Here is a 43685-nt window from a genome sequence, read left to right as displayed (position 1 = left end):
AGACTTTTTCAGCAGTCTCCTTTGAGCCTCCCTTTTCTCTTATAAAACCTTACTTAAAAACGCCTTTGTTCGCTCTTCCTTCGGATGATCAAATAATTCGTTCGGAACATTTTCTTCGACAATCAATCCGCCATCCATAAATATAACCCGATCGCCAACTTCTTTGGCAAAGCCCATTTCATGTGTCACGACCACCATCGTCATTCCTTCTTTAGCTAGGTCCTTCATAACCTCAAGTACCTCACCAACCATTTCAGGGTCGAGTGCAGACGTTGGTTCATCAAAAAGCATGATTTTCGGCTCCATTGCTAGCGCCCTTGCAATCGCAACCCGCTGCTTTTGCCCTCCGGATAAAGAATCGGGATAGGCATCTGCCTTATCCTCTAATCCAACTTTCCGTAAAAGTTCCAAACCCTTAGCTCTCGCTTTTTCCTTAGGAATATTTCTTACTTTCATTGGTGCAAGCATAATATTTTCAATCACTTTTTTATGCGGAAAAAGATTGAATTGCTGAAAAACCATTCCCACTTCTGTACGTACTTTATTGATATCTGTTTTTTTGTCCGTCAAATCGATTCCTTCAATTAAGACATGACCACCTGTAATGGTTTCCAGCATATTAATACAGCGAAGAAACGTCGATTTTCCAGAACCCGAAGGTCCAATTACTACGACGACTTCTTGATTCTTGACTGTAACATTGATGTCCTTGAGGACCTCGTTTTTGCCAAAGGATTTTTTTAAATTCTTTACCTGAATCATTCGGTTGCCAACCTCCTTTCAAGAAGATTTAACAGGAAGCTTAAGGAAAGTGTTAACACAAGATAAATAACTGCGGCCGCAAGATACGGTTCCCAGACTCGGAAATACTGTCCCTGCATGGCTCGTCCCCAATACATAAGTTCAGGGGTTGCAATAAGAGCCGCTAGCGATGACTCTTTTATTAAGACGATAAATTCATTTCCAAGCGGTGGAATCATTCGTTTAAAGGATTGCGGGAGGATGATATACCGCATAGCTTGTACATGATTCATCCCTAAAGAGCGAGCTGCCTCCATCTGGCCCCGATCAATCGATTGAATTCCAGCGCGGAAGATTTCAGCGATATATGCCGCAGCGTTTAATGAGAGAGTAAGAATTGCAGCTAAAATGGGACTTGTTTTCCCAAGAAAAAGAGGTACGACGGCAAAATGGATTAATAATATTTGAACGAGTAATGGTGTACCTCGAAAAAAGGTAATGTAAATGGTAAAAGGCCAGGCGAGGAGCTTATTTTTCATTATTTTCCCTAATCCGATGAATAAGCCAAGAATGGTACCAATCAAAATGCTAGCGATTGAAAGCCCAATGGTTAGTAATGTTCCTTTAAGAAAAAAAGGAGCATATTCAACTAAAATATCCCAACGAAAATCCATACTTTAAATCCCCCTATTAAACTACAAGCTAATTATCGAATCTAACTAGCAAAAATTGCGTAACTGCTAAGTTAAGAGTTACGCAATTTAATAAGCAATATTACTGCTGATCCTTTAAGATCTGGGTATCTGGTTCTACTTTAAACCACTTCTTGTATACTTCTGCATACGTTCCGTTATCAATAACCGCTTTTACAGCTTTATCAAAGTCTGCTTTAATCTTGCTTCCCTTTGGAAACATTAGTCCGTAAAATTCCTTAGCAAAAGCAGCTGAATCTTCAATGACAACAAAATTATCTTTCGGGTTGTTTTTTGCATATTGCTCGATAACTGTGTTATCAGCAACTACAGCATCTGCTCCGCCGCTTTTTAGTTCTAAGATTGCTAGGTTATTATTTTCAAACTTTTTAATTTTATCGCTATTTTTGCCTAAAAGACCTTCAACTGCTTCTTGTCCAGTTGTTGCATTTTGAACGGCTACCGTTTTATTATTCTTTAAATCCGCTGCACTCTTAATATCACTATTTTTTGGAACTAGGATTTTATTGGTTGATAAAAAGTAAGGTACTGAAAAATCATAGGTTTGTTTTCTTTCATCGTTGATGGTGATGGCAGAAAGTCCAATGTCAGCGATTTTCTTATCTAATTCAACGAAAATCGGATCCCAGCCAACATGCTCCACCTTAATTTTATAACCAGCTTCTTTTGCTACTGCATTGATAAAATCGATATCAAAACCGACAACTTCCCCTTTATCCTGGTATTCAAACGGTGCATAGGCGGCATCTGTTACCACACGCAATGTCTTCTTTTCCCCGTCTCCACCAGTTGTTGTGCTTGTACTCTTACTCGTTCCACAAGCTGAAAGAACTAAGAGTAGTGCTGCCATTAATACAGTTGAAAATAGTTTAAATTTCTTCATTTGTTCAGACCTCCAATGTTTTTTTATAAAAATAATTATTGTGATAATTGATAATATTTTGAATATACATGATTATAACCTGTTTTGACTTTATATTCAATATTTTAAATATTTTACTATATTAATACTGTAATAACCTGAAGTGTCTAGCATCGCAGAATAATAACTTTTTACATCCATCTACTATTCAAAACAATTTGCATTTTAAATACGTGATTGGATTGCTTAATTTCCCCTGGTTTCAGTCACACAGTACCTGCCTTCTTTAAAATGAAATTTCAACAAAGTTATTTTACACATCCATTTTTAGGGCAGTTATCCAATAAGTCAGAGACTGCCTATGGGCATTCGCCGTTACACCCCCTTTACACCTACATAATCTATAGGGTATTTACCACATAAGGAGAGATGCCCAATGAATCCGTATGGTTATTATCAAATGCCACAAATGCCGGTTGATTATAATGCCTATGTACAACCAGAACAAATGAATTACTATGGTCAACCAGAACAATTTATTTCCTATGATCAACAAGAGCAAATGAATCCCTATGCTCCAGCAGAGCCATTTAATCCCTATCTTCAAACTGAACAATATGACCCAGCAAGACAGCCACAGCAGGTTGAGCGCAGACTGAATCAACTGGAGAGGGCGAATGAGCGTCAAGAAAGGGAGATCAATCAACTACAACGCCAAATAGCTCAAATCGACCGAAGACTCCAACGCGTGAATCAACGCCTTCGTGCAGTTGAAAGAAGATTTAATTTCCCATTCACACCATTTGATGGAGAATACTAAGAAACCTTAAGGACCAGGCATGCGCCTGGTTCTTTTTGCTTTCCAAATATACATCATCAGATTCTTTTACCCAACCTTGGATGACGATTTTAAAATTCCTGTCAGTTTATCTAACAAAACCACTGACAAGAACCAAAAATTCAGTTAACTTTTCATTATAAACAAGAAAGAAAGGAAGATTTCAATGTATCGAAAAATTGATATTAAACTAGCTGAAAGAATCCTTCAATTAGATAAATTAAGAGATGAGTTGTATGAAGAACTCATGAAAACAATGGGATCTCAGGCGAATGAACTTTTAAGAAGACTCCAAAATTATTAATTTCAGTTTGAAGGGGTGATGAAAGTTGGCCACTCATTTGCGTAAAGGACTCGAACGCCTTAGGCAGTTTTATATTAAGAAGTTGTTAGAATCAGGCATGTCTAATTCTTCTGTCCACGAGCTTTACTCTCTTACCTTCAATGAACTGGAAAGCCTATACAAAAAAATATTTTCCCCAACAAAATCATGACGAATGCACTCCATAGAAATTTCTTCTGAAAAACAAGTAAAATGGTTTGAATACCCAGTCCAATGTAAGAAAATCTAACATATAATATATTAAATCAACAAAATGATTAAATGTTGAAACAATAGGGTGTGGTGAGAGACAAAAATGGGAAAAGACATATCATATAAAGATAAAAAAGTGATTACAATTGGAATTGTTCGGGACCTCACCGGTCTCTCCGAACGACAAATACGATATTACGAAGAACGAAAGCTTATTTTCCCTGAAAGGTCTGCTGGAGGAAGCCGTAAATTTTCATTTTCAGATGTTGAACTATTGATGGATATTGCCAATAAAATTGAAGACGGAATTCAAACACATGATATTAGGAAAGAAATGCTTCGTGAACAAAAGAAACACAACCAAGAAGATGTACGCAGACAGATGATTCAAGGGCAATTAAACGCCCAATTTGGTATACGGAAAAAGTAAGGAGCTAACCTCAATCCCATTCCTTCTATAGAGAATGGGATTTTTTATCGCACTTTTCTCCCTCCGTTCAGACAAAAAGCTGGGGTTATGCCCCATTATTAAAAACCATGTTAGATTATCTTCCAGACTTATAGAAACTGATTCAAAATCATGTAAGAATACTAACATACCGAATGTTAAGAAAATTAACATCATATAAAAGGGGGAGAATTAATGGATACTTTATTCTTAATGAACAGTCTATGGGTAATGCTAGGTGCGATACTTGTCATTTTAATGATCGGCGGGTTCATCCTGTTAGAAACAGGTTCCACCCGCATGAAAAACGCAGGACATATTGCTGGGAAAACCATTCTCACATTTAGTATTAGCTCGATTGTATTTTGGGCAGTAGGTTTCGGATTAATTTTTGGAAAAGGAAATGCACTCATAGGCTTTTCAGATTTCTTATACTCAGGCTATGATATAGATAGTTTGTCACTTTCTGGTTCTGTTTTCTTTATGTTCCAATTAGCTTTTGCAGGTATCTCCTTAACGATTGCATTTGGGGGTTTTGCTGAACGAGCAAAATTAAGCGTATATCTCGTATTCGCGGTATTATTTTCTGTTATTGTTTATCCTCCAATTGCTCACTGGATTTGGGGCGGCGGCTGGTTAGCAGAGATTGGTCAACAAGACTTCGCCGGTTCCACCGTTGTTCACTTAACTGGTGCTATGGCTGCACTGGCAGCTACGATTCTATTAAAACCACGTATCGGAAAATTTAATAAAGATGGTTCCGCCAATAATCTAGCTGGTCATAACCAAGTATTTACAGCACTAAGTGTTTTACTCTTATGGGTTGGATGGTTCGGTTTTAACGCAGGCAGTACACTATCCGTGGACAAAGGTTTCTTTGGCTTCGTCGCATTAAACACAAACCTTGGTGCTGCTGCTGGTACAGTTGCCGCAATGATTATCTCCTGGATCGTATTGGGTAAGGCAGATGTTCCAATGATGTTAAATGGTGCATTAGCAGGCCTCGTAGCGATTACTGCTTCTTGTGCATTTGTTGATACTTGGGCCGCTGTACTGATTGGTTTTATCTCTGGTATTCTTGTATTTTATAGTATTCGCTTCTTTGAGAAAAAAGGAATTGATGATCCAATCGCAGCACTATCTGTACATGGTACAGCTGGTGTCTGGGGAACTTTATCGACTGGTTTCTTTGCAACAAAAGAATTAGCCACTGTCGGAAAACCTGGATTATTTTATGGTGGCGGCTTCCATCAGCTCGGTGTTCAAGCATTAGGCGTTATCGCCTCTGGTGCCTTCGCCTTGGTCGCATCCTTTATCTTGCTTGCCATTATTAAAAAAGCAATGAATGGCTTGCGTGTCACAGAAGAAGAAGAGATTATTGGCTTAGATATTAGCGAGCACGGAAGCTATGGTTATCCAGAATTGCTTAAGACAGAACAAACAAAGGCTCTATAAATATTAATCTAGAAAGTGTGCAACTCCTATTTAGGGGTTGTACACTTTCTAGATTTTTTAAGAGGAGGTGAAAAATATGAATGATAATACCTACTCAGCAATTGCAGAATATAGAAAACTTCACATGAAGGGTGCTACAGGAGATCACTTTAAATTAAACGAACTTCATGACAACATGATTAAACAGGTATTGGAGATATCACTAAAAGAGGTTCTTGCTCGATATGGCCCACCACCGTCTCCCTTTTCTTTCTTTGTGATGGGGAGTGCCGGACGTTTCGAACAATCTGTATGGAGTGACCAAGACCATGGAATTGTTTATCTCGATCCTACTGCTGAAGCAAAAGCTTATTTTTTGTCATTAGGTAAGGAAATTTCAAAAGGTCTTTATCAAGTTGGGTATCCTTATTGCGATGGCGGTGTCATGTCAGGCAATCCGTTCTGGTGTAAATCACATTCCGAATGGGAGAAACAAATAAAAAACTTGGCACTAGAGGCATCTTGGGAATCGTTACGGTATCTACTCATTTTTATTGATGGACGTTCTTTTTATGGAAGGCATCAACTCTTGGAACAACTAAAGACCTTTGTTTATCAAACCGTTCAAAAAGAACATCTTCTGTCAAGAATGTCAAACAATACTCTTCATTTCAAAAAAGGAATTGGCGTATTAGGTCAGCTATTAATAGAGACCCATGGGGTACATACTGGATCTCTAAATATAAAGGAGACTGCCCTCTTTCCATATGTGAATGCGGCTCGTCTATTGGCAGTGAAAGAAAATCTACAGGAGACTTCTACCCTATCTAGGCTCGACAAACTAAAGTTACATGACAAGGATTTATATACAGCTATGTTTTTAAAACTGTTAAACTATCGTCTTCTATTTGCCAGTCAAACAGACTATGATTCTGGTCACTATTTACCGGTCGACATCCTAACAAAAGAGCAAAAAAATGAAATAAAAGACATCATTAAAAATGGTGTAACACTTCATCAATCCGTAAGAAAATTAATAGAAAAGGAGGGATAACATGAGAATGAATGATTTAGCACAATACTTTAGGCTAATTTCCGGCAAGCTTAGTTCTAATATTTATGCTGGGATTCAGGGACAAAGTAATCCACAACAGCTCTCGTTCATCCGGCAGCTCCAGAAAGAAATGAAAGTAAAAAACAACTTAGATACCCCGCTTAACGAATTAGAAGTCGTTGTATTTGATTTGGAAACCACTGGGTTTTATCCAGAAAAGGGAGATCGTGTCCTATCAATTGGAGCAGTAAAAATGATCGGTCAGCATATCGAGGACAATCATACTTTTTATTCCCTTGTAAAATCAAACCTTCCTCTTTCCGCAGAAATTTCAACTTTAACAAATATTCATGAGGATCAATTGCGTGAGGCTCCTGATGCCAGAGATGTCTTAATTCAATTTTTTAAGTATGCACAAAGCCATATCCTTGTTGCACACCACTCTAAACACGAAAAGTCCTTTATGCAAAAAATGACATGGGATCTGTTAAAGACTCGATTTGAACATCGAATCATCGATACGTCTTTCTTAATTCGCCTATCCGACTCCTCTATGAAATCATTACCACTTGAAGAAGTCTGCCATAAATGTGGGATTACCATAAAAGATCGCCACCATGCACTCGGCGATGCCATCATGACAGCGCAAATTTGGGCTAGCTATTTAAAAATAGCTCAAAAAAACGGATATAGTAATTTACGAGAAGTGTATGAACATCTTGCAAAGCTTTGAGCTTAAGAACACTATTTTAAACTAGTGTTCTTTTGTTAAGAATTAAAAATTTAAAGTTTGAAATACAATCGACTTTACAACACCTCCATCTTACTTACCTCTGAATATTCCCCCAGTTTTAATCCATTTCGCGGACAAAATAACCTTAAAATAAAAAAATTTCAAAAAAATTTTTTTCGCTGTTTTCCTTATCAGGACAATAATGTAAACGCTATCAACTTTTTTGATTTATTTGAATTGTCAGATTTTTATATTGACCATGTTTTCGATTGGTTGTATGATTATCGAAAATAATCATCTATTCAATAACAGCCATAGTTCCTCACCATTTGGAGATGGGTATGGCAATTCTTTTTAAAAAAATTTGTTTAATCATTTAAAGCGTTCTATTATAAAAGAGGAGTGGTTAGGTTGGGGAGTCAATGGATTTTCCTTGGCGGCGAGTTCGTCAAGAAAGAAGATGCTGTAGTTTCAGTTTTCGATCATGGTTTTTTATATGGTGATGGTGTGTTTGAAGGGATACGCGTTTATAGCGGAAACGTCTTTAGACTCGATGCTCACCTGAAAAGACTGTATGAATCAGCACAATCCATTATGCTGAATATTCCATACACACAGGAGGAAATGACTCAATTAATCATCGAGACAATTAGAAAAAATCAGCTAGAAAGCGCCTATATTCGTGTCGTTGTTTCCCGTGGAAAAGGGAATCTCGGCCTAGACCCTTCTTCCTGCTCGAAACCAAGCGTCATTATTATTGCTGAAGAACTTAGCATGTACCCTAAAGAGTATTACGAACGTGGAATTAAAATTGCATCTGTTGCGAGTCGAAGGAATCGCCCAGATGTACTAAGCCCACAGATTAAATCACTTAATTATTTAAACAATATTCTAGTAAAATTAGAGGCCAATCAAGCTGGTGTTGAGGAAGCATTAATGCTTAATGATCAAGGTTATGTTACTGAAGGCTCAGCTGACAATATCTTTATTGTAAAAAATGGTACCATCTATACCCCGCCTGTTTATTTGGGGGCGTTAGAAGGAATTACCCGCAACGCTATCCTAGATATTGCAAGAGCCAAGGGCTTTGATGTCCGTGAATCACCATTCACAAGACATGATGTCTATGTGGCTGACGAGGTGTTCTTAACCGGAACAGCTGTAGAAGTAATTGCAGTTATTGATGTGGATGGCCGTAAAATTAGTGATGGAAAACCTGGTGAAGTTACTAAAGTTCTATTAGAAGAATTTAGAAAAATTGTAACAACAGACGGAGTGGCTTGTAACCCAACAGGTTCAAACCATGCAATCGTCAGTTAGGAGCTAAATTAATATGCGTAGCGATATGATTAAAAAGGGAATTGATCGGGCACCCCACCGCAGCCTTTTATATGCAACAGGGGTAAAAACGAGTGATCTCGAAAAGCCATTTATTGGCGTCTGTAACTCGTTTATTGAAATTATTCCAGGACATAAACACCTTAATCATTTCGGTGAGATTGTAAAAGAGGCCATCCGTGAAGCTGGCGGTATTCCTTTCGAATTTAATACGATTGGTGTGGATGACGGCATTGCAATGGGCCATATTGGTATGCGTTACTCCTTGCCAAGTCGCGAGATAATCGCCGATAGTGCCGAAACAGTCATTAACGCTCATTGGTTCGATGGTGTTTTCTACATTCCAAACTGTGATAAAATCACACCCGGAATGTTAATGGCAGCAGCCAGAACCAACGTCCCATCTGTATTTGTGTCAGGTGGCCCAATGGAAGCGGGAGTTTCCCCATCGACAGGAAAGAACCTTTCCCTCACTTCTGTTTTTGAGGGCGTTGGTGCTTACCATAACGGTACAATCAGCCAACAGGAATTGCTTGATATTGAAACAAATGCTTGCCCTACTTGTGGATCTTGTTCTGGTATGTTTACAGCGAACTCTATGAATTGTCTTATGGAAGTTTTAGGGATGACTGTTCCTGGAAACGGAACAATTGTCGCAACTTCAGAACAAAGGCATGAATTAATTCGCCAAGCTGCAAGGCATTTAATTGAATTAGTGAAACAAAATATTCGTCCACGTGACATCATTACAAAAGATGCAATTGATAACGCATTTGCTCTAGACATGGCCATGGGCGGATCAACCAACACGGTTCTTCATACACTGGCTATCGCTCATGAGGCTGGGATTGAATATGATTTGCGTAATGTTAACAAAATTGCAGAAAAAGTACCTTATTTAGCAAAAATAATGCCAGCATCCGATTACTCGATGGACGATGTACATCGCGCTGGCGGGATTAGCGCAATTATTAATGAGCTTTACAAAGTTGAAGGCGCGCTGCATAAGAACTGCTTAACTATTACTGGAAAGACACTTGAGGAGAATGTCAAGGATGCAATAATCACGAATGAACAGGTCATCCGGAGTAAAGACTATCCATATAGCCCTGTTGGTGGACTTTCCATCCTTTATGGAAACATTGCTCCAGATGGTGGAGTTATCAAGGTTGGTGCTGTTGATCCATCCATTAAAACATTCTTGGGTGAAGCAATTGTTTTTGAATCCCAGGAAGAAGCACAAGAAAATATAAATAATGGCACTGTACAAGCGGGACACGTTGTCGTTATTCGCTATGAAGGTCCAAAAGGCGGTCCTGGAATGCCTGAAATGCTTGCTCCAACTTCCGCTATTATGGGTCGTGGATTAGGTAAAGAAGTTGCGCTGATTACTGATGGCCGCTTCTCTGGTGCCAGCCGCGGAATCTCCATCGGTCATATTTCACCAGAAGCAGCTGAAGGCGGTCCGATCGCCCTTGTTGAAAATGGTGACAAAATCTTAATCGAGCTAGAAGCACGCTCCATCCAACTACTAGTTGATGACGAAGTTTTAGAAGAAAGACGTAAGGCATGGGTGAAACCTGAACCAAAAATCAAAACAGGTTACCTTGCAAAATATGCAAAACTCGTTACATCTGCCAATACTGGCGGCATTATGAAATTTTAGAAATACCAATGGGAATTCGTGGTACCCCTCCCCTTCCTAAGGAAGTTAAGGTACTAAAAGCGTTAAATGAAGATCTTTTGACAAAAAAATAGCGAATAAATCGATGACGGGAATAAAGGAATAAGATTTAGTATTTTCAGAGAGCTGGGGTTGCTGGAAGCCCAGTAATACAACTTATTCCGACATCATCCCTGAGTGTTGAGCCGAACGGTCCTGACTTTAGTAGGCTCAATCGGGTGCATATCTTAGAGCACCTGTTACAAAAAGAAGCGTTCTATGTTTTAGTGGATCGCTTCATAAGGCAGTATTCGTAAGGATATTGTAAAACCGGGTGGTACCGAGAAAATGAAAGGCCTTTTCTCCCCGATTATTCTGCTTATGTTTTCGTTTTTGCAGTTAATTCGTGGAGAATGGGCCTTTTTGACTATGCATAAAGATTTATTGTCAAATTCCGACGTTTTTCCAACAAAATTTTCTGTTTATTTACAAATTTCTATATTATAATACAAAAATGACAAATCACTATTTTCCGACATCTACATTCAATTTTTACCCTTAAGGAGGGATTATGACGTGAAAGTAGAAGCAAAAAAGCTTGAGGTCCAAACTACAACAGAGCCGAGAACCGGTGCAGACCTTCTCATCGACTTACTGAAAAAAGAAGGTGTGGAAACGCTGTTTGGATATCCCGGGGGTGCCGTCCTTCCAATCTATGATGCCATTTACCGCGCCCAGGGTACAATCAAGCATGTTCTCTTCCGACATGAACAAGGAATGATCCATGCAGCTGAAGGGTATGCCCGAGTTACAGGGAAACCTGGAGTCGTTCTTGCCACATCAGGACCTGGGGCAACCAACCTTGTGACAGGAATAACTGATGCGATGATGGATTCCCTGCCGCTTGTTATATTCACAGGTCAGGTTGCACGAAGTGTCATTGGAACTGACGCCTTCCAAGAGGCTGATGTTATGGCGATTACAACACCAATCACTAAACATAACTATCAGGTACAATCTATCGAGGACTTACCACGCATCGTCAAGGAAGCTTTTCATATCGCTTCTACCGGACGACCAGGGCCCGTCTTAGTCGATGTCCCTAAAGATATTTCCGCAGGATTTTTAACTGAGGAACCAGAAGAAGCGAGCATTAATTTACCTGGATACCAGCCAACAACAAAGCCAAATCCATTACAAATTAAAAAGCTTGCCGATTCGATTTCAAAGGCGATCAAGCCTGTAATTCTTTCAGGCGCAGGTGTTCTCCATGGGAAAGCCTCTGCTGAACTAACTGCTTTGGCGGAAAAACACCAGATCCCGGTGGTCACAACTTTACTTGGACTTGGTACTTTTCCGGCAGATCATCCCCTCTCGTTAGGAATGGGTGGAATGCACGGAACATATGCAGCTAACATGGCCATTTACGAATGTGATCTGCTTATCAATTTTGGAGCCCGCTTCGATGACAGACTAACAGGTAATCTTAAACACTTCGCACCTTTTGCGAAGGTTGCCCATATTGACATCGATCCAGCCGAAATTGGTAAAAATATTTCAACAAATCTCCCAATCGTTTCTGATACGAAAGAGGCACTTACTGAACTGCTTGATCAAGCGATTGAATCACCAAATTCTGCTGAGTGGCTGGAAAAACTGAGCCAAAACAAGCAGGAATATCCGCTTTGGTATAAGCATGATCCAAACGGAATGTGTCCGCAATGGGTCATTGAAGCAGTCCATAAAGTAACTAACGGTGACGCCATCGTCGCAACCGATGTAGGGCAGCACCAAATGTGGGCAGCACAGTATTACACTTTTAAAGAGCCGCACCGCTGGATTACCTCTGGCGGACTTGGAACAATGGGCTTTGGCTTCCCTGCTGCGATTGGCGCACAAATTGCCGCACCGGATAGTACCGTTGTTGCAATTGTTGGAGATGGCGGTTTTCAAATGACACTTCAGGAATTATCGATTATTTATGAAAGAAACCTTCCTGTAAAAATCATTATTGTCAACAACGGCGCACTTGGAATGGTTCGCCAATGGCAGGAACTATTACACGGAAACCGTATTTCAGAATCGATCCTTCATACACAGCCTGATTTTGTCAAACTTGCAGACAGCTATTCGATTAAGGGTTATCGGGTTAATAATCAAGAAGAACTGATCACTGTTTTACCGGAAGTATTTGCTCATAATGGTCCGGTATTAGTTGATTGCCGTGTACTTCAACAAGAGAAAGTATTCCCAATGATTGCTCCTGGCAAAGGAATCCATGAAATGATTGGGGTGAAACCATGAAACGAATCATAACCGCAACCGTTCAGGATCGAGCCGGTGTACTCAACCGCGTTACTGGACTTTTGCAAAGACGGCAATTCAATATTGAAAGTATTTCCGTTGGTCCAACAGAAACGGAAGGTGTTTCAAGAATGACCCTGGTTGTCGAGATTGAAGATGAACAGCGTCTCGAACAAGTGACAAAGCAACTCAATAAACAGATTGATGTTTTAAAGGTTTCTGATATTACTGATAAAGCAGTCGTTGTCCGCGAATTGGCCTTGATTAAAGTAGCCAGCAGCAGCCAGCTCCGCAGTGAGATTAACGGAATTATTGATCCATTTCGTGCGATTGTTATTGACGTAAGTAAGGATAGCTTAGCCGTTCAAATCACCGGCAAACCTGAAAAAATCGATGCATTACTAGAATTGCTTCGCCCTTATGGAATTAAAGAAATTGCCAGAACAGGGTTGACCGCCCTTTTACGCGGGCATCAACCGCACGTAAACGAACTAACTCACCACACCCTACAAAAATAATAATTTACCTTGAAAGGATGATAGATCATGGCAAAAGTACTATATAACGGAGATATTCAAGAAGAGGTTTTACAAGGAAAGAAAATCGCAGTAATTGGATATGGTTCACAAGGTCATGCACATGCACTTAATTTAAAAGAGAGCGGTTTTGATGTAGTAGTTGGATTAAGAGGCGGAAAATCATGGGATAAAGCAGTTGAAGATGGCGTTGAAGTTACTTCAGTTGCAGAGGCAGCTGCAGCAGCTGACGTTATTATGGTTCTTCTTCCTGATGAAATGCAGCCAAAGGTTTACAAAGAAAGCATCGAACAACACCTTAAAGCAGGTAAAGCCCTTGTTTTTGCCCATGGTTTCAATGTTCACTTTAGCCAAATCGTTCCTCCTGCAGATGTAGACGTATTTTTAGTAGCACCAAAAGGCCCAGGTCATTTAGTACGTCGTACTTACACTGAAGGCGCTGGTGTACCAGCACTTTACGCAGTTTATCAAGACTACACTGGTCAAGCACGTGATCTTGCCCTTGCCTATGCAAAAGGTATTGGCTCAGCCCGTGCAGGTGTTTTAGAAACTACCTTCCAAGAAGAAACAGAAACAGATCTTTTTGGAGAACAAGCTGTTCTTTGCGGCGGAACTACTGCCCTTATCAAAGCTGGATTTGAAACTCTTGTTGAAGCTGGTTATCAGCCTGAAGTTGCCTACTTTGAGTGTTTACATGAATTAAAATTAATCGTTGACCTTTTATATGAAGGTGGCTTTGAAAATATGCGCTATTCAATCTCCGATACTGCACAATGGGGAGATTTCGTTTCTGGACCACGTGTCGTAAATGCGGATACCAAAGCACGGATGAAGGACGTATTAACAGATATCCAAACTGGTGTGTTTGCTAAAGGCTGGATCCTTGAAAACCAAGCAAACCGCCCACAATTCAACGCAATTAATCGCGCTGAAAACAATCACCAAATTGAACAAGTAGGTCGTGAGCTTCGTGCATTAATGCCGTTTATTAAAAACAAACCAGTAAATGCAAAGAAAGAAGTGGTGGTAAATGGTTCACGTTAACATCTTCGATACGACATTACGCGATGGCGAACAGTCCCCTGGTGTAAATTTAAACCAGCTTGAAAAATTGGAAATCGCAAGACAACTTGAACGGTTTGGTGTTGACATTATGGAGGCCGGCTTCCCGGCTTCCTCCCAAGGCGATTTTGAAGCAGTAAGAGCAATCGCCCGGAATATTAAAAATGTATCAGTCACAGGCCTGGCAAGAGCGACGAAATCGGACATTGACATTGCGTGGGATGCGTTAAAAGATGCTGCAGAACCAAGGTTGCATGTTTTCCTTGCCACCTCTCCTATCCATATGCAATATAAACTGATGAAAACACCTGAGGAAGTCACCCAAATAGCGGTAGACATGGTTTCATATGCTAAACGGAACTTCCCGCATATTGAGTGGTCCGCTGAAGATGCTTCTCGCTCTGACCTTGATTTTCTTGTTCAAATTATTACCAAGGTCATCGATGCTGGTGCAACAGTCATCAATCTTCCGGATACAGTCGGATATACCACACCAGAAGAATATGGACGCATGTTCCGCTACATCCGCGACAACGTTCCAAATATTCATAAAGCATCATTATCTTGCCATTGTCATGATGACTTAGGGATGGCCGTTGCCAATTCCCTAGCTGCTATCGAAAACGGGGTTACGCAAGTCGAGGGTACGATTAATGGAATTGGAGAACGCGCAGGTAATGCAGCTTTAGAGGAAATTGGAGTTGCCTTAAATATTCGTAAAGATAAGTATCCTTATACTACGAATCTCGTGTTAAAAGAAATAAAACGCACGAGTGACCTTGTCAGCCGCTTTACAGGTATGATTGTTCCTCCGAATAAAGCAGTTGTTGGAAAAAATGCCTTCGCACATGAATCAGGAATCCACCAGGATGGCGTCTTAAAAAATACGTTAACCTATGAGATTATTACGCCTGAATTAGTAGGGGTTAAATCTAATGATTTAGTTCTTGGCAAACATTCCGGCCGCCATGCATTCAAAGATAAAATTGAGCAAATGGGCTTTGAACTCTCGGACGAAAAACTAGTCGAAGCGTTTACTGCTTTTAAACTATTAACCGATCGTAAGAAAGAAGTAACAGACGAAGATTTATTTGCAATTTTAACCGATATCCAAACAACGGCTGTTGATATTAAAAAATATGAACTGGTTGCCTTCCAAGTCCATTACGGTTCAGCAAACTTGCCAACCGCAACTGTGGCGCTAACCACTCCCGAAGGTATTCGCGTGGAAACGGCGCGCACAGGCTCAGGCAGTGTCGAAGCTTTAATGAATACCTTAGAAGCATTGATTAAAGAAGAAATCCATCTTACTGATTTTAGATTAAGCTCGATCGGTCAAGGACGTGATGCACTTGCTGAGGTTCATGTCAAAATGACAGTGAACGGATCACCTGTAACCGGCCGTGGTTCAGCACAGGATGTTCTGGAAGCATCAGCAAAATCATTCTTGAATGCAGTGAATCGTGTATTTTTCAACCAAAGTTCAACTGTGAAGGAAACGGCGAAAATATAAAAAATCAAACAAAAAATGAGGAGGTTGCTTCTAATGAAAAAACGAATTGTCTTACTTCCCGGTGATGGCATTGGTAAGGAAGTTATTAACTCTGCAAAAGACGTGTTAAATGCAATTGCTGAAGAATACAATCATACTTTTAGCTTTGAAAGCCATGAAATCGGAGGAGCAGCCATTGACCTTTACGGCACACCGCTTCCTGAAACAACCGTTAATGCTTGTAAACAGGCAGATGCGGTCTTGCTGGGTGCTGTTGGGGGGCCAAAATGGGATACCAATCCCTCCCATTTACGTCCTGAACGAGGCTTGCTTGGAATCCGGAAGGCACTTGATTTATATGCGAATTTAAGGCCGATCAAAGGATTTAAAAACCTTCTTCATGCATCACCCTTAAAGGAAGAAGTAGTCTCTGGGAGCGACCTCCTTATCGTACGTGAATTAACTGGCGGCCTTTATTTCGGAACACCAAGTGAACGCCGCGACAACGGAAACTCCGTTGTAGACACGCTTGTTTATTCTCGTCAAGAGATTGAAAGAATTGTCGATAAGGGCTTTCAAGCAGCCCAGCAGCGCAGCGGTCATCTTACTTCGGTTGATAAAGCAAATGTACTTGAATCCAGTAAGCTATGGCGCGAAATTGTCGAAGAGAAAAAAGCTCAGTATCCAGATGTAGCCGTTGAACATGTTTTAGTAGATGCTGCTGCTATGAAATTAATCACAAACCCAACTCAGTTCGACGTAATCGTAACGGAGAATCTATTTGGTGACATTTTAAGCGATGAAGCCTCAGTAATCACAGGATCATTAGGTATGCTTCCTTCTGCTAGTTTAAATGAAAGTGGGGTTGGTCTTTATGAGCCTGTTCATGGCTCTGCCCCAGATATCGCTGGTAAGGGTATAGCCAATCCAGTTGCAATGATTTTGTCTGCAGCACTGATGCTTCGCTATTCCTTCCAATTGAATGACGAAGCAAAAGTGATTGAAGATGCTGTCCAATCAGTTTTAGATGCTGGCTTCCACACAGGCGATCTTCAAGTTGCAAATGGACGCCTTGTTGGGACAGCAGAAATGACTAAGCTTATTGCAGATTATATTAAATCGCAAAACGCTTCGAAATGTATCGCCAGCTGTTATTTTTAATGATTGATTGGGTGGGTAAATCGTCTTTGTTGCGATTTACCCCTAAATTTATCCAAAAAATTTGTTAGTTAGTCATACAATAAAATTCATAAATGTGAGGAAGGACGCTATGCAAACACCAAAAAATATTATCCAAAAAATTTGGGAAAAGCATGTTGTACATCAAGAAGAAGGAAAGCCGGATTTATTATATATTGATTTACACCTTGTTCACGAAGTAACCTCTCCTCAGGCATTTGAGGGCTTGCGAATGAACGGGCGCAAGGTGCGACGACCGGACCTTACTTTCGCAACGATGGATCATAATGTTCCAACTCGCCAGCGTCTTGTAATCAATGACCCTATTTCAAAAAAACAAATCGATACACTGCAAGAGAATTGTCAGGAATTCGGGATTACACTCGCTGATATTCATCATCCTGATAACGGGATTGTCCATGTAATTGGACCTGAACTTGGTCTTACCCAGCCTGGTAAAACGATTGTTTGCGGTGATAGTCATACCTCTACACATGGTGCATTTGGTGCACTTGCTTTTGGAATTGGTACAAGTGAGGTTGAGCATGTTCTTGCAACACAAACACTTTGGCAAGCACCGCCTAAAACGTTAAATGTAAAAGTGAACGGAAAGCTAGGTACTGGCGTAACTGCTAAAGACTTAATTCTTGCCATTATCGGTAAATTCGGTGTCCAATTTGGAACTGGCTATGTGATGGAATATACAGGTGAAGCCATCCGCGCCCTCTCCATGGAAGAACGAATGACCGTTTGTAACATGTCCATTGAGGCGGGTGCTAGAGCCGGGCTTATTACTCCGGATGAAACCACTTTTGAATACTTAAGAGGAAGACGGCATGTCCCTCAAGGTGAAGCGTTTGAAGAAGCAGTTGCACAATGGAAGGCTCTTGCTACGGATGAAGATGCTGCCTATGATCGGGTTGTTGAAATTGAAGCAGCCGAAGTTGAACCACAGGTAACGTGGGGAACAAATCCAGGAATGTGTATTCCAATTACTGCCAATGTGCCAAACCCTGATGAAACTGAGAAGACAAGCGAAAAAGACGAGATTAACCGTGCGCTTGAATACATGGGCCTTGAAGCAGGTCAGCCTATTTCAAGTGTAAAAATTGACCATGTTTTCATCGGTTCTTGCACTAATTCGCGCATAAGCGACTTACGAAGTGCAGCTGAGGTTATACGGGGCTTAAAGGTCAGTCCATCTGTTACCGCCATCGTTGTTCCTGGTTCATTTAGCGTTAAGCTTGCGGCAGAAAAAGAAGGACTTGATAAAGTCTTTACGGATGCAGGCTTTGAATGGCGTGAAGCAGGCTGCAGTATGTGCTTGGCGATGAATGATGATATCGTTCCACCGGGAGAACGCTGCGCATCTACTTCTAACCGAAATTTTGAAGGGCGCCAAGGTAACGGGGCCAGAACCCATCTGGTCAGTCCTGAAATGGCAGCCGCGGCCGCTGTTGCAGGCCACTTCGTTGATGTTCGACAATTTACTGCAGCACAGGAGGTTAGATAATATATGGAACCTTTAAAAACCCATCAAGGCCTTGTTTATCCATTAAACCGGTCAAACATTGATACTGACCAAATTATCCCAAAGCAGTTTTTAAAGCGGATTGAACGCAGCGGCTTTGGACAATTCCTGTTTTATCATTGGCGTTTTGATGACAATGGAAATCTTCGTCCTGATTTTTCTCTGAATGATCCAAAATATAAAGACGCATCGATTTTGGTTGCTGGTGAAAACTTTGGCTGCGGCTCCTCTCGTGAGCACGCTCCATGGGCAGTTCAAGATTTTGGCTTTAAAATTGTCATTGCCCCAAGTTATGCAGATATTTTTAAAAACAATTGTGTAAAGAATGGGATTCTCCCTATCCAGGTTAGTGACGAACAAGTTCAGTACATTATTAAAAAAGCTGAATCCGAAGAATACCAATTAACCGTAGACCTTGAGAATCAAGTGGTTTATGATAACGAAGGCTTTAAGGTTACATTCGAAATTGCCCCGTATCCAAAAGTCATGCTGCTTAATGGCTGGGATGAAATTGGTGTTACCTTGACATATGAGGATAAAATTTCACAATACGAACTAAGTAAATAATAAAAAATGAGCTTGGATACCCAGGCTCATTTTTTTATTATTTATTTAGAGGAAGCATGGGTGTTACAATTCGTTTAATATATTTTTATTCTCAGATTCTTCGTTAAAGGTTAAAGCCTCATCCACCGGCTCGTAGGATTTACCATAAAAGTGGTGATCTTTATAGGTGTGAATCATATCATATGTTTGTTTCATTGCTTCAAAAATCATTTCTTCTGATTCATTATTCGGTGCCCAATAGAGGATTTCCATCCTATTTACCTCATTTGTCGCCAATGATTTCCTTTCATATCCAATGGACACGGCGTGCTCGAATTTTTCTCGTTTATAAAAATGGAGACGTTTTTCAGTATCGCTATCCTCATAATTGACTGGCTCCACTTCAAGGATAATTGGCTTTCCTTTTTGTTTTAACTTTTCCAATAGTTTATGGCCTAGTCCCTCACCACGGGCATTTTTTGAAACAAATAAATAGTCAACAAATACAAACTTTTCTAGTTCTGCATACATTAAAACATGATTCGGTCCCTCATCCTTATGATAAATGTTTGATCGCTCTTTCAGTAAGGTTTCCATATGTGCTCTTGATTTCATTTCTTCAACAGGAAAATACTGATTCAACTTTTCATACCAATGCATGGACACACTCCTTAAAAACCAGGTAATTGATCCAGATTATTTTCTTTAATTCCGTCTGGCTCACTACGGATGATGTCACGACCATATTTGTGAAAGACATCCACATGAGCGATCTTGCCAGCTTTCGCCTCATTCAAAGCCGTGATATAATCCAACTCGCGTCCAGCGCTTGTTTTAAAAGCGATAATATCTCCATCATCGTTCTTCCTGACGGAAACGAACTCTTCTTTGCCATCTGGATTACTATCACCTGCTTCCATTTGGGCTTGCTGCTGACTCTCTTGCTTGTATTCTTCATAAATTTGTTCAAAATCTTTTTTTTCCATGGATTCCACCTCCGAACATTTGTTAGTATTTTTCTTTTTCAAAAAATTATCCTCACTCAGGAAAGTGCCAAAAATTCTTCAAATTTGTCCTCCTGTAAAAAAAAACACATGGGACCAGCAAATCTGGCAAGCTTGGTGCCTGCTGCTTCACCGTAAAAAGGTTTGATTGCATTTCCTAAATCATCTTGGTTTTTCAAAAGTCGTGCCAGGACCATTTGTTGGTCTTTAAGATTTGCTTCCACACTAACAATATAACTTCTTGTCCAAATGCCATGCTCCATCCACAGTCTTCTGAAGTTAAACTTTAGCTGGTGTGCAGACTCACTCATGGTCTGCTTCTGGCTAACTGGTGGTGGGGGCGGGGCTGCCTTCACGCTAATGGCAGGTAAAATTAAGGCGATAGACAATAGCAATACGGTAAATTTCTTAGTTAATTTTTTCAAATGATAATCTCCTTCTAGTAAAGGGTTTTTCCCAAAAATTAAAAATTTTATTTATCGCCGAATAATGTCATAATAATTTTAATAAGAATGTCCTTTGGAGTGAGAAATGATTGCTTTATTTAGAGAAAAACCATGATCCAAGAAAGAATGCCGCAATCCTTGCCCAATTTACAAACCAATTGGACCTAAAAAGGGCCATTCAAGAAACCGAGCAGCTTTTCAATCGAACACGAAGGAATGAATCCTCTCCTCGTCAGAAGGAAATTCGTCATCTGACCGGATCACTTCCTCAAAAAATGACAACAGCTTTGTTTCGCCACTTATCGACGACCGCTAATTCTGATGATCAAGGAAAGGTTAAGATAGATCCTGAAGGAAATGTGATTCCGGATTGGAAAGGCATGTTGGATGAAGAATACTTGAATTTACATAAGAATATGGTGAAAGAGGTCCATGTTGAAGATTTTGGAGCAATTGGCGATGGGAAGACGGATAACACCTTTGCATTTAAAAAAGCGATTGGCAACGGCAAGGTGAAAGTGGTTGTACCAGCTGGAGTATTTATAACAAAGGGAATCCAACTGCCCTCTTGGACCATGTTTGTTGGCGCAGGAAAAGGTGTAACGACGATTAAACTTCATGATGTTGCCGATAATGGTACTCGGCTCATTACTAACAGGAATCACTGGAAAGGGAATCATCATCTTTATGTCGGCTCCATAAGTTTGGACTGGAATGTCGAAAGGCTTGGCAACGTGGCGAAAACAAGTACTTGGGGAAATCACTCCAGCTGCTTAACGTATGCAAATGTCACTTATGGCTGGGTTAAGGATGTTGAAGGAATGAATCCAGGACTGCATTGCTTTGATGTTACATCAACTCTGTACAATTATGCGGGTGACGGCTTTCGCGCCCGCGGCGGCAGCAAGTATGTCTGGCTCGATAACTTGAATGGCTATGGTTTCGGTGATGATGGAATCACCACCCATCACAGTGATTATGTCTTTATCTCCCGCTGCCATCTGTGTGACCCAAGTGGTCGTGCCCACAAGATGGGCTTTTCTAACTCCAACGGGATTGAGGTCGATGATGGTTCGAGGAATGTGTTGCTTGTTAATAATTCTTCTGCCCGATGCTTTGGCGGGGTGGAAATAAAAGCGCACGAAAATTCTTCAGCCGCTTCAAACGTACAAATTATCGGGCATATTTCGGTCCACGATAACCGCTCGTTTAATTTCCGGCATATTGGACATCACAAAAGCACGGAGGCTGAGTCACAAACTGCTTACAATATTATGGCAACGAATCTTGTAGCCATCGAGCCGATTTTTACTGAGTTATATAAAGGCTCAACGCCGCGCGGTATGGTTGTCTCAGCTTATAAAAATGTAGTCATTAACCATTTTACTTTGGCTGGTGACCCCAATTATGACTACAAAGGCCACCCGGTAATTGCCGTTCAATATCGGGCCAGAAATGTGATATTAAAACATATATCTGTTAAAGATTTTAAAAAAGCGGGGAGCGATATTAAAGTATTCGGAGGTGAAAATAGAGCGGATTCTATTCAAATTTATGATGTGATGAGTCAAAATTCCGCGCCAAAAGCGATCGAGGTCGGATTAGGGGTCAAAGATATTACCATTGAAAATGCGAAAAGCGTCGACAATTATTTGTGACGCTTTTCTTCTTTTTCTACTGTTATGTCATCGACTAGTTTTTCGGCCACTTTCCGATATAAATTACTCATATGAACGAGTGAAGAAATCATTAATACCTGCTCAAGATACGGAGAGTTTCCGTTTTCATCCGCGGTGATTTCTTCTTTAACATCCTTTACTCTTCCATCAATGTCTACTTTAAAATCCTCGACATTTTGGCGAGTTAAATTCAGATAACTCGTATAAAAAGTATCTAACTCCATCTCCTCTTTGATAATTTTTTGATTGATCCCTTGAAGGGCAACTTTTATATCATTGATGGATAGGGCCCCTTTTAGCTGGTAAATTAAGCTCATGAGGATCAGGTGTTCTTTTGAATACTTCTTATTATGGATTGGAAAAATCAGTTTTCCTTTCGCATAGTTATTGATCATCGTTTTGGTTAGGACCTTATCGTCCTCATTCCGTTTTGTTTCAGTGAATTTATTTTCAAATAATTGAATCACCTGGTCCATATATAAATCGATCTGTGGTATCTCATCTAAAGCTAAGTTTGCTTCTAAGCCGAGCTGCTTAATAATTTGATTGATATTTTCCATTCGTTTATCCCCGTTCATAGTCTTTATTTTTTTATTATACCTAAAGATATATCCATTGACTAGGTGTGGATATATAAGTATTATTATAAGTAGTTATTAAAACTACATGATGTGCTGGGAGGCATATAAAATGAACAATTACATTCGCGAACCTATCAACGGACTAACCCATTTAGCCGGAGCAGTTTTAGCCTTTGTCGGGCTCCTTGCGATGGTTATCAAGGCGGCTGCGACGACAAGTTCACCGTCTGCAATTACTGCGGTCATTATTTTCGGCGTTAGTATGATTCTGCTTTACTCGGCATCGGCCACCTATCACATGGTGATTGCTCACGATCAAGTAATTGCCTTTTTACGACGGCTGGATCATTCGATGATTTTCATTTTAATCGCAGGTACGTATACTCCTTTTTGCTTTATCAGTTTGAACGGAAAAATAGGTGCGATTCTATTTTCAATTATTGCAGGAATTGCAATTAGCGGGGTTGTTTTTAAAATGGTCTGGTTTAATTGCCCTCGCTGGATTTCTACCTCCTTGTATTTAGCGATGGGTTGGATGATTGTGTTTGTATTCTCGCCGCTAACTGGAAGCTTAAACCCGATTGGTTTATTTTTGCTCATCCTCGGGGGAATTTTTTATACGATTGGCGGGGTGATCTACGGTGCAAAACCTAAGTTCTTGCAGTCAAAGTACATGGGCTTCCATGAGATTTTCCATATTTTCATTTTACTAGGAAGTGTGGCGCATTTTTTAACCGTGTTCCTATATGTCATTTAATTTTTGGTGCATTTGAAACGCCCTCTTTTGATGGCGTTTTTGTTTTATCATTCAGTATGAAATTTATTCCGATTCATCCGATTAGCAATGATATTCTTCTTTCTTCCATCATTGGAGGGGTAACCACGGTGATCACCATATACGAATTAAATGAAACAAAACACACGATTAGAACGGTGGATCAAAAAGCTTTTGTGAATATCATGCAAACGATGGAGGTAATGGGGCGCTTCCGAAGGGATTAAAGAGGGGCTGATGCCCATGGAACTTAATTTTTTTTGGTTGAAGGGCATCATACGCTCGAGGTACCTCCTACTTCATCGTTCTATCCCAATTAATCTACCAAGTTCCTCCATCAATACCAGTGCGTGATTATGGACCGGGTCCTTTGCTCCATAGAGGAGTGTTACTGGGCCCTTAGCTTCCATTTCAATGATTTGCCGGATATATTCCCGCTTTTGTTCGTCCATGTGAAGCTCCTCTAGGTATCTAATGCGGAATTCTTCAAATAGCTCAGGTTTATGACAGAACCATTTCCTCAATTCGTTGCTTGGAGCTAGATCTTTAAACCAATACGAAAGCTTCGCGGCTTCTTTCGAAATCCCCCTCGGCCATAAGCGGTCAATTAAGATTCGGCAGCCATCCATTTCCTCATAGGGCTCATAGATCCTCTTCATAAAAAGATTAGACAAAATAATTCACCTCATTCATATATCAGTTTTCATGTCCACCCGGTATGGACAAATACATAGATTTGTCCACGAATGGTGTCAGGCACCAAAATTGAAGGCACCAAAATTGAAATGGTATCAAATGCGACCCAGTTAATCTTCGTCTTTTACGTCGATACTTTCTGGAATGGGTTCGTTCAGGATTTCTTCGATTAGTTGTTTGTATTTTTCCATTTGTTTTAGGTGGGTGCTGAATTGTTCTTTGTAGATTAGGTATTCTTCCCCGTCAAATAGGGCGCGGATTTTCTTTTGTTGGATGAGGCTTTTGACAGTTGCCTCAGGAACCGATAAATATTCTGCTGTCTCTTTTATAGTAATGTACAATATGATTACTCCTCTTTTAATAAATTGATTTGTTGGACAACACGGCCTGCTTTTCCCATTGTATTGACTGCTTGTGACAATGAATTGAGGATCTTTTCCTCAGATGCTTCCTCGCCGCTGTAAAAAGTTGATTCTTCATCGGATCATCCCTGGCCGATGGTCAAGAAAGTTTTGATAGGCAAATCCGCGGACCACTTCTTCACTATAATATTTTAATAGTTCATTAATAAGATTTTGACTTTTAGAGGCATCCTCCAAATTAGTGATAAAGGTCGAAATTCCATCAAAATCCGAACCGAATCCAATTTGTTTGACGCCGCCCAATGAGCAAAAGTGATCAATATGTTTAACAAGGTCTGGAACCGTCACTTCTCCAAATTCTTTTACAAAAGGTGGATTGTAAACAACATGAATCAACCCGCCTTTAGCAAACATCGCCGTTGCCTGTTCATCTGTGAGGTTTCGCAGATGGTTGCAAAGTGCTCGAGCATTCGAGTGGCTCGCAATCGGATACTTGGCTAATTCAATGACTTCCCAAATCCCTTTGTCGCTTAAGTGAGAAACATCGGTCAGGATTTGATGCTCGTTATTAAACTCGACAATTTCTTTTCCGAACAGCGTCAGCCCCGCGCCGCGCGGTTCACCAGCGCCATCAGCGGCAAGATTGGCTTGGTTCCATGTCAAACCAACGGAACGGACACCTAGTTGATAGAGAATATGGAGCTTCGATAAATCGTTGCCAATTGGATCCACGCCTTCAAGCGTTAACATTGCGCCGATCTGACCGATCTTTAAGCGATCAAAATCCGACCATTCTTTGATATGGACCATGTCTGGATTTTTTCCAAGCACTTCCTTGTAAAAATAATCGATTTGCTCAAGGACAACCTGAAATTTCTGGTCCCCCTTTATTTCGGGTTCAATAAATATCGCAAAACACTGGACTTTGATTTGGCCCTGCTGGAGGCGTGTTTTACTAGTTTGTAACTCCGGCGCATCAGCAAATCGTAACGTACCATGCGCTTCTTGGAGTTTCATTAGGGCATCACAATGTAAGTCAATGATATTCATTTAGCAAGTCTCCTTTTTATAAAAATTTTAACACAACAAAATAAGGCTAGGAGAATCATTTACCTAGCCCAACATAAATTTAAGTTTTTCATAAAAATCTAGTTAGTCGATTCCGCCATTTCTTTGACCATTGGGAGTACCTTGTCCCAAATTTCTGCACTTAAATCGCGGTATTTCTTCCCTTCCGGCATCACTGAGAAATCCCCTTGTAAAATATGTAGTGTCGTCTTTCCATTATCCTCAGACAATTGGAAGGTGATTCCGTCTTCTTCCGTGGCAAGTGCCTTTTCCTCGCTCCGAACATCAAATACAGTAAACCGAAGGAGTTTATTCTTCTCGAGAGCCGTCACATTCCCTTCGACAATTACGGTCCCATCCTCGCCTTTCCATAGGACAGGACTTCCAAGCTCCCAAGTGGATTCGAGTTGAAACTGTGGTCCGCCGCTTGAAAATTCCGTCGCCCAACGGTTATTATACTCACTGACCGTAAGAACATCCCATACATTGGACGCTGGAGCATTGATTTCAATCGTTTGGTCAACAAAAAGCTTACTCATTTCATTCCTCCTCAAATATAGGCATTATAGATACTCTCATTATACTTCAATGAAAAACCTAACTACAATTATTCCAGTATAGACAAGAAAAAATCGGCGATGGATGATACATCAGCCGATTAATATTTTCTTAGAAATACAGGTTCTTTTTCCAATACTTTGATCCTAATGATTTCATGACAGACATGTAAGACTTTTTCTATAACCTGTGTGGTATTCGCCAATACCCTTAGCGCAAACCCTGATACGGCTAGTATCGAAATACCAATTCTAACATCAAGGAAAGTATCGAGAATTTCTTGCAACTCTTCTACTAAAGCAGGATTGATACGATGATCAATAACAATCATCGTCCCAAAATGAGAAAACCCTTCCATCATGCCAATCCCTTTAAGATCATTGTCAGGTTGAAGTTTTACATGATCAAATAAAATAAGTTTGCCATCCATATAAATTTCCATTTTTGCTTGGAGTAAGTCATATCTAAAAAGTGTCCCATCAGGAGCCCAACCTGGAGTAAAAATATCTGTGCAAATAAGGGAAGAGTTTTGTTCCATTCGAATGACCGTACGCTGCTTGAAACGAGCATGCTGGTAAGCAATGACTGGATCTGGCAGATATTCTAAAACACTTCCGCTTTTCAAATGTATGTCCATTTCCTGAAAAGCCGGAGAGGTTCGTGTTTTATATATTTTAGTAGAGGATTGGGTGGTAACAACTACCTCAGCATTCTCCTCCAATAAGATGACCGTTTGGTAGGAATCACCATCAATGTATCCCCCACCTGGATTCATCACATAAAGATAGGCTTCGCCGCCTCCTGTTAGGTAAACAGGTCTAGTTATTTTTAATGCACCCTCTGAGTAGGATTCTTTTAAAATCGTTTTCTTACCTTTCCTTGCACCCGTTAGTCTCAAATATCCGGTCCGCTGTTCCACCTACCCTAATCCTTCCAATAGCGCATTTAACTTGAGCCACTCAATAACCTCGTTTACACCAACATCCTCTTTTAAGTTTGTAAAGATATATGGCTTCTTGCCTCTTGCCAGCTTTGTATCTGACTCCATGACTTCTAAGCTTGCTCCTACATATGGGGCTAAATCAATTTTGTTGATGATAAACAGATCAGATTTAATCATCCCTTGGCCACCTTTACGCGGAATTTTTTCCCCTTGGGCTACATCAATAATATAAATAGAAAAGTCTACGAGTTCGGGACTAAAGGTGGCAGCTAGGTTATCGCCGCCGCTCTCGACAAAAATAAGTGATAGATTCGGATGTTTCTCCTTTAGCTCATCAATGGCAGCGAAATTCATGGATGCGTCTTCCCGGATCGCCGTATGCGGGCATCCTCCTGTTTCCACACCAATAATTCGATCCTCTGAAAGTACACTATTTTTTATTAAAAATTGTGCATCTTCCTTGGTGTAAATGTCATTGGTTACGACCGCCATGTTATATTCATCTTTGAGGTGTCTCGTTAATCGCTCCACAAGCAACGTCTTCCCTGCTCCAACTGGTCCGCCAACTCCTATACGTATCGGTTCCATCGTTACCCCTTCTTTCATCATTTTTTAGGACATAAACAAACGGGTATGTAATCTCTCGTGTCGCATTTGTGAAATTTCAATTCCAGGAGCCACAGCTCCAAAGTCATCAGCATCCATTCCTTCAATTATCTCTGTAGTCTTTTGTAAATAAGGGTGTAATTCTAAAAGAATACGTTGACCGGCTGTTTGCCCTAGTGGTATCCCTCTTACACCATTCTGAATAAGGGTCACCATACTTGAATACAGGAAAGTCAGTATTCCTTGTCTTTTCTCGATTCCTAAGTACTGGCAGATAATCGAAAAAGCAATTCCAGGATGACCATACGCCTCCTTGGCACGTATCTTTTTTAGGTATTCTTCTAATAATGGTATCGAATATAAATCAATTCCCATCCGAATCAATCTTTCCCCAATCCTCCGGTTTGCCTCTCGTGCTTCTTTAGGAATATTCTGGACAAACAATTTTTGATCGAGCACCCATAGCCCTTCGATATCATCTTTAAGTAAGGCGTCAAAGGTTAGACGGCAGGCAAGTCCATCGGTATAGGCGATTTGTTTTTCCAAGTAAATTCGAATCCATTCAAAAAAGGTTTCCTTACTATAGACGATTTCTTCCTGGATGTAAGTTTCCAATCCAAATGAATGTGAAAAAGCTCCGGACGGAAAATTGGAATCCCCTATTTGCAATAAGGACAAGAGTTGATTATCCATGGGAGTGACCGATATGCCGGAATGCCTTTTTCACTTTTCTATCTTCCCTTGCGTATGGAATCTCTAATTGTTTCAGCAGTTCTTCAACAAGATAATCATATTGGACGAGCATCACCTGGCCTTCAAATTGTGCAGGCAAGTGTCGGTTACCCAACTGATGCGCAATTTCCCCCATTTGCTTAAAGCTTGTCGGATGAATTACCAGCAAGTCGTCCCTCGTGACACTGACAACGATCATATTTCGGTCATCCATGAATAATACATCGCCATCAATCAGGTCTTTTGGTTCTTTCAGCCGGATGCCAATCTCTTTACCGTGGTCCGTTGTCACCCGCTGAATTCGCTTCACTAAGTCATCACTGGCTAAATATACTCTTTCGATGTGTCGGCCAGAGGCTGCGATTTCATCTACATTTCCCACGATTTGTTCAATAATCATGATTTTCCTCCTAAAATAAGAAATAACGCTGTGCCATCGGTAATACTTCTGCTGGTTCACAGGTCACTAGCTCACCATCCACAATAACTTCATAGGTTTGTGGATCGACTACAATTGTTGGCATTTCCGCATTGAGCTTCATATCTGTTTTTGATAGTTGGCGAATTCCCTGTACTGGTTTGATTTGTTTTTTTAGTCCAAGCTTTTCAGGTACACCAAGTTCAATGGCTGCTTTTGACATGAAAGTAATCGAGGTGCTGTACTTGGCTTTTCCGAAGGAAGCAAACATTGGACGGTACAGAACTGGCTGCGGAGTAGGAATGGAGGCATTCGGATCTCCCATTAAACTGTGGGCAATCATTCCACCTTTAATGACGATCTCTGGTTTAACGCCAAAGAATGCAGGTTCCCAAATGACGAGATCCGCCAATTTCCCCACTTCCACCGAACCAACCTCCTCAGCAATACCGTGCGTAATTGCCGGATTAATCGTATATTTGGCAATGTATCGCTTTACTCGGGAGTTATCTCCGACTCCTGTGTCTTCAGGCAACTTGCCTCGTTGCTTTCGCATTTTATCGGCGGTTTGCCAGGTACGAGTAATCACTTCGCCGACTCTGCCCATCGCTTGTGAATCTGAACTTATCATGCTGAATACGCCCATGTCGTGGAGAATATCTTCCGCTGCAATCGTTTCTTTTCTGATGCGTGAATCAGCAAAGGCAATGTCCTCAGGTACGTCCGGGTCTAAGTGATGACAAACCATTAGCATATCTAAGTGTTCATCTAAGGTATTTTTTGTATAAGGCCGTGTTGGATTGGTAGATGACGGCAGGATATACGGGAAACTTGCGACCTTAATAATATCGGGAGCATGACCGCCGCCGGCCCCTTCTGTATGATAGGTATGGATAACTCGGCCATTAATGGCTGCCAAAGTATCTTCTACAAAACCGCCTTCATTTAATGTATCGGTGTGAATGGCAACTTGGACATCATACTTGTCCGCTACCCTGAGGCAGTGGTCAATGGCTGATGCGGTCGTTCCCCAGTCTTCATGCAGTTTAAGTCCAATCACGCCGGCATTGATTTGTTCAATTAACGGTTCTTCAGCGGACGAATTCCCCTTTCCTAAGAATCCAAGATTCATTGGGAATTCTTCAGCAGCTTCTAACATTCGGTGAATATTCCATTCTCCCGGTGTACAAGTGGTTGCATTTGTTCCGGTTGCCGGACCAGTGCCGCCGCCAATCATGGTTGTAATCCCAGATGAAAGGGCGGTTTCGATTTGCTGCGGGCTTATAAAATGGATATGGGCATCAATGCCGCCAGCTGTTACAATCATGCCTTCTCCAGCAATGACTTCCGTTGAAGCCCCAATGATCATGTCTACCGCTTCCATTAAAAGAGGATTTCCACTTTTTCCAATCCCAGCGATTCGGCCATCACGAATTCCAATGTCCGCCTTATAAATCCCGCTATAATCTAGAATAATAGCATTGGTTATGACAGCATCAAGTGCCCCATCTGCTCGTGTAGCAAGCGGATGCTGTCCCATCCCGTCACGGATTACTTTTCCACCGCCAAATTTGACCTCATCACCATAAACGGTAAAATCCTTTTCTATTTCGATAAATAAATCAGTGTCCGCTAGCCTGATGGCATCACCCGTTGTAGGACCAAACATGTCTGCATATTGCTTTCTCGACATTCGAAAGCTCATAACGGATTCCCCTCTCCTTGGTCCAATGGGCCATCGGTTTTATTATTTAGCCCATAGACTTCACGCTGACCGGCGAAGGGAACGAGTTCTACTTCTTTCGCATCCCCTGGTTCAAACCGGACAGCGGTACCGGCAGGAATATTTAGGTGCCTGCCAAATGCTTGGTCTCGTTCAAATTTTAGTGCGGAATTCACTTCGTAAAAATGAAAATGGGACCCGATTTGAATTGGCCGGTCACCTTGATTGAGCACCATAACTTTAGAAGCCTTCCTACCCTGGTTGCAGTTAATCGGCTCTTGTCTTAATCGATATTCTCCTGGTATCATTTTTTCGCTCCCACTAGGTTTAATTGATAGTTTCTTTGATTTTCAGAGTTGTTTATTTACTTTGGGAAATGGACATCCTCCATTGGAAGTTGTTTTACAATTATCGTAAAATTACCTCTCATTTTCGTAAAATAAATCCTCTTTTCGTAAAAATAACTGCTCTTTTCGTAAAATAAATCCTCTTTTTGTAAAAATAACTTTTCTATTCGTAAAATTAACGCTAGCGAATCGGCTCATGTACGGTAACAAGCTTGGTTCCATCTGGAAATGTTGCCTCTACTTGGATATCGTGAATCATTTCCGGGATCCCTTCCATCACATCTTCGCTTGATAATATTTTGGTCCCCTCACTCATCAATTCAGCCACCGATTTCCCATCTCTTGCCCCCTCCATAATTTCGTAGGTGATGAGGGCAATCGCTTCAGGATAATTTAATTTTAGTCCCCGTTCCTTTCGGCGCCTGGCCAAGTCTGCTGCAATGACAATCATTAATTTTTCCTGCTCCCGCTGGGTTAATTTCATCCCTTACCTCCCCCCTAGTAAATCATAAAGTGTACAGGCAATAATCTTTGTGGCATCCACCAGATCATCTACACGGATATTTTCATCAGCCCGGTGCCCATTAGCCTCTTCCAGCAATTTGGGACCAACACCAAACATGATTGTTGGGATGCCTTTTTCATAAAAATGACGGGCATCTGCATAGATCGGTACTCCGTTTATCGCTAAATCACCTTTCCCTTTCATAATGGACTGCCAGTTCGTGGATAATGCTAAAATCAGTGGTGAGTCTTCCGGAACAGGCCCGAAGCTTTCTGCATGAAGTATTTTTCGAATTTCTATTTTTATTCCTTGGGTCGTCTTGACCGCTTCTTCCACAACTTTTCTAAATTCCACTTCCGCTTGGTCCCCGTCTTCTCCTGGAATCAATCTTCGGTCAACCCTTATTGTACATTCATCAGGTACAACATTTGTGTTAATTCCTCCCGAAATGAGACCGACAACCAAGGTTGGGTGGTCAATCCCAGGCACAGTAGATTTATTGGACGCGAGAGTCTGCCGATATTCGTATAAACCATTTAAAATCTTTGTCGTCGCCTCAAGCGCATCAATTCCTGTATGTGGCAGGGCGGCATGGGCAGACTTCCCTGTTGTTTTCACTTCAAAATGTAAACAGCCGTTATGGGCATTAACTGCCGAATAGGTAAAGCCGGCTGCAATCGCCTGGTCAGGACTGATATTCCCTTGATCAAGCAGCCTTTTTGGTCCTAATTCTCCGCCTGTTTCTTCATCAAAAGTAAAAGCAAGGTCAACTTTACCGTGCAGAGGGTTACTGATTTTGACTTTTTTCAAGGCTAAAACGGCGTATGAATAGGCAGCAATATCAGATTTGGAAACTGCCACGCCCCGTCCATACATCTTTCCATTAATGATCTCCCCTCCGTATGGGTCAACACTCCAGCCTAACCCAGGGGGCACCACATCACCATGTGCATTTAAGACAATATTTGTTCCTTCCCCGTTCCCAAACTCGGTGCTGCTAAGGACATTGGCCAAACTAATCATTCCAGCAGCTTTGACTTCCTCTTCATCAACCTCTAATAGAGATACATCCACAAAGCCAAGTTCTTGAAGCTGGTGGTGTAAGAAAGCAGCAATAGGGTAACAATTACCAGCGGGGTTATCTGAAGGAACTTGCACTATTTTTTTTAAAAAATCAATCATTTCTGCTTGGTGCTCCTCAATCCACTGGACCAAACTTTCCTTATCCTGATTCATAAAACTCCTCCTTTTTGCTGCGTGTCCACTTACAGGCAAACACCAACTTTCTCCTGGATCACCCCGGATTTATCATCATAAATGACCTTTCCTCGTAAAATCGTTTTCTTCACCTTAAGTAAAAACTCTCTATTTTCGTATGGTGAATAGGCATTTCGAAAAGCCAATGATTGTTTATCAGCAATCGTTGATTCATCTAAACGTATCAAAACAAGGTCAGCATCTAAGCCGGGACGAATTCGCCCTTTACGGTCTCCTATTCCAAACCGTTCAGCCACATTCGACGTCCCTAATGGTAAAATTTGTTTAAGATTGATTCTCCGTTTAAGGACCTCATCAAGCAGTGAAAGCCATGTAAATTGAACCCCTTGAATCCCTCCCCATGCATCCCAGATGGAATCCGTTGCTTTCATCGAATAAAGACACGGGGAATGATCAGATCCAATCGTGTCAATCCATCCTTTCTGAATGCAGTCCCACAGTCCCTCTACCTCTTCGCGCGCTCTTAGCGGCGGCGCACATTTGAGGATGGCACCATTTTCAATAAAATCCTCTTCATCAAAAATTAAATAATGCGGACAGGTTTCCACCGTGACATCTACACCGCTTTTTTTGGCCTGCTCGATGAGCCCGATTACCTTCGCCGAACTAATATGAACAAAATGAAGGGCTGTTCCGTATTTAGCAGCAAGCTCTAAGGCATAACTAACCGCTTTCTCTTCCGCTGATACGGGCCTGCTCGCGAGAAAGGCCTTTCGTTCATTGATTCCGGCCCTATGTTTATAAAAAGCTGTAAATTTATTAATCTCTTCATTCCATTCTGCATGGAGGGCGAGAATCTTCTTATGCTCCTTTGCAGCCTGCATGGCTTGTTTCAATCCATCTGGCGAGACAAAGCGGAAATCTTCAATCCCACTCTCACTCATAAATGCTTTCCATGCAATAATCCCCTCACTCATGAGAGAGAGTTCTTGCCGGTAAGCGAGGTTCGTGTCTGTCATTCCACCCCAGAGAGCATAATCGACATGAGACATAGAGGTTAAATACTCTTTTTTATCTAGTAAATTCTTAACAGTAGTAACAGAAGGTGCACAATTCAGTGGCATATCAAAAATGGTAGTGGTTCCGCCGATAGCTGCAGCTCGGCTTCCTGTCTCGATTCCTTCCCAATCCGTTCTTCCTGGGTCATTGAAATGGACATGGGCATCAATAAAGCCAGGAACCACTAGACAGCCGCTTGCATCAATAATCGTATCCGTTTCCTCTTTCAATGGTTCTCCTTCACTTTTTACGAGGGAGTCAATCCTCTCATCAAGGACTCGAATGTTTACCTCTCGAAAGCCTTCCTCGGTAAAAACAAGCCCATTCTTCACCCAAAGTTCTTTCATCTTATGACCCTCCTTAACTCCCGCGATACGTACTGTACCCACCAGGTGAAATCAACAATGGGACATGATAGTGGGAGGCGGGTTCAGAAATGCCAAAGCGAACGGGAACACAATCTAAGAACGAAGGATCTCCAAGTAAAGTGCCGCGATTCCGAAAATAATCTCCAACATGAAAATGAATTTCATAGACTCCCTTTTTCATGGATGCCCCTTCGAGGAGAGGTTGATTGACCCGGCCATCTTCATTCGTATAGCTGATTTGAATGAATTCAAATTTGTTGTCTGGATCAACTTGCCATAATTCCACCAGGACGCCACTTGCCGGTTTTCCCATACTTAAATCAAGGACATGGGTAGTTACCTTTCCAGTCATTTCGGTGATTCCCCTGGATTTTCTAAATCTTCACGTGTCATGGAAAAACATTGAAAACCATACGGAGGACGCGGTTCGGTAAAAACTTTCCCTTCTTGTGAGGCAGTAATTTCGTCTAAAACGGTTTCCCAGGTCCGGTTATTGGATTCAAAGCGAACCTCCACTAACTGTGGAAAACGCTCTAATATACGAAGACCAATGCGGTAGATAAGATTTTGAATGGAGGGAGAATTCTCTTCATGGAAAACAGTATAAGCAATATCCCTAACTTGCTCTGCTGCGACATACCCATCTGTGGTTCTGCCCTTTGCAGCATCGAAATCGTTATAGCGCCACCCAATATTCAAAAAGATAAATAGTGGCCGGTCATAGGATTCTGGCAGTGTCGTATATTCATCCTTCACAAATCCATAAAAGGAGCTGCCACGTACCTTTAAAAGCTTTAGTCCCTTCAAACTGCTGAGATGATCGGCTGTGATGATCTTTTCTCCAGTGCGTTTCACTTCAACTTGAGCCAACGATTGTTCATTCAATGAATAGCGGAATACGAATGGACTCGGTTCAAAACTATCTTTCGTTGGTACTGGGAGCTCGTCAAATGGGATTTGTTCGCTAGAGATATCGACAGCACTCATATGAGGATACGTTTCAAGGAAACGGCGGGCGACAAATTCTAGGAATCCTTCTTGTGTTGAACCTTCATAATCGCCAGCATGTTTTAGAATAAAATTTTTCATCGAATCCGTTGCCACAACTAATGTATTATCCCCATCTTTAAACGACGATAAGAAGGCTTCGCCTTCTACTGCCACCCTAACATTCATTCCAAACAGAATATTGCTGCGACCCTTAAAGGCTGATTCAGGAATCGGACGGACTCCTGTTAATGGGGCTGCGTAGGTGCGATAAACCCAAACATCTGCTTTTCCGTAGCGCATCGTTCTTTGCATATCATCATCCCCCTTTATTGAATAACATCATTTAAGCGGAACCCTGCAATTTTATAGACCTCATCCAAGGCTGTCGGGTATTCTTGTTCATAGGTATTGCCCACACGTTCTTTCATCGCTGCAAGAATTGTTTCCTTGCTTTGGCCCTTCACTGCCATAATAAAAGGAAAATCAAATTGGTCGACATACCTCTGATTGAGTGAAACAAACTCACTATGTTCATTTTTCGAGAGCCGATCAAGACCTACTCCAGCTTGCTCCTTTTGCGAAACTTCTGATATTTTTAATCTAGTACCCAGATCCGGATGGGCACGAAGCAGGGCCAATTGCAAGGCTGCTTCTGCATTTTTCACAACCGTCACCATTGTTTGTAAGAGTTCCTCACGAGATTGAAAGGGCATACTCTCCCATGCCTTCTCAGCCACCCACGTGGAGTGCTCAAACACCCAGCCTACTGTACTCACAAATTCCTCTTTATTCATTTGATTTATTTCCTCTATAGAGCCTTGATTATTCTCCTTTACATCCATGGTTTCATCTCTCCCAAACTAACTGATTTCAGCAGGATTTCAGGAGAAACAGACAACTTGCCTCTCTTCACCACTCGTGCCTCCACCCTTTCAGCCGGTCATATTCTTCTTTGGTATCGACGTCAAAAAAGTCCCAACCGTTCTCATAATTAACTAGAATGCCAGTTAATTTTTCCTTTTTAATAAGCTGCCGTGCCCCTTCATCCCCCTCTAGTTTCTGTAAATCAGGAACCACCTTTGGCGAAAAAATAATGGGGGGTCTAGGAATCCCCTGAAAACTAGCGGCGATAAACGGAACCTCTTTATTCTCTTGATGTATCTTGAGGTATCGTTTAACCAAATCATTGATGATTTCTACTGGTAAGAGCGGTTGATCAGCGAGAAGGATCATGATTCCTTTGGGTTCCATTTCCATGGCTGCAAGCAATCCACATTGCAAGGAATGTGCCTGCCCTTTATCAGCATCACGGCATCTCAAAGCTTTCCAGCGTTCTCGGAGGGGACTCCCGAAAAGGGTGCCGTCAATCCATTTGAGCGTATCCTCATCCCTTGTCACCACAATCGTATAGTCCAGTTTGGAATTCACTGCCTTTTCTAAGGCTGAATTACCAACTGTTTTCTGCCCCCAAGGGAGTGCCAGCTTATTAACCCCCATCCGGCGGCTCTTACCCGCCGCAAGATAGACTGCGATGACTCCGTCGTTATCCTTCAAGAGAAACCACCTTTTGATGCCTTTTTTGAATCCCTTCCATCTTGACCCCCTATTCACTCCAAGTTACCTAACACTATATATATTGATAGACCTCCCAAAATACACCCAGGTTCTTTTTCAATTTTCTGATACTGGGTAGATTTTCAGTAGATAGACGAACATTACTAACAAAGCTTATGTCATCTTTTTTCACCATAATATCCAAAAGGGGAAATAGTATCTACACTAATGTCATATAATCTAACATAGAAAAATTGTTGATTGGAGCGGAAATCAACAGGCAAGTAACCAGAGCTATTTTATAAAAAAATATGTTAGATATACCTACAACAATTGAGCAATTGTAAGCATCATGTAGAATAATGTATTTTAAATTAATTAACTGGAATGGAGAGGTTGTATGACAGATTCTCACTTTATGGAAAAGGCAATTGAACTAGCGCTAAATAATGTTTTGACGAAGCAAGGGGGACCATTTGGAGCGGTCGTCGTCAAGGACGGAAAGGTCATTGGAATCGGCCGAAATGAAGTAACCGGGACAAACGATCCCACTGCACATGCCGAAGTGCAAGCCATTCGCGATGCCTGCCGGAATTTAAACGACTTTCAGCTGAACGATTGTGAAATCTATACCAGCTGTGAACCTTGTCCGATGTGCATCGGCGCCATTTATTGGGCACGCCCCAAGGCTGTTTATTATGCTTGCACCAAACAAGATGCAGCGAAAATAGGGTTTGATGATCAATTTATTTATGATCAACTCTCCCTCCCCATCGAATATCGAAAAATACCTATGAAAAAGATTTTTCCACCAGATGGAGATATTCCGTTTAGAACATGGGAGAATTCACAAGATAAAGTAGAGTATTAATATGACAGTAAAGGATGTTGTCCTATGGAGGGAAAACAGTTAAAGAGACGAATCTCTGTAGCATCTAAAAGAGAGCCAGCGGATACGGTCATTAAAAATGGGAAAATTATCGATGTTTTTAATGGAGAAATTATCGAAGGAGACCTTGCGATTGTTGATGGATACTTTGCGGGTATAGGTGATTATGAGGGGAATAGGGTGATCGATGCAAATGGCCGTTATTTATCCCCTGCTTTTATCGATGGTCATGTTCATATTGAGTCCTCTATGGTCACACCAAATGAATTTGCAAAGGTTCTTCTTCCGCACGGGGTAACTACCATCATTGCAGACCCACATGAAATTGCCAACGTATTAGGCGCTGAGGGGATACAATACATGCTTGATTCCTCTGAAAACTTACCGTTTGACTTTTTCTTCATGCTTCCTTCATGTGTTCCTGCGACCGAATTTGAAAATTCCGGCGCTACTCTTAATGCAAAAGATCTAAAACCCTTTTATCAGCAGCCAAGAGTCTTAGGTTTAGCTGAAGTCATGAATTTCCCAGCAGTTCTAAAGGCTGAGGACGACATGCTTGAAAAAATCCTAACAGCAAAACAAACTGGCAAAAAAATTGACGGTCATGCGGCGGGGCTATCGGCCAATGATTTGAATGTGTATTTGGCAGCAGGCATTCGAACAGATCACGAAAGTACAACAGCAATAGAAGCAAAAGAACGTCTCAGAAGAGGTATGTACCTAATGATTCGCGAAGGTACGGTGGCAAAAGACTTACAACAATTGATTCCCATCGTCAATGAGCGAAATGCAAGAAGATGTTTATTTGTAACGGATGATAAGCATTTAGACGACCTCATCCATGATGGCAGCATCGATCACAACGTAAGGCTGGCTATCGCCTCAGGTATATCTTCCATAACAGCCATTCAAATGGCAACCATTAATGCAGCAGAATGCTTTGGGCTGGAGGCTAAGGGTGCGATTGCACCTGGATACAAAGCGGATTTCTTCCTGTTTGATGACCTTGAGAACATTACTATTACAACCGTTTATAAAGATGGAATTGCCGTTGTCGAGAATGGACGGCTTATTATTGAATCACAGGACAATTCCTTGGTTGAAACAGACCGGTTAAGAAATTCTGTTCGTTTCCATGAATTAACGGAAAATCATTTCCAAATTCCATTAAATACGAAAAAAGCAAATATTATTGAAATTATTCCCAATAGTCTTGTAACGCGTCATATTATTGAAAAAGTTAATGCTAGTGATTCAGGGATATTTCAACCCTCTATCATAAATGACCAATTAAAGCTGGCCGTGATTGAGCGTCATCATATGAAAAATCAAATAGGTTTAGGGATTGTCAAAGGTTTAGGTCTAAAATCAGGTGCGATTGCAACCACCATTGCTCACGATTCCCATAATCTTATTATTGCCGGAACAACCGATTTGGATATGGTAGTTGCTGCCAAAGCGATCAAAGATATCCAAGGGGGTCTCGTTGTTGTCAATCAAGGCGAAGTGATTGCCTCATTACGACTTTCCATCGCAGGGTTAATGTCAGATCGCCCGTATCAAGAGGTTTATTCCAGTCTAAATGAGATAAATCTTGCCCTCAAAAAACTAGGTGCACACGACCACTTCAACCCATTTTTAACGATTTCGTTTTTATCACTTCCTGTCATACCGGAACTAAAGTTAACTGATAAGGGTTTGTTCCAGATTAGTAAGTTTGAGCATATAGATCTCGATGCTTAGGAAATAATAAAATATCCAGCAAAGGTGCTGGATAGAAGAAGACACCCTGGTTTGAAAGGATGGGAAAATGAAGAAAAGTATATTTAATGAGGGTGATGAAGTAAATATTCGTTCTTCGGGTGAATCAGTAACAATCAATAAATCTCAATATGTAAAAAACATGAAAAGGTACTCTTACATTGTCAATGAACATCCAAATACCTTTTTCTTTGAAGAAGAACTAACAAAAGATTAAGCTATTTTTTTGCTGAGTTCATTGTCATTGGAAATTATCTTTTAAATTCAAAGGAGAAATACCCCCAAATGTCGAAGATAAGGTAAAGGGGTTGTCCAATGAATAAAGCTGAATTATTAAAAAATCTACACTACGCCAGTCGGAGTAATTTATTTTCAATTGAGATTCCAAAGGCTGTTAAAGAAGATGAAAAGCTTATTGAAGGCTTGGTTAGAGAATTAGTACAAGACGGAAAAATAAAAATGAGAGAAGTTGTCCAACGAGACTGCTCCGTTTATTTATCCGGAATTATCAAGTATGCAACAAAGTAATCGGCTCTTTTGAGGGAATTCCCTCATAAAAACATCCCCTCGCAAATAATTCCGAGGGGATTTCTTTTTTAAACATCCTTTTACATTGCAACCGATTCTTGCTTTTCCACATTTTTATTATAGTAACGATTGAGAAAATGCCCATTTAACGAGGCGAGTATTTGCTGAAATAACATCCCAACCACTACTGGTACCGCAACTGCAGCTGGGAAGTAAGTAATAGCTATAACTGCCCCAGCACTGATATTTCTCATCCCGCCAGTGAATGTCAGTGATATGACGTTGTCTCGTCCACCATTAAAAAATCGACCAATTAAAAATGAAAACAAGTAACCAGACAGCGCAATCAAGAAGACCATTAAGGTAATACTTACAAGTTTAAAATTAGGATTTCTTAAATAGGGTGCGACTACTGCCCCATTAAGCATGACCACAAATCCAAGGCTAATTTTCGAAAAAGGAGCAAGACGTGTCCCTAATTGGTTTTTAATTTTCCCCTTTGTAACTTGGTTTAAGTACATCCCAATCAAGGAAGGAATGACCACCATTCCCAATAGACCTTTCATTATACTGATAAAGTCCATTTCAATTTTTTCACCTATAAATAACGATAGCGAATATGGAACAATGATTGGTGAAAGCAAGGTATCAATTAAAATGATCGACAAGACCAATGGAATGTTTCCTTTGTAAATGGCTACCCACATAAAGCTTGTCACTCCTGTTGGAATGACCATTCCCAAGACAAGTCCGGTAATCGTGTAATCATCACCAGAAAAGGCGACATGACCTACACCCCAGGCCCAAATTGGCATGAGGACATGAAGGATTGCCATTGCAATAAAAATTGGAAACGGATGAACGATCACCTCTTTTAGAGAATGGAAATTGGAACTTAAACTCCCAGCGAAGGTCATAAAAGCAAAAATCCAAGGAATTAAATATGAAAAATCCTTTAGATGGACACTAAACAATACTCCAGTCAATACACCAACCGGGGTAATTAATGGCATGATTCTTTCTAGTTGTTTATTTATCTTTTGCAGCATAAGCCTCTCCCCAAACACTTAAATTGTGTATACTCCATTATCAAGAATACCACATTTATTCAGCTTGGAGCTCAAGAATTTCGAGAACCTAAAAATATCCAAATACGCCTTTTTTATTAGTTTTTCAAATTTAAAAAGGATTTTCTCCAAGGGAAGGGTCGTCCTCTATAACAATGTCAGTATATGGTATATCTTCCTCAGGTGGTATGGAATTTACGTGAGTGATGACTCATTATTTTGGGAATCTGTCTGTTTTTCTGCACTAGTTTGATTTTTTTCCATTTCCTCTTTTACAGTCTTCATTTTTGCTAGGTCCTCTTTTACTTGCTCAGTTATTTTCTTTGGTACAACATCTCTTCCGTATGTAGCACCAATGTTTAGGGCACCACTCAGATGATTAATGCCAAGCTGGGCAAAGTTGTTGTTTTGCTCATATTTATCTAAATAAAGCTTATCTATATATAATGTGTTACAAATGGAATCTTGCTGCCTAGTCGCATCTTCTGTTTCCACCATTTTCTTTGTTAACTCATTACATTTTTCAATAAGATTATCCACTCCTTTAAGTAGCCCAGCTTGTACTTCATTAACTAGTAAATAATTACTTTCCAACGCAAGGACTCTCATTTTGATATGTGAATCAAATGATTCAACATCTACTTCTTCCAGCTCGTCCCCATCACAGGGTGAGCCGATTGCTGCTATTCCTTCTAATATCGATTGATTAATTCTCTCTTCCTTAGAGAAGCCGTTGAATTGATGGTTTTCTCGTTCTATTAGTTTCAAAATTAGACTTTCCAACGACATTACTTTTTCTTGCATCATTTCTTGCTTTTTAATATGAGTAGCTAATTTTTCCGATAGACGTCGTTCCACTAAACGTAGTAATCTTCCTTCCCTCTCCTTTTCTTCTTCCACGGACAAGGAAGTAGTCTGACTTGTATTTACGGATAATATTATTTCTCGAACAGATTGTTCAAACTTGTTTAGCCTCCCAGTCAGCATTCCTGTAGATCGTTAAATATCAGGTTTGAAAAAAATAGAGCCCCTCAGTAAGATACGAGTATAGAGTCCAATCTAACTCAGAGTCTTAAGGAGGAAGCCCTAATATGAATTTTAAAATGCAAGACAAACAAAATCAACTAATTGAAAGAATTTCCGATACACATCTTATTGTTGGTGTTGATATTGCTCAACAACTACACGTTGCAAGAGCAGTTAACTTCCGTGGAATTGTAGTTGGAGATCCTCTTATATTTGAAAATAATGAAGAGGGGTTCGTTAAACTATTAAACTGGATTCAAGACTTAAAAAAATTAAAACACTTAAATGCAGCAATAGTAGGTATGGAGCCTACAGGCCATTACTGGATTAACCTATCAAAATGGTTATACAACCAAAACATTGAGGTAGTAACAGTCAATCCTCACTTAGTAAAAAGGAATAAAGAGAATCGTGATAATACCCAATCTAAGAGTGATAAAAAAGATGCACTCGTCATCGCAGATATGGTCAAAAACGGATACTATTCCTTTATCCGCCCTTCCTCAGAATCATTTGAGAAACTTAGAGTTCTAATGTCTAACCGTGATGTGATTGTAAAACGTCTCGTCATGTCTATAAATCAAATAAATCGATGGGTGGATGTTGTCTTTCCAGAGTTACGACAAGTGTTTAACGATGTTTCGTGCAAAGGTTCAATCGCAACCCTTCGTTTATTTCCAACTCCAGATGAAATATCTTCAATGGAGTCACTAGATGTCCAGAGGGGATGGAAGTCATTAATGAAAAGACAACCAGGACCTAAAAAAGCTCAATTGCTGATCAATCTAGCAAAATCTTCTATTGGAACTGGGCAAGCACTTGATGCTTATAAATTCCATCTAGAACAATTATTAGAAGAATATGACCTCGCTGTAATACAACTCGAAAGAGTTGAACAACAAGTTAAAGAAGTTCTCAATAAAATACCATTTGCAAAAAAACTACTTACGATTAAAGGAATCAGTGAAATTTCATTAGCTGGGATACTAGGTGAGTCAGGAGATTTAAGTGGATTCTCCCACGGAAACTCTCTATTACGTCATGCAGGATTACATCTAGCTGAAGCAAGTTCAGGCAAATGGAAAGGTCAGATCGTCATTTCGAAGCGTGGAAGATCAAGACTCCGACGCTTCCTCTACTTAGCAACGATGAGCCTTGTGATGAATAACCCTGAATTTAAAGCAGTCCATTCCCATAATGTGAAGGTTAAAAAGATAAAGAAAGTGAAATCAATCATGAAACTGATAGGAAAACTAGCAAGGATTTTTGTAGGAATAGCACGGCGAAACGAGTCTTACTGTCCAAGTAAACTTCAAGTATTAATCCCTTTAGCAGCATAGAAATAAATCATTAGTAATATATAATCATCATATAAAACAGTTAACTTTAATTTTTGAATGTTGTCTTATTCGTAGGATTTCAAATATGTACGGAGTACCAGGTTTATAGAACAAAAGGGCACTGTGACCCATCAGGTTAGCATAACTGGCCTCCACCCCTTGGACAGACATGACGAAGGAATGAGAGGGCGATTGACCCGTTGAGACATGGGAGGGAAAGCCTCCAGGGGCGGCGTGGAGATGTACATTATATGGAAAAATATGGAGTGGTAGCTGACTCCTTTATTTAACTATGCCTTCACGAAGCCAAATGATCTGAACTCATTTCAATTACCCGTAAATCCAATTACAAGGGTTATGAAATCCTGCGAATAAGTGAGCATTTAAGAGATATTCGTATCAAACTGAGGGAGTTCAATAAAAAATAAACGCC

50 protein-coding genes are annotated in these 43685 nt (G+C 40.7%); 24 read left to right on the top strand and 26 right to left on the bottom strand.

Annotated features, from left to right (window positions below; all coding sequences use genetic code 11):
• Positions 1-39: 39 nt before the first annotated feature.
• From J7E63_RS17510 to J7E63_RS17500, 3 genes are all read right to left on the bottom strand, one after another.
• Positions 40-762 (bottom strand): amino acid ABC transporter ATP-binding protein, encoded by a 723-nt coding sequence (locus tag J7E63_RS17510; RefSeq protein WP_214715245.1) that lies wholly within the window; start codon positions 760-762, stop codon positions 40-42.
• On the bottom strand, positions 759-1415 hold the full coding sequence (locus J7E63_RS17505; protein WP_214715244.1) for an amino acid ABC transporter permease: 657 nt from the start codon (positions 1413-1415) through the stop codon (positions 759-761). Before J7E63_RS17505 ends, J7E63_RS17510 begins: the two co-directional genes overlap by 4 nt.
• Positions 1416-1515: 100 nt before the next feature.
• Positions 1516-2337, bottom strand: coding sequence for a basic amino acid ABC transporter substrate-binding protein (locus tag J7E63_RS17500; protein WP_215014665.1), 822 nt, complete (start codon positions 2335-2337; stop codon positions 1516-1518).
• A 415-nt stretch (positions 2338-2752) separates the two neighbouring features.
• On the opposite strand from J7E63_RS17500, the gene J7E63_RS17495 reads away from it, so the two are divergent.
• The 16 genes from J7E63_RS17495 (at position 2753) to leuD (ending at position 19030) form a co-directional block, all read left to right on the top strand.
• Positions 2753-3136 (top strand): hypothetical protein, encoded by a 384-nt coding sequence (locus tag J7E63_RS17495; protein WP_215014663.1) that lies wholly within the window; start codon positions 2753-2755, stop codon positions 3134-3136.
• 184 nt (positions 3137-3320) lie between these two features.
• Positions 3321-3458 carry a hypothetical protein gene (locus tag J7E63_RS17490; protein WP_215002829.1) on the top strand — a complete coding sequence of 46 codons (138 nt, stop codon included), beginning with the start codon at positions 3321-3323 and terminating at the stop codon, positions 3456-3458.
• 25 nt (positions 3459-3483) lie between these two features.
• Entirely contained in the window at positions 3484-3648 is a 165-nt protein-coding gene (locus J7E63_RS30560; protein WP_215014661.1) for a Fur-regulated basic protein FbpA, read from the top strand.
• Positions 3649-3792: 144 nt separating this feature from the next.
• Complete coding sequence (locus J7E63_RS17480; protein ID WP_214715238.1) at positions 3793-4119, top strand: MerR family transcriptional regulator; 327 nt, start codon at positions 3793-3795, stop codon at positions 4117-4119.
• A 213-nt stretch (positions 4120-4332) separates the two neighbouring features.
• A complete protein-coding gene (locus tag J7E63_RS17475) occupies positions 4333-5592 on the top strand; it encodes an ammonium transporter (protein WP_215014659.1) in 1260 nt (419 codons plus the stop codon).
• A gap of 76 nt (positions 5593-5668) precedes the next feature.
• On the top strand, positions 5669-6625 hold the full coding sequence (locus tag J7E63_RS17470; protein WP_215014657.1) for a DUF294 nucleotidyltransferase-like domain-containing protein: 957 nt from the start codon (positions 5669-5671) through the stop codon (positions 6623-6625).
• Between the two features lies 1 nt (position 6626).
• The gene (locus J7E63_RS17465) at positions 6627-7358 is read left to right on the top strand and encodes an exonuclease domain-containing protein (protein WP_215014655.1); all 732 of its coding nucleotides are present in this window, start codon (positions 6627-6629) and stop codon (positions 7356-7358) included.
• Positions 7359-7769: 411 nt separating this feature from the next.
• Positions 7770-8678, top strand: coding sequence for a branched-chain-amino-acid transaminase (gene ilvE / locus J7E63_RS17460; RefSeq protein WP_214715233.1), 909 nt, complete (start codon positions 7770-7772; stop codon positions 8676-8678).
• A gap of 13 nt (positions 8679-8691) precedes the next feature.
• Positions 8692-10362 carry a dihydroxy-acid dehydratase gene (gene ilvD, locus J7E63_RS17455; protein ID WP_214715231.1) on the top strand — a complete coding sequence of 557 codons (1671 nt, stop codon included), beginning with the start codon at positions 8692-8694 and terminating at the stop codon, positions 10360-10362.
• 573 nt (positions 10363-10935) lie between these two features.
• Entirely contained in the window at positions 10936-12663 is a 1728-nt protein-coding gene (gene ilvB, locus J7E63_RS17450; RefSeq protein WP_215014653.1) for a biosynthetic-type acetolactate synthase large subunit, read from the top strand.
• Positions 12660-13181, top strand: coding sequence for an acetolactate synthase small subunit (gene ilvN, locus J7E63_RS17445; protein ID WP_214715227.1), 522 nt, complete (start codon positions 12660-12662; stop codon positions 13179-13181). Before ilvB ends, ilvN begins: the two co-directional genes overlap by 4 nt.
• 27 nt (positions 13182-13208) lie before the next feature.
• Complete coding sequence (gene ilvC, locus J7E63_RS17440; protein WP_214715225.1) at positions 13209-14243, top strand: ketol-acid reductoisomerase; 1035 nt, start codon at positions 13209-13211, stop codon at positions 14241-14243.
• Positions 14230-15774, top strand: a complete 1545-nt coding sequence (locus J7E63_RS17435; RefSeq protein ID WP_215014651.1) for a 2-isopropylmalate synthase — start codon at positions 14230-14232, stop codon at positions 15772-15774. Before ilvC ends, J7E63_RS17435 begins: the two co-directional genes overlap by 14 nt.
• A gap of 33 nt (positions 15775-15807) precedes the next feature.
• Entirely contained in the window at positions 15808-16914 is a 1107-nt protein-coding gene (leuB, locus tag J7E63_RS17430) for a 3-isopropylmalate dehydrogenase (RefSeq protein WP_214715223.1), read from the top strand.
• A 109-nt stretch (positions 16915-17023) separates the two neighbouring features.
• Positions 17024-18445 (top strand): 3-isopropylmalate dehydratase large subunit, encoded by a 1422-nt coding sequence (gene leuC, locus J7E63_RS17425; protein ID WP_215014649.1) that lies wholly within the window; start codon positions 17024-17026, stop codon positions 18443-18445.
• A 3-nt stretch (positions 18446-18448) separates the two neighbouring features.
• Positions 18449-19030 carry a 3-isopropylmalate dehydratase small subunit gene (gene leuD, locus J7E63_RS17420; RefSeq protein WP_215014647.1) on the top strand — a complete coding sequence of 194 codons (582 nt, stop codon included), beginning with the start codon at positions 18449-18451 and terminating at the stop codon, positions 19028-19030.
• Between the two features lie 63 nt (positions 19031-19093).
• On the opposite strand, the gene J7E63_RS17415 is transcribed toward leuD, so the two are convergent.
• The 3 genes from J7E63_RS17415 to J7E63_RS17405 form a co-directional block, all read right to left on the bottom strand.
• Entirely contained in the window at positions 19094-19669 is a 576-nt protein-coding gene (locus tag J7E63_RS17415) for a GNAT family N-acetyltransferase (RefSeq protein ID WP_215014645.1), read from the bottom strand.
• Between the two features lie 11 nt (positions 19670-19680).
• Positions 19681-19929: a DUF3892 domain-containing protein gene (locus tag J7E63_RS17410; RefSeq protein ID WP_374193751.1), complete on the bottom strand. Its 249-nt coding sequence runs from the start codon at positions 19927-19929 to the stop codon at positions 19681-19683.
• Between the two features lie 122 nt (positions 19930-20051).
• Positions 20052-20438 carry a hypothetical protein gene (locus tag J7E63_RS17405; RefSeq protein ID WP_215014641.1) on the bottom strand — a complete coding sequence of 129 codons (387 nt, stop codon included), beginning with the start codon at positions 20436-20438 and terminating at the stop codon, positions 20052-20054.
• A 110-nt stretch (positions 20439-20548) separates the two neighbouring features.
• Here J7E63_RS17405 and J7E63_RS17400 point away from each other — a divergent pair, with 110 nt between their 5' ends.
• Positions 20549-22117, top strand: a complete 1569-nt coding sequence (locus J7E63_RS17400; RefSeq protein WP_215014639.1) for a glycoside hydrolase family 55 protein — start codon at positions 20549-20551, stop codon at positions 22115-22117.
• On the opposite strand, the gene J7E63_RS17395 is transcribed toward J7E63_RS17400, so the two are convergent.
• A complete protein-coding gene (locus tag J7E63_RS17395) occupies positions 22108-22698 on the bottom strand; it encodes a DUF1836 domain-containing protein (RefSeq protein ID WP_215014637.1) in 591 nt (196 codons plus the stop codon). The genes J7E63_RS17400 and J7E63_RS17395 overlap by 10 nt on opposite strands.
• 130 nt (positions 22699-22828) lie before the next feature.
• Here J7E63_RS17395 and trhA point away from each other — a divergent pair, with 130 nt between their 5' ends.
• A complete protein-coding gene (trhA, locus tag J7E63_RS17390; RefSeq protein WP_215014635.1) occupies positions 22829-23476 on the top strand; it encodes a PAQR family membrane homeostasis protein TrhA in 648 nt (215 codons plus the stop codon).
• A gap of 128 nt (positions 23477-23604) precedes the next feature.
• Complete coding sequence (locus J7E63_RS29700; protein ID WP_374193750.1) at positions 23605-23721, top strand: DUF2179 domain-containing protein; 117 nt, start codon at positions 23605-23607, stop codon at positions 23719-23721.
• 72 nt (positions 23722-23793) lie between these two features.
• Here the strand turns inward: J7E63_RS29700 and J7E63_RS17380 are convergent, their stop codons facing one another.
• The 17 genes from J7E63_RS17380 to J7E63_RS17300 all read right to left on the bottom strand — a co-directional run bounded on the left by J7E63_RS17380 (position 23794) and on the right by J7E63_RS17300 (position 36641).
• A complete protein-coding gene (locus J7E63_RS17380; RefSeq protein WP_251033594.1) occupies positions 23794-24168 on the bottom strand; it encodes a DUF488 domain-containing protein in 375 nt (124 codons plus the stop codon).
• A gap of 132 nt (positions 24169-24300) precedes the next feature.
• Positions 24301-24531 (bottom strand): excisionase family DNA-binding protein, encoded by a 231-nt coding sequence (locus J7E63_RS17375; RefSeq protein ID WP_088085696.1) that lies wholly within the window; start codon positions 24529-24531, stop codon positions 24301-24303.
• Positions 24532-24666: 135 nt separating this feature from the next.
• A complete protein-coding gene (locus J7E63_RS17370; protein WP_215014631.1) occupies positions 24667-25602 on the bottom strand; it encodes a dipeptidase in 936 nt (311 codons plus the stop codon).
• 98 nt (positions 25603-25700) lie between these two features.
• A complete protein-coding gene (locus J7E63_RS17365; protein ID WP_215014630.1) occupies positions 25701-26159 on the bottom strand; it encodes an SRPBCC family protein in 459 nt (152 codons plus the stop codon).
• A 119-nt stretch (positions 26160-26278) separates the two neighbouring features.
• Positions 26279-27097, bottom strand: a complete 819-nt coding sequence (locus J7E63_RS17360; protein ID WP_215014629.1) for an urease accessory protein UreD — start codon at positions 27095-27097, stop codon at positions 26279-26281.
• The gene (ureG, locus tag J7E63_RS17355; protein WP_214715202.1) at positions 27098-27709 is read right to left on the bottom strand and encodes an urease accessory protein UreG; all 612 of its coding nucleotides are present in this window, start codon (positions 27707-27709) and stop codon (positions 27098-27100) included.
• Positions 27710-27733: 24 nt separating this feature from the next.
• A complete protein-coding gene (locus J7E63_RS17350; protein ID WP_308161470.1) occupies positions 27734-28405 on the bottom strand; it encodes an urease accessory protein UreF in 672 nt (223 codons plus the stop codon).
• 7 nt (positions 28406-28412) lie between these two features.
• Complete coding sequence (gene ureE, locus J7E63_RS17345; RefSeq protein ID WP_214715200.1) at positions 28413-28859, bottom strand: urease accessory protein UreE; 447 nt, start codon at positions 28857-28859, stop codon at positions 28413-28415.
• Between the two features lie 10 nt (positions 28860-28869).
• On the bottom strand, positions 28870-30582 hold the full coding sequence (gene ureC / locus J7E63_RS17340; RefSeq protein ID WP_215014628.1) for an urease subunit alpha: 1713 nt from the start codon (positions 30580-30582) through the stop codon (positions 28870-28872).
• Positions 30579-30908, bottom strand: coding sequence for an urease subunit beta (locus J7E63_RS17335; RefSeq protein WP_215014627.1), 330 nt, complete (start codon positions 30906-30908; stop codon positions 30579-30581). Before J7E63_RS17335 ends, ureC begins: the two co-directional genes overlap by 4 nt.
• 220 nt (positions 30909-31128) lie before the next feature.
• The gene (locus J7E63_RS17330) at positions 31129-31431 is read right to left on the bottom strand and encodes an urease subunit gamma (protein ID WP_215014626.1); all 303 of its coding nucleotides are present in this window, start codon (positions 31429-31431) and stop codon (positions 31129-31131) included.
• Between the two features lie 3 nt (positions 31432-31434).
• Positions 31435-32688: an ArgE/DapE family deacylase gene (locus J7E63_RS17325; protein ID WP_215014625.1), complete on the bottom strand. Its 1254-nt coding sequence runs from the start codon at positions 32686-32688 to the stop codon at positions 31435-31437.
• Between the two features lie 29 nt (positions 32689-32717).
• Positions 32718-34076, bottom strand: coding sequence for an allantoinase AllB (gene allB, locus J7E63_RS17320; protein ID WP_215014624.1), 1359 nt, complete (start codon positions 34074-34076; stop codon positions 32718-32720).
• A 13-nt stretch (positions 34077-34089) separates the two neighbouring features.
• Positions 34090-34449, bottom strand: coding sequence for a hydroxyisourate hydrolase (uraH, locus tag J7E63_RS17315; RefSeq protein ID WP_215014622.1), 360 nt, complete (start codon positions 34447-34449; stop codon positions 34090-34092).
• A complete protein-coding gene (gene pucL, locus J7E63_RS17310; protein WP_215014614.1) occupies positions 34446-35399 on the bottom strand; it encodes a factor-independent urate hydroxylase in 954 nt (317 codons plus the stop codon). Before pucL ends, uraH begins: the two co-directional genes overlap by 4 nt.
• A gap of 14 nt (positions 35400-35413) precedes the next feature.
• Positions 35414-35929 (bottom strand): 2-oxo-4-hydroxy-4-carboxy-5-ureidoimidazoline decarboxylase, encoded by a 516-nt coding sequence (uraD, locus tag J7E63_RS17305; RefSeq protein ID WP_215014612.1) that lies wholly within the window; start codon positions 35927-35929, stop codon positions 35414-35416.
• A 67-nt stretch (positions 35930-35996) separates the two neighbouring features.
• Positions 35997-36641: an NTP transferase domain-containing protein gene (locus tag J7E63_RS17300; RefSeq protein WP_215014610.1), complete on the bottom strand. Its 645-nt coding sequence runs from the start codon at positions 36639-36641 to the stop codon at positions 35997-35999.
• Between the two features lie 400 nt (positions 36642-37041).
• Between J7E63_RS17300 and J7E63_RS17295 the strand changes: the two genes are divergently transcribed.
• From J7E63_RS17295 to J7E63_RS17280, 4 genes are all read left to right on the top strand, one after another.
• A complete protein-coding gene (locus J7E63_RS17295; protein ID WP_088085680.1) occupies positions 37042-37512 on the top strand; it encodes a nucleoside deaminase in 471 nt (156 codons plus the stop codon).
• A gap of 24 nt (positions 37513-37536) precedes the next feature.
• Complete coding sequence (ade, locus tag J7E63_RS17290) at positions 37537-39273, top strand: adenine deaminase (RefSeq protein ID WP_215014608.1); 1737 nt, start codon at positions 37537-37539, stop codon at positions 39271-39273.
• A 67-nt stretch (positions 39274-39340) separates the two neighbouring features.
• Complete coding sequence (locus J7E63_RS17285) at positions 39341-39508, top strand: hypothetical protein (RefSeq protein ID WP_168242104.1); 168 nt, start codon at positions 39341-39343, stop codon at positions 39506-39508.
• Between the two features lie 98 nt (positions 39509-39606).
• Positions 39607-39819, top strand: coding sequence for a hypothetical protein (locus J7E63_RS17280; protein ID WP_215002755.1), 213 nt, complete (start codon positions 39607-39609; stop codon positions 39817-39819).
• An 80-nt stretch (positions 39820-39899) separates the two neighbouring features.
• Here J7E63_RS17280 and J7E63_RS17275 read toward each other — a convergent pair whose 3' ends face one another.
• Together J7E63_RS17275 and J7E63_RS17270 are read right to left on the bottom strand one after the other, a co-directional pair.
• On the bottom strand, positions 39900-40868 hold the full coding sequence (locus J7E63_RS17275; protein ID WP_215014606.1) for a bile acid:sodium symporter family protein: 969 nt from the start codon (positions 40866-40868) through the stop codon (positions 39900-39902).
• A 213-nt stretch (positions 40869-41081) separates the two neighbouring features.
• On the bottom strand, positions 41082-41873 hold the full coding sequence (locus J7E63_RS17270) for a hypothetical protein (protein ID WP_215014604.1): 792 nt from the start codon (positions 41871-41873) through the stop codon (positions 41082-41084).
• A 104-nt stretch (positions 41874-41977) separates the two neighbouring features.
• Here J7E63_RS17270 and J7E63_RS17265 point away from each other — a divergent pair, with 104 nt between their 5' ends.
• A complete protein-coding gene (locus J7E63_RS17265; RefSeq protein ID WP_215014602.1) occupies positions 41978-43252 on the top strand; it encodes an IS110 family RNA-guided transposase in 1275 nt (424 codons plus the stop codon).
• The last annotated feature ends 433 nt before the right edge of the window (positions 43253-43685 follow it).

Source organism: Bacillus sp. ISL-75 (genome assembly GCF_018613095.1).
This window is presented reverse-complemented; position numbering and strand designations above follow the sequence as displayed.

What these genes read in the sequence shown, in the direction of transcription:
- leuC (WP_215014649.1), top strand. Translation starts at nt 17,024, where the DNA reads ATGCAAACACCAAAAAATATTATCCAAAAAATTTGGGAAAAGCATGTT.
- J7E63_RS17490 (WP_215002829.1), top strand. Translation starts at nt 3,321, where the DNA reads ATGTATCGAAAAATTGATATTAAACTAGCTGAAAGAATCCTTCAATTA.
- J7E63_RS17270 (WP_215014604.1), bottom strand. Translation starts at nt 41,873, where the DNA reads ATGCTGACTGGGAGGCTAAACAAGTTTGAACAATCTGTTCGAGAAATA.
- allB (WP_215014624.1), bottom strand. Translation starts at nt 34,076, where the DNA reads ATGAAAGAACTTTGGGTGAAGAATGGGCTTGTTTTTACCGAGGAAGGC.
- J7E63_RS17335 (WP_215014627.1), bottom strand. Translation starts at nt 30,908, where the DNA reads ATGATACCAGGAGAATATCGATTAAGACAAGAGCCGATTAACTGCAAC.
- J7E63_RS17435 (WP_215014651.1), top strand. Translation starts at nt 14,230, where the DNA reads ATGGTTCACGTTAACATCTTCGATACGACATTACGCGATGGCGAACAG.
- J7E63_RS17295 (WP_088085680.1), top strand. Translation starts at nt 37,042, where the DNA reads ATGACAGATTCTCACTTTATGGAAAAGGCAATTGAACTAGCGCTAAAT.
- ilvC (WP_214715225.1), top strand. Translation starts at nt 13,209, where the DNA reads ATGGCAAAAGTACTATATAACGGAGATATTCAAGAAGAGGTTTTACAA.
- leuB (WP_214715223.1), top strand. Translation starts at nt 15,808, where the DNA reads ATGAAAAAACGAATTGTCTTACTTCCCGGTGATGGCATTGGTAAGGAA.
- J7E63_RS17325 (WP_215014625.1), bottom strand. Translation starts at nt 32,688, where the DNA reads ATGAATCAGGATAAGGAAAGTTTGGTCCAGTGGATTGAGGAGCACCAA.
- J7E63_RS17505 (WP_214715244.1), bottom strand. Translation starts at nt 1,415, where the DNA reads ATGGATTTTCGTTGGGATATTTTAGTTGAATATGCTCCTTTTTTTCTT.
- J7E63_RS17510 (WP_214715245.1), bottom strand. Translation starts at nt 762, where the DNA reads ATGATTCAGGTAAAGAATTTAAAAAAATCCTTTGGCAAAAACGAGGTC.
- J7E63_RS17370 (WP_215014631.1), bottom strand. Translation starts at nt 25,602, where the DNA reads ATGAATATCATTGACTTACATTGTGATGCCCTAATGAAACTCCAAGAA.
- J7E63_RS17285 (WP_168242104.1), top strand. Translation starts at nt 39,341, where the DNA reads ATGAAGAAAAGTATATTTAATGAGGGTGATGAAGTAAATATTCGTTCT.
- ureG (WP_214715202.1), bottom strand. Translation starts at nt 27,709, where the DNA reads ATGGAACCGATACGTATAGGAGTTGGCGGACCAGTTGGAGCAGGGAAG.
- J7E63_RS17395 (WP_215014637.1), bottom strand. Translation starts at nt 22,698, where the DNA reads ATGGAAAATATCAATCAAATTATTAAGCAGCTCGGCTTAGAAGCAAAC.
- J7E63_RS17415 (WP_215014645.1), bottom strand. Translation starts at nt 19,669, where the DNA reads ATGCATTGGTATGAAAAGTTGAATCAGTATTTTCCTGTTGAAGAAATG.
- ilvN (WP_214715227.1), top strand. Translation starts at nt 12,660, where the DNA reads ATGAAACGAATCATAACCGCAACCGTTCAGGATCGAGCCGGTGTACTC.
- J7E63_RS17410 (WP_374193751.1), bottom strand. Translation starts at nt 19,929, where the DNA reads ATGGAAGCAGGTGATAGTAATCCAGATGGCAAAGAAGAGTTCGTTTCC.
- ade (WP_215014608.1), top strand. Translation starts at nt 37,537, where the DNA reads ATGGAGGGAAAACAGTTAAAGAGACGAATCTCTGTAGCATCTAAAAGA.
- J7E63_RS17365 (WP_215014630.1), bottom strand. Translation starts at nt 26,159, where the DNA reads ATGAGTAAGCTTTTTGTTGACCAAACGATTGAAATCAATGCTCCAGCG.
- J7E63_RS17265 (WP_215014602.1), top strand. Translation starts at nt 41,978, where the DNA reads ATGAATTTTAAAATGCAAGACAAACAAAATCAACTAATTGAAAGAATT.
- J7E63_RS17475 (WP_215014659.1), top strand. Translation starts at nt 4,333, where the DNA reads ATGGATACTTTATTCTTAATGAACAGTCTATGGGTAATGCTAGGTGCG.
- J7E63_RS17470 (WP_215014657.1), top strand. Translation starts at nt 5,669, where the DNA reads ATGAATGATAATACCTACTCAGCAATTGCAGAATATAGAAAACTTCAC.
- pucL (WP_215014614.1), bottom strand. Translation starts at nt 35,399, where the DNA reads ATGCAAAGAACGATGCGCTACGGAAAAGCAGATGTTTGGGTTTATCGC.
- uraH (WP_215014622.1), bottom strand. Translation starts at nt 34,449, where the DNA reads ATGACTGGAAAGGTAACTACCCATGTCCTTGATTTAAGTATGGGAAAA.
- ilvD (WP_214715231.1), top strand. Translation starts at nt 8,692, where the DNA reads ATGCGTAGCGATATGATTAAAAAGGGAATTGATCGGGCACCCCACCGC.
- uraD (WP_215014612.1), bottom strand. Translation starts at nt 35,929, where the DNA reads ATGGATGTAAAGGAGAATAATCAAGGCTCTATAGAGGAAATAAATCAA.
- ureE (WP_214715200.1), bottom strand. Translation starts at nt 28,859, where the DNA reads ATGATTATTGAACAAATCGTGGGAAATGTAGATGAAATCGCAGCCTCT.
- J7E63_RS17280 (WP_215002755.1), top strand. Translation starts at nt 39,607, where the DNA reads ATGAATAAAGCTGAATTATTAAAAAATCTACACTACGCCAGTCGGAGT.
- J7E63_RS17275 (WP_215014606.1), bottom strand. Translation starts at nt 40,868, where the DNA reads ATGCTGCAAAAGATAAATAAACAACTAGAAAGAATCATGCCATTAATT.
- J7E63_RS17480 (WP_214715238.1), top strand. Translation starts at nt 3,793, where the DNA reads ATGGGAAAAGACATATCATATAAAGATAAAAAAGTGATTACAATTGGA.
- J7E63_RS17500 (WP_215014665.1), bottom strand. Translation starts at nt 2,337, where the DNA reads ATGAAGAAATTTAAACTATTTTCAACTGTATTAATGGCAGCACTACTC.
- leuD (WP_215014647.1), top strand. Translation starts at nt 18,449, where the DNA reads ATGGAACCTTTAAAAACCCATCAAGGCCTTGTTTATCCATTAAACCGG.
- trhA (WP_215014635.1), top strand. Translation starts at nt 22,829, where the DNA reads ATGAACAATTACATTCGCGAACCTATCAACGGACTAACCCATTTAGCC.
- J7E63_RS17465 (WP_215014655.1), top strand. Translation starts at nt 6,627, where the DNA reads ATGAGAATGAATGATTTAGCACAATACTTTAGGCTAATTTCCGGCAAG.
- J7E63_RS17330 (WP_215014626.1), bottom strand. Translation starts at nt 31,431, where the DNA reads ATGAAATTAACCCAGCGGGAGCAGGAAAAATTAATGATTGTCATTGCA.
- J7E63_RS17495 (WP_215014663.1), top strand. Translation starts at nt 2,753, where the DNA reads ATGAATCCGTATGGTTATTATCAAATGCCACAAATGCCGGTTGATTAT.
- ureC (WP_215014628.1), bottom strand. Translation starts at nt 30,582, where the DNA reads ATGAGCTTTCGAATGTCGAGAAAGCAATATGCAGACATGTTTGGTCCT.